Consider the following 55,012-nt stretch of genomic DNA (forward strand, 5'->3'; position numbering starts at 1 on the left):
TGGCCGCACCTGTCCTCGTCGACCTCAGGAATATCTACCGCCGCGACGAAATCACCAAGCACGGCTTCGAATATTCGAGCATCGGACGGCCGAACCAGACCAACGATCAACACTGATCGTCGTCAGCAATCAAAAAAAGGGGGCATAGCTTGGCGCTATGCCCCCTTTTTTATGCGTTACCCAATCAGCATTGGAAACAACGCCGGCAGGTCTACTGCTTATCTCACACTCACATAAGGTTTGGATTCGCGTATGTGGTGGCGATAGTACGAGCCCGGCGAATCGGCCGAGATCAGATTGCGGTAAATCTGTTCAGGTACGTTGCTGTAAGGCTCAACTTTGCCATTGTGAAACTCGATTTCCATGCGCGACGATTTCAGATCGTACGCAACAGCCGTAATGAGGCGCGATTTTATTTGAATGCGTTCCATTCCAAAATTCCCTTAGTTGCAAGAAATCAAAAACCAGAGCATGGGCACTGCTTCTACATCCCAGCCAGACGAACTTAGTATCTTTTAACGCTTATATTAAGTATTTAATAATAATAGCAATTCACAAATAATCAACGATGTTTACAGTTGCACTTCGCGGATAACGATTAACAACCGTGGAGTGCGAAATGTCTCCGAGTATTGAAATAGTGCTCACGCTGATGGAAGCAGTTCCTGCATCAGCCTCCCCAACTCGCTTACGAAGAACCCGACAGACCGTATTTCTCGCTATGCTGGGGCAATTTTGCGGCAAACGAAGTGCTCCCCAAGAGTTGATCGGTAGCTCCCCTGCACTGCAGGGTTTTGCTTGCCCCGCATGCGCGCAGTGGTGATATTCACCCTTCCTCCTTGTGCATCATCGCCGACGCCGCAAATGCGGAGCCAAGCCGCGACGGAAAGCCTGAATCAACAGCATGACACAGACTGAAAACGCCCCCTCGGACCCAGGGTTCGCGACCGAGCGCGATCCGCGACTGCGCTTCATCATCCCGGCCGTCGTTGCCGTCGCCTTCCTGATGGAACAGCTGGATTCGACGATCATCGTCACAGCTATTCCCGCCATGTCCCACAGTCTTGCCGTGACGCCACTCGCCATGAACCTTGCGGTCACGGCCTATATCCTGACGCTTGCGATGTTCATTCCGGTCAGTGGCTGGTTTGCCGATCGATTCGGTGCACGCCGCATCTTTGCGCTGTCGCTGCTGATCTTCACTATCGGCTCGGTGCTCTGCGGGCTGGCAGTCAACTTCCCGATGCTGATCGCGACGCGTGCCCTGCAGGGCTTCGGCGGGGCGATGATGACGCCGGTCGGCCGGCTCATCCTCATTCGCAGCTTTCCGCGCAGCCAACTCGTGACCGCCATGACCTACATGACCTTGCCGGCCATCATCGGGCCGTTGGTTGGCCCCGTCCTCGGCGGCGTCCTGACGACCTATCTATCCTGGCGCTGGATATTCTACGTCAACGTGCCTTTCGGTATCATCGGCATCGTCATGGCGCTGCGCTACGTCGAGGATACCCGCGCCGACAAATCCAAACGGTTTGACATTCCGGGCTTCTTGATGGTCGGCTCCGGACTGGTGCTGCTGCAATACGGCATCGAGAATATCGGTCGGCCGGCTATTCCCGTCCCGGCCATCATTGCCGCCCTTGTCGCCGCCTTGCTGCTGCTCGTCTTTTTCGTCCGATATGCGCGCGCCGTGGCGGCGCCGGCTGTCGACCTGACGCTGTTTCGCCTGCGCTCCTTTCGCGTCGGTACGCTTGCCGGAGGCATCTGTCGTGTCGGATTGAACGGCGTGCCCTTTCTGCTGCCGCTGATGCTGCAGATCGGCTTTGGCGTCAGCCCCATCGTCTCAGGCTCGCTGACGTTCGCCAGCGCCTTCAGCGCACTCGTGGTCCGGCCGATCTCGCAACGGCTGCTGCGGGCCTTCGGCTTTGACCGGGTGCTGACATGGAGCGCTGTCGCCGGCTCGCTGACAGTCGCTGGCTTTTCACTGATGACGCCTCAGACACCCTATTGGCTGATTATCGTCTGGGTGTTTGTCTTCGGCCTGACGCGGGCCGCACAGTTCATGACGTCGAACACGCTCTCCTATTCGGACACGCCGGCAGCGCAGCTCAGCAGCGCCACGAGCCTCGGGGGCGTGCTGCAACAGTTGAGCGTCAGCTTCGGCGTATCGATAGCCGCCATGCTGCTCGGTCTCGTTACAGCGGGCAGTGGAGCCCTGACGCTCGGCAGCTTTCATATCGTCTTTCTGGTCATGGCTATCATTCCCCTGCTTGGCCTGCCCGGCTTCCTGCAGCTGAAACCTGAAGACGGCCAGCAGGTCAGCGGCCATGTGCGAAGAATAGCCCCGGACTAAGCGGATCTTCAGGGTATTCAGGCTGCCACGGCAACCTTGCGGGGACTGACCAGGTGATCCTTTAGCAAGATACCCGCCCTGTCGATCTCCTGCAGCACGACATCGTAGCTCCAGAGGTCGGCCAGATGCTGCAGCACCTTCCGGGTGTCGCCCTCCTCCAGCAGACTGCCGTTCATCACCGTGTGCCGCAGGATCAACCGACGGTCGCCGGGCAGGTCGACATCGACGACCTCGATATGTGGATCGATCCAGCCGATGTCGAATTGCCGAGATAGTTCTCGCCGGACGCGCCGATAGCCGCGCTCGTCGTGAATTGCCGCCACCCGCATCCCCTCCTCCTCAGCCGGATCGTCGGTCAGGTGGAACAGCCGCAGCTTGCGCATCAGGTTGGGGCTCAGGAACTGGGCAATGAAGCTTTCATCGCGATAATTGGCCCAGAGATCGCGGAGCACAGCCATCGCGTCGCCGGTCCCGGCGATCTCCGGGAACCACTCGCGATCCTCCTGCTCCGGCTTGGTGACGATACGCTCGATGTCCTGCATCATCGCAAAGCCGATGGCATAGGGATTGAGGCCGGAATAGCGCTGGTCATCGAACTGCGGCTGGAACACTACATTGGTGTGGGATTTCAGAAACTCGAGAAAGTCACCGTCGCCGATACCGCCGCGCTCGTGCAGGCGTGTCATGATCTCATAGTGCACATAGGTCGCCGTGCCCTCGTTCATCACCTTGGTCTGGCCCTGCGGGTAGAAGTACTGGGCAACATGGCGGACAATTCGCAGGATTTCCCGTTGCCACGGCTGCAGTCGGGGCGCTGTCTTTTCGAGGAAATAGAGGATATTTTCCTGCGGCAGCCCGGTGATTGCCTGCCGGCGCTCGAGGCTGAGATCGGGTGCGCTCTTGCCGGCCTTGGTCGGCACGGTGCGCCAGAGATCGTTGAAGATGCTTTCGTCATGCGCCCGCCGCTCCTGCAGCCGGACTTCCTCCATCCGCAGGTCGAGCTTCTTCTTGCCGGCATAGCGGTGCACACCGTGCGACATCAGCGCATGGGCGGAATCGAGCGTCCGCTCCACGGCCGCATGCCCGTAGCGTTCCTCGCAATTGGCAATATAGCCCTTGGCGAAATTCAGGTAATCGAGGATGCCGTCGGCGTCTGTCCACAGCTTGAACAGGTAGTTGTTCTTGAAGAAATGGTTGTGGCCGAGGGCGGCATGCGCAATCACCAACGCCTGCATCGTCGCGGTGTTCTCCTCCATCAGGTATGAGATGCAAGGGGACGAGTTGATGACGATCTCGTAGGCCAGCCCACGCAGGCCCTTGCGATAGAATGCCTCGTGATGGGCGAAATGCTTGCCGAACGACCAGTGCTTGTAGAACAGCGGCATGCCGATCGAGGAATAGACATCGAGCATCTGCTCGGCGGTGATGATCTCGATCTGGTTAGGATAGACATCGAGCCCAAGCTCGTTGACGGCAATGTCCTGGCATGCATCGTGGATGCGCTGCAACGCGGCGAAATCCCAGTCGGCACCGTCGTAGAGACGCTTCATTGCCTTTGCCATTGTCAGCCAGCCCTCGTCTCCGCAGCGCGGCGTTGAAAGAGATCATGGAATACCGGATAGATCTGGCTGCGGTCGCTGACTTTGCGCATCGACAGCACCGGCCAGCCGGCTGAAATCCGCTCGTAAAGCTGCCAGACGGCCGAGCCGGACGAGATCGCCCCGCTACGCCCTTCGCCAACTTCGAGATAGGCGAAATATTGCGTCGCCGGCAGAATCCAGTCCTGCAGAAGGGCGGCTGTCGTCGTGCTGTCGGAGTAGGCGTTGTCGCCATCGGACGCCTGCGCGGCATAGATGTTCCAGTCGGACGGTGGAAAACGCTCGATCATGATCCGTTTCATCGCATCGAGCGCGCTCGATACCTGTGTACCGCCCGTCGCAGGGCTGCGGAAGAAGGTCTCCTCGTCGACCTCCTCGGCCGTATCGGTATGGCGGATGAAGACGATTTCCACGCGCTTGTACTGCCGCGTCAGGAAGATATAGAGCAGCATGTAGAAGCGCTTGGCGAGATCCTTCATGTGTTCGGACATCGAGCCGGAGACGTCCATCAGGCAGAACATCACCGCCTGGGCGACGGGCCTCGGCTCGTTTTCGAAACGCCGGTAGCGAATGTCGATTGGATCGATATAGGGAATGCGCCTAACCCGCGATTCCAGCGCCGAGACTTCAGCTTCCAGTGCCAGCCGCCGATCCTCATCGACACAATCGGCGATCTCGGCGTGCAGCATGGCCACCGCCTCCGCCTTCGGCCGGTTGAGCGCAACGCGGCGCATCATAGCCCGCTTCATGGTCCGGTTGATGGCGAGATTGGAGGGAGAGCCGTTGACGGAATAGCCTGCCCGCACCGGGTTTGGCTGTTCGGATGTGGCGAGCTTTTTCTTGGCCAGATCCGGAAGCTCGAGGTCGTCGAGGAAGATGTCGAGGAACTCGTCGCGGGTCAGCACGAAGCGAAAGGCATCCTCGCCGTTGCCGTCGCCACCGTCGCGCGGCTTGCCTTTTCCGCCCGGCGGGCGGGAGAGAATGTCGCCCTCGATGAAGGTCTTGTTGCCCGGCAGGACGTGTTCGTGGATGCCGGCCGGGCCTTTCCGGAAGTGCGGCTCCTCAGTACCCCCGAGGGGAATGCTGATCTCGCCGCCTTTGAGAACGTCTTGAATACCGCGGCTTTGCGAGGTCTCGTAGACCGCTTTCTGCACCAGCGCCTTTGCTCGTCGCAGGAAGCGCTGGCGATTTTCGAGACTCTTGCCGCCTGGATTCAGGCGCCGGTCAACAATGTGCATTCCTACTCCTCTGTTGGGACTAGTCTAGCCTGCCTGTTTGACGCGCATGTACCACTCTACCAACCGGCGAACCTGACGCTCCGTATAGCCGCGCGAAGTCATGCGTTCGACGAATTGCCCATGCTTCTTCTCAGTGTCGCCGTCCTTCTTGGAGCCGAAGGAAATCACCGGCAACAGGTCTTCCACTTGGCTGAACATCCGCTTTTCGATGACTTCACGGATTTTCTCGTAACTCGTCCAGGATGGATTCTTGCCGACATTGCTCGCCCGCGACCGAAGGCAGAACTTTACCACCTCGTTGCGGAAGTCTTTCGGGTTGGCAATTCCCGCCGGCTTTTCGATCTTGGTCAGTTCCTGGTTGAGCAGATCCCTATCCAGCATCTGGCCGGTATCCGGATCCTTGAAATCGACATCCTCGATCCAGGCATCGGCATAGTCCACATAGCGGTCGAAAAGGTTCTGGCCGTAGTCGCCGTAGGATTCGAGATAGGCCTTTTGGATCTCGTGTCCGATGAATTCCGCGTAGCGCGGCGCCAGTTCCCCCTTGATATACTCCATATACTGCTTCTCGACGTCGGCCGGCAGTTGCTCCCGCCGGATCGATTGTTCGATGACATACATCAGATGCACCGGATCGGCCGCGATCTCTGTCGTATCGTGGTTGAAGGTTGCCGCCAGAACCTTGAAGGCAAAGCGCGTCGAGACGCCGTCCATGCCCTCATCAACGCCGGCTGTATCGCGATATTCCTGCACGCTGCGGGCCCGGGGATCCGTTTCCTTGACACTCTCGCCGTCGTAGACGCGAAGCTTGGAAAACGGCGTCGAGTTTTCATGCCGCGTCAACCGCGACAGAACCGTGAAGCGCGCCAAGGTTTCCAGCGTCGACGGCGCGCAAGGCGCCTGGCTGAGTTCGGATTCCTCGATCAGCTTCTCGTAGATCTTCTGCTCTTCCGTGACCCGCAGGCAATAGGGAACCTTGACGACGCAGATACGATCGATGAAAGCCTCGTTGTTCTTGTTAGCCTTAAAAGTCTGCCACTCCGCCTCGTTGGAGTGGGCCAGAATGACGCCTGAGAACGGGATGGCGCCGATATTCTCGGTGCCAATGTAATTGCCCTCCTGCGTCGCCGTCAGCAGCGGATGCAGCATCTTGATCGGCGCCTTGAACATTTCAACGAATTCAAGCACGCCCTGATTGGCGCGGTTAAGGCCGCCGGAATAGCTGTAGGCGTCGGCATCGCTCTGGGCGAGGCTCTCGAGCTTGCGAATATCGACCTTGCCGACCAGCGAGGAGATATCCTGGTTGTTCTCGTCGCCGGGCTCGGTCTTGGCGATGGCGATCTGGCGGAGCCGCGACGGCTGCATCTTCACCACCTTGAAGCGCGAGATATCGCCGCCGAACTCTTCCAGCCGCTTCAGGCACCAGGGGCTCATGAGCCCTGTCAGCCTTCGCTTCGGAATACCGTAGCGTTCCTGCAGCATGTCGCCCATCGCAGCCGGATCGAACAGGCTGAGCGGGCTTTCGAAAACCGGGCTGAGTTCGTTGCCGGCCTTCAGCACGTAAATGGGATGGACCTCCATCAGCGCCTTCAGCCGTTCGGCCAGCGACGACTTGCCGCCACCGACAGGGCCGAGCAGATAAAGGATCTGCTTGCGCTCTTCCAACCCCTGCGCCGCATGGCGGAAGAAGGCGACGATTCGCTCGATCGTCTCTTCCATCCCGTAGAAGCCCTCGAAGGCGGGATAGGTCCGGATGGTCCTGTTGAGAAAGATACGTCCAAGGCGGGAGTCCCTCGACGTGTCTACAAACTGTGGTTCACCCATCGCGGCAAGTAGTCGCTCTGCCGCATTGGCATACATCAGTGGTTCGCCCTTGCAGGCTTCCAGGTATTCAGAGAAAGACATCTCAACTTCGCGCCGCGCTTCAAAGGAACGGGCAAAGGTGTTGAATAGTACATCCGTGTTGTACATGGCGCCTCATCGAGGTTGCTATTGCAAATACGCCTGGTCAGCTGGATAACAATCCGCTGTATTCATATTTCGGTGACGTTTCTATGAAAGTGAAATGCGACCGTGAATCAAATGCTACGCTTGATTCGGCAATGCAGCAATATCCGAGGCAATCCCAAGTCACCGATTTAATGATAAAGATGCTCAGGGTTGCGCAACAGTCAATGAGAATATACCTGAAGTGGCGAACGCGAGTGTATGGTACTCAAGCGATATGCGCCATAAAATCGATACCAAGCCATTGATTACATAACAATCAACGCGAGTGGCACCGATAGCGGACGGCAAAATTGCCACATGCCGTCCGATTTTTTCCACAGAGCCCGTTTGTTATCAGGCGTTCATCTGGGAGATGAAGCGCGTTTCCAGATAGGAATCCACCGCCTCTGAGCCGCCTTCCGTGCCATAGCCGGAATCCTTCATGCCGCCGAACGGCACTTCCGGAATGGAGAGGCCGTTGTGGTTGATGGTCAGCATGCCTGCTTCCATCCGCTGTCCCAGCGCATGTGCCGTGCCGACCGACGTGGTGAAGGCGTAGGAGGCGAGCCCGAACGGCAGGCGGTTTGCCTCGGTGATCGCATCGTCGACGGTCGCGAAACGGTTGATGATCGCGACGGGACCGAAGGGCTCCTCGTTCATGATGCGTGCATGGGTCGGCACGTCGGTAATGACGGTCGGCTCGAAGAAATTGCCTTCGTTGCCGATCCTGCGGCCACCGGTGCGCAGGGTCGCGCCCTGCGATACTGCATCGTTGATCAGCGCTTCCAGCGCAGGGATCCGCCGCTCGTTGGCGAGCGGCCCCATCTGCACGTCGGCATCCAGCCCGTTGCCGACCTTGATCGCCTTGGCGGCAGCAACAAATCCATCGGTGAACTGGTCCATCACGCCGTTCTGCACGAGAAAGCGAGTCGGCGCGACGCAGACCTGGCCGGCATTGCGGAACTTCGCCAGCGACGACACTTCGATAGCCTTGGCGATATCGGCGTCATCGAAGACGATTGCCGGCGCGTGCCCGCCGAGTTCCATCGTCGCCCGCTTCATGTGCAGACCGGCAAGCGACGCCAGCTGCTTGCCGATGGGGGTGGAGCCGGTAAACGAGATCTTGCGGATGATAGGGTGCGGGATGAGATATTCTGAGATTTCGGCCGGCACGCCATAGACCAGATTGACGACCCCGGCCGGCATGCCCGCGTCCGCAAAGGCGCGGATCAACTCGGCCGGAGACGCCGGCGTCTCCTCGGGCGCTTTGATGATGATCGAGCAACCGGTCGCAACCGCTGCCGACAGCTTACGGACGATCTGGTTGATCGGGAAATTCCAGGGCGTGAAGGCCGCAACCGGGCCGACCGGCTGCTTGATCGTCATCTGCAGCACGCCGGTGTGGCGCGCAGGTATGATCTGGCCGTAGGTGCGGCGCGCCTCCTCGGCAAACCAGTCGATGGTATCGGCAGCCCCGAGCGTTTCCGCCAGCGACTGCGCCAAGGGCTTGCCCTGTTCACGCGTCATCACCCAGGCGATCATGTCCTTGCGCTCGCGCAGGAGATCGGCCGCACAACGCATGATCTTCGAGCGCTCGAAGGCGGACGTATCGCGCCAGACCTTGAAGCCCTTGTCGGCCGCCGCCAGCGCAAGATCCAGATCGCCGCGCTCCGCATGGGCGATCTGCCCGATGGTCTGGCCGGTGGCGGGATCGCTGACAGCGATCGTCTTCTTCGAAAGCGCATCGCGCCATTCGCCATCAATGAAGAGTTTGACGTCGAGATAGGTGTGCATGGGGAACCTCTTTGGATGATCAGGGCCGGCTTTCAGCAGATGCCGCAGGAAGCGGCGTTGCGACAAGCCTCCAACCGACCGTCGTCGATCGATAATGCTTTTATGGGAGCGCTCTACATGGTGTCAACGACGGCACAATTCCAGCCACTGGTGGCAGCAGCCGAGGATCACGAAAACGCGAACAACTCTGGATTTCATTAGAAGAAACGCCATATCCGTGTCACAAAAGGAGCGAGAACATGAAAAGACTAGCAATTATCGCGGTGTCCCTGATGACGGCATTCACCGCCATCACGCCTGCCGAAGCATTCCCCGCATCCGCTGCGCCGGTGACCACGATCCAGAATTCGAATGTCGTAAACGTGCAATACAGCGAATACAGGCATCACGGACGCCGAAACGGCGACCGGCGCAATTATTATCGCGGCCGCGGCCACGATCGCCGCTATGACCGCGGCTACCGTCGCCACAACAACACGGGCGCAATCATCGGCGGCCTTGCAGCCGGCGCAATCATCGGCGGCATCGTTGCCGGCTCCCGCTCGAACGGCAACTCCCACGCCCAGTCCTGCGCCAACCGCTACAGAACGTACCGCGCTTCGGACAACACGTATCAGCCTAACAATGGCCCACGGGTACAGTGCCGGTAAGATATCGGTTTGATTGAGTTTATGTGATGTTAGGCCGCCCGTGACGAGAGTTGCGGGCGGCTTTTTGGTGCGGAAACTCGGTGAATTGCGCATGGGAAAGACAACCGCACCTACCAGACTTTTGACGAATTGATGAAGGTGCATGTGCGGGTGGCGGACGTGATCGATCCCGGACCAGAGCCGCAGATTGGGAACGCCTGATCGAGGAATGCCTCAACGAGTGCTCGGCCGACAGCCGATCGGAAATTCGGGCCATTACCACCCGTGCCTTCAACACCGCCAAGGACGACAAGATCAACCCCTCTGAAATCTTCATGTTGCTTCAGTACGAGATCGTAGACGAGCGGTGGAAGCAGCCATGGAAGCCATCCGCTATGCTATGCGTATGGCGGGTTCCAAGGTATACGTCCGCTTCTACACACGCACGCGGCCGGAAGACAGCTGGCAGGCCGTCACCATCGATCTGGCTGAGGCATAGACGCATGAGTATAAATTAATAGCTTCAGACGATCTTCCATCCTTCCATCGCCCGTTCAAGTTTTTCGCACAGATGAACAACCAGCAGAGAATTATTACCGACAAGCCATTCAAACTGGTCTTCCGTTGGGGAGAAGTCGGGGGCAAATCTCTCTTCCTGCGTCGGCGAAAACAACAAAAATTGGTCGCAAACAGTCTCAACTTCCATACTAATCGCGATCATTTCGGGCTCGAGCAAGTGCGCTGCTTGTATCCAGTCTTCATGAGCGAAACCACGCTTCAACCTCGAAACAAAAGTAATCGCGTTATTATAAACGGTAGTCAGTACACGCGGCCCTTTTGACCGAATGGTCGCAATATTGTCACTCGTTAGCCTGCTGCAGATCTGCCTCACGACCTTTGTATACGCCAGCATATGGTGCTCAGCGCGCAATAGGGCGCGTTTTTCCCTGAAGACGGTTGCCTCAATAATTTGATTGTGTCGCACTTGCGCAGCTTGGTCAGCCTTTTCCATCGCGCCAACCGTCCACCATGCTGCGAAGACGGCCAATCCCCCGCCAATAAGCGTCTGGAAGTCGAAAAGTATGTTACGCCAAGGATCGCCGCCGTGTTGTCCGTCGACTAGCCGTGGCTCACCAAAAATGACGGCCGGCACTATGGAAGCAATGACACAGACTAACATAAAGGTCCTGATGCGGCTCGAAAATACCATCTGCTACAATCCACTGGTTTAGCTCTTTATACTTCGAATTAAATGAAACTAGACGATTTCCACATAACACGACAGAACCCGGCGCAACTGTCCGCATCGGGCCGCATGTGATCGCCATTTCGGTTGCGACCATGGTGACGAAGCACGGATAATCCGGAAGATCGGGATCGGCGTGACCACGTTCGAACCATATTGATCAAAGGGGTCCGCCAGCATTTGCCCTGATATGATCTGGCATGCGATGCGGCTGCATTGATAGCCAAGCGTTACATTCCAAAAGGCGGGCTGGTCTAGGACATCGGGTGCTCGACCAGCAATGTCGGCCGCTTTCACGGAAAGACCGTAGAGAGCGGTGAACTCGGCTGATCGACATCGACATTTCGAGGACAGGGCGAAGGCCTATCAAGCGCCGGGTGAACTGGTCATCGCATATGCCGCAGACTACTATTTCCAGCCCTTTGACGTGTCCTACGCTGATGTTGATGCCGGTGGCTGCACGAGCCGTGTTGATGTCCCGCGCAAGCGTGGCATTTTCAGGCGGCAAGACAACAAATCAATGCACTTCAGGAAGTTTATGGTGCCCGGAGGCGGATTTGAACCACCGACACGCGGATTTTCAATCCGCTGCTCTACCAACTGAGCTATCCGGGCATACCTGCTTCATCCCGAAGGATTTGCCTTGCTTGAAGGCTTGGGGAGCTTGGTTTCCCCCGGAAGCGTGGGCGTTATAACATCTTGTTCGGCCATGTCCAGCATCAATCGCTACTTTTTCGACAGGAAATGCAAGATCGGCAATTGTTGAACGCCATCAATGTCTTGACGTTCGTTTTCGACAGGTTTGTGACTATTCCTCGTCTTCGTAGTCGGCCTTTGTCTCGTCGTCGGCAACCGGAATGGCATAGGAACCGCTCAGCCAGCGCGACAGGTCCATCTCGCGGCAGCGGTCCGAACAGAAGGGATAATGTTCGCGCATCGAGGGCCGGCCGCACTCGGCGCAGGCGCGCGGCTTGCGCAGGGGCTCGACCTTGGCGCCGAGTTTAATCTCGTTTTCCGACATGGATCATCCTTCCTGCCAATGGGCGTGAACGTCGAATCCTTCGCCTGAAAGCAGCAGCATGGTCTCGTAGAGCGGCAGCCCGACGACATTTGTGTAGGAACCGACAAGTTTCTGGACGAAACCGCCGGCCAGCCCCTGAATGGCATAGGCGCCTGCCTTGCCGCGCCATTGGCCGGAGGCCAGATAGAATTCCATGTCGTTGCCGGAAAGCCGCTTGAAACGGACCTTCGTCTCGACGACCTTCTGGCGCATCTTGCGATCCGGCGTAATCAGGCAGATCCCGGTGTAGACGGTGTGGCTCCGACCCGAGAGCAGGTGCAGCGCCGCCGATGCTTCCTCGACGAATTCGGCCTTCGGCAAAATGCGCCGCCCGACGGCCACCACGGTGTCGGCCGATAGAAGATAGCTGCCCTGCCATGCGACGTCGCCCTTCAGCGCGGCATAGGCAGCCTCGCCCTTTTCAGCCGACAGACGACGGGCCAGCGAGCGCGGATGCTCGGCCTTTTTCGGCGTCTCGTCGATATCCATCGGCATGAGGCGCGCGGGTTCGATGCCCGCCTGGTGCAGGAGATCGACGCGGCGCGGCGAACCGGAAGCCAGTATCAACGAATGTTTCAGCGCCATAAAACCTCGACGTCAGCGGGAAGACGGGGGAGCCGGCGTCAGAACCCGCCGGACTACTTGAAGCGGTAGGTGATGCGGCCCTTGGTCAGGTCGTAGGGAGTCATTTCCACCAGAACCTTGTCGCCAGCGAGAACGCGGATACGGTTCTTGCGCATGCGGCCCGCCGTGTGGGCGATGATTTCGTGTTCGTTTTCGAGCTTGACGCGGAACGTTGCGTTCGGCAGCAATTCGGTCACGACACCGGGAAATTCGAGGACTTCTTCTTTAGGCATGTAAGACGGTTCTTCCTGTCGTTTGACGCCGGGGCTGATGCCGCCGGAAAATTTGCGCGGAAACTACACAATCGACGCGGTCTTGTGAACCTCGTTGATCAGGCTTTCTGCATTTGTTTCATGCCGATTGCGCGGCAATTCCATTTCGCCGGGCCAGCCGGCTGTCGATCAGCCCGTACAGATGGTCGCGCACGCCACGATAGGCTTCAACGATCTGTTCGCGCGTGCCGGATATAACCGTTGGATCGAAGGTTGGCCAGTAGATGACCTCGACCGCCTGCGACCGCGTCAGTTCCAGCGCCGTGTGGTGGGCTTCCGGCGAGAGCGTGATGATCAGATCGAAGAAGTCATCCTCCAGTTGCTCCAGCGTTTGCGGCTGGTGGCGACCGAGATCGAGGCCGATTTCGTCGAGCACCACATCCACGAAGGCGTTCCGCTCGCCGGCCCGCACGCCCGCCGACATGATATAGGTGCCCGATGGCAGAACGCTACGGGCGATGGCTTCAGCCATGGGCGAGCGGATCGAGTTCATCCCGCACATGAACAGCAAGGCCTTGGGCGTATGGTTTGGCGTCGGAAAACGATCCTGCGTCTCCAATGGCGCCTAACCCCGCCAGTAGAGAACGCAGACGAGCGTGAACAGCCGCCGCGATGTGTTGAAGTCGATGTCGATCTTGCCTTTCAAGCGGTCGCACAGCGTCTGCGACCCTTCGTTGTGGATACTGCGGCGACCCATGTCGATTGCCTCGATACGGCTCGGCGTCGCCGACCGGATCGCCTCGTAGTAGCTCTCGCAGACCAGGAAGTAGTCCTTCACGATGCGCCGGAATGGCGTCAGCGACAGAATATGCGTGGCGACCTGAAGCTCGCCTTCGGCACTGATATCCAGCACCAGCTTGGAATCCAGCAACGACAATTTCAGGCTGTAGGGCCCACCGGCATGACCGATGGGCTGGAAGAAATTTTCCTCGACCAGGTCGAAGATGGCAACGGCGCGCTCGTGTTCGACATCAGGGCTGGCGCGGCCGATCGTATTGTCGAGGACCACATCGGTCAGCCGGAAGTCGCCCGCCGCCATCGCCTAGCCTTCGAGGTTGAGCCGGATCGCCACCGAGCGGGCATGAGCATCGAGACCTTCGGAATTGGCAAGCGCGATGGCCGCCGGCCCGAGCGCCCGCAGTTGTTCGGCCCCGAGCTTCAGCACCGAGGTGCGCTTCATGAAGTCGAGCACCGAAAGGCCGGATGAAAAGCGTGCCGAGCGGGCAGTCGGCAGCACGTGGTTGGAGCCACCGACATAATCGCCGATAACCTCAGGCGTGTGCTTGCCGATGAAGATGGCGCCGGCGTTGCGGATACCGAGCATCAGCGCATCGGGATCGTCGACCGCAAGCTCCAGATGTTCGGCAGCGATGCGGTTGGCGAGCGGGATCGCGTCTTCGAGGCTCTCGACGATGATGATGGCGCCGAAATCCCGCCAGCTCGCAGCTGCGGTCTCGGCACGGCCAAGCGTCTTCAACTGCCGCTCGACGGCCTGTTCGACGGACTTGGCAAGCAGCGGATTATCGGTCATCAGGATCGACTGGGCACCCCGGTCGTGCTCGGCCTGGGCAAGGAGATCGGCCGCGATCCAGTCGGGATTGTTATCCTTGTCGGCAATGACCAGCACTTCGGAAGGACCGGCGATCATATCGATGCCGACGGTCCCGAACACATGGCGCTTGGCGGCCGCCACATAGGCGTTGCCCGGCCCGGTGATTTTCGCCACCGGCGCAATCGTCTCGGTGCCATAGGCGAGTGCAGCCACCGCCTGCGCCCCGCCGACGCGGTAGATTTCCTCGACACCGGCCATGCGGGCAGCAGCGAGCACGGCGGGATTGACGACGCCCTCCTTTGCCGGCACCACCATGACGACACGCTCGACACCGGCGACCTTGGCCGGGATGGCATTCATCAGCACCGAACTCGGGTAGCTTGCCGTACCGCCGGGCACATAGATGCCGACCGCCTCGATCGCCGTCCAGCGCGAGCCGAGCACGACACCGAGTTCGTCCTCGTAGCTGTCATCGCGCGGCAGCTGGCGGCGATGGTGCGACTCGATGCGCACGGCGGCAACCTTCAGCGCGCCCAGCACTTCCGATGGCACCTCTGCGATCGCCGCATCGATTTCCTCCGAAGTCACCCGCATCGGCGTCGCATCGAAATCGATACCGTCGAAGCGGACGGAATATTCCATCAACGCAACGTCGCCACGCGCCCGCACGTCGGCGATGATGTCGCGGACGACGGCGTTCACATCCTCGGACACTTCCCGTTTCGTGGTCAGGAATGCCGCGAACTGCGCCTCGAACCCATCCGCCGCCTGCTCAAGCCAGATCGCCAATGCCGATATCCTTTGCCTTCAGAAACCGCCGCAGCGGCAAGAACCAGTCTCTGCCACTCAGGCAGCGTCGTCGGGATGCGTCGGTTTCTTGGCCGTTTCCCATGCGCCACCGATATCGGCAAGCTGCACTTCGATGCATTCCACGTCGAGCGCCAGCGTGGCGTTGCCAGCAAGCGTCAATTCGATCGTGCCATCCGGCCCCTCGCCCTTCTGCTCGAAGCGAATGGCCAGAAGCGAAAGCACCGTCTCGCGCCTGCGGCGGTCGATGCCCAGCGTCCGTACGGCCAGCACTCGCTTGAATACGAGTGCGGCGCGGTGGCGCTGATAGCCCTTGGCCTTGCCGTCTGCCTTTTCCCAGTCGAAGCGGTTTGCCGTCAGGGAAAACTGCAGGCCGCGCGGCTCATAGGCCATGTCGCCGACCTTGAAGACGGCGTCCTGCATATGGGCAGAAACAACCGCCAGGTCTTCGCCATCGAGCGCCACAAGCTTCAGATCTGCCATGCTTAGTTCCCCACATCCTCAGCCGCCACATCCAGCGGCCCGTTCCACCCCGAGATAGGGCGCCTGGGGCCTGGACGCAACGGCAGATGCGGCTCCCGGCAACGCTTTCAGGGCCTATTCGCTGAGCCGTTCGACGATGGCGCCGCAGCGCGTCAGCTTCTCTTCCAGCCGCTCGAAGCCACGGTCGAGATGGTAGACGCGCGAAACGACGGTTTCGCCTTCGGCAGCAAGCCCGGCAATCACCAGCGACACGGAGGCGCGCAGGTCGGTCGCCATGACAGGCGCACCGCGCAGCCGCTCGACACCCTCGATCTTCGCCGTCTGGCCGGACAGCGAGATCCGCGCGCCGAGACGAGCCAGTTCCTGAACGTGCATGAAGCGGTTTTCGAAAATCGTCTCCGTGATGTGCGCTGTGCCGGAAGCTCGCGTCATCAGCGCCATGAATTGCGCCTGCAGGTCGGTCGGGAAGCCCGGGAACGGGTCGGTGACGATGTCGACCGGCCGGATGCCGCCGCCATTGCGGCGAACGCGCATGCCGTTGTTGGTCGGCGTGATCTCGGCGCCAGCACGACGCAAGGTTTCAAGCGCCGTCTCGAGCAGCGACATGTCGGTATTTTCAAGCGTGACGTCGCCGCCCGCCATCGCAACCGCCATGGCATAGGTGCCGGTCTCGATACGGTCCGGCAGCACGCGGTGGCGGGCGCCAGAGAGGGATGTGACGCCATCGATGGTGATGGTCGAGGTGCCGGCGCCAGAAATCTTGGCGCCCATGGCGATAAGGCAGTTGGCGAGATCGACGACCTCAGGTTCGCGGGCGGCATTGCCGATGACAGTGGTGCCGCGCGCAAGCGTCGCCGCCATCATCATCACATGCGTAGCGCCGACGGAGACTTTCGGGAACGTGTACTTTGCGCCGATCAGCCCGCCCTTGGGCGCCGTAGCGTTGATGTAGCCGGCATCGATATCCATGTTGGCGCCCAGCGCCTGCAGGGATTCGATGAACAGATCGACCGGCCGCGTGCCGATGGTGCAGCCGCCCGGCAGCGATACGCGCGCCTGGCCTTCGCGGGCGAGCAGCGGCCCGAGCACCCAGAAGCTGGCGCGCATCTTCGAGACCAGCTCGTAATGGGCAGTGGTATCGACGATCGTCCGGCAGGTGAAATGGATCGTGCGGGAATAGGCGTCGTCCTGACGCTCGCGCCGGCCGTTGACCGAGACGTCGACGCCGTGGTTGCCGAGAATGCGCAGCAGCAGCTCGACATCGGCCAGGTGAGGCACGTTTTCGAGCGTCAGCGTGTCGCTCGTCAGAAGCGACGCGATCATCAGCGGCAATGCGGCATTCTTGGCGCCGGAAATCGGAATGACGCCATTGAGCTCATTGCCGCCGACAATCCTGATACGATCCATGTGCGATTACGGGCGAACCCGCCTTTCTGAAATCTTGATGCCCTGCAGAGGAAGGCGGTGTTTAAAGGAAATCGGTCGCCGCTTCAATTCGTTTGCGGCGTGTAAGACCTAATCATTTCAATTCGTCCATTTTTGCGGCAGGCAGGCCATCCGTCTCGTCAGCCTCGCCGGCGCGGCGTGCCCGCACCTGCTGCTTGCGGCGAGAAAGATTCTCCTTCAGCTTGGCAGCCGCCCTTGCCCGCCGCCGATCCGCTTCGCTGGGCCCGGGCTGCTGCGGTTTAAGCAAGGAGACATCAGCGGACGCGGCACTCGTGCCATCACTACTTTGTTCGTCTTCGTTCATGTCTGCCTTGATAGCGCAGATGACGATATTTCAAAAGCCACGCCGACGTTTTCCCGCGCTTGTTTCAAGAAGATTGGATTTTGCGGCTTGCGCTTGCCGATCAGCTATGGCAATAGCCGCCTCGCCCGATACGGCGCATCCACTGCGCCACGATGCTGCTATAGCTCAGGGGTAGAGCACTCCCTTGGTAAGGGAGAGGCCTGGGGTTCAAATCCCCATAGCAGCACCATTTTCCCAAACCATGCTGCGGCCTCATCCATCACTGATAAGCACATTTCGTCGCTTGGCCGCGTCAACGCGTCTAACTATCTGCCTGCGTCGGCACCGCAGCGGGTTGGTACCAGCTGGTTTGCGCACTGGAGCGAGGTCCGAGCACGTAGGCGAGACGGCGGAAGAAATCCACGGTGCGGAAAAGATGGGCCGGAAGGCGCCTCCAGGCAGCCAGTTTGGCCGCACGGTAGTCCCGGCGGCGGCCGATCATCGTTTCGCGTTGTGATTTGTTGAAGCCGACCAGATTGGACTTGCTGGAAAAAACCGAAATATTCATATCCCATCCCCGCTCGATGGCGACGTCCCACGGCAAGGACATGACCGCGAGCGACCGGGCTATTTTCTCTGCACCGCGCCGCGTCACCAGATAGCAAGCCGTAGATCCCTGTGGTCCGAACAGGCAGCGGCCGATGGTGTCACCACATTCGCTGCGGGCGTGGAAGCGGAAGCCTTTCCAGCGGTGATTGACAAGCTTGATCATGTCAGCGTCAGGAACAGCGCGACTGGCGGCCAATGCCCTCGCCATGAATTCTCCATCAAGCGCGATGTCATCCTCGATGATCACGGCAGCTTCGTTGCCACTTGCGATAAACTGGCGTAGCGCCAGCAGATGGCTCCGGTAGCAACCGTACTCGCCGGGAAGAATACGCCTGCCATGACGGTTACCGAAGCGCTTCTGGTCGACATCGACCCATTGCGCCTCTGGCACCATCAACCCGTCGACGCCCTCCACAAGCTCAATGGCGATGCCGAGTTCACGGCCACGAGAGCAAACTTGCTGCAGTCTTTCCGTCGCCCGAGCGATATTGATGAGATAAACCGGAAGAGGCTGCAGGGTGGACATAAATGGCCTCGGTACGCGTAAATGAAGGTGGACAGAACCGGATGCGCTCAGATCACGCAACCATCCGACGAATCGATCAGGCGGGCTTCGTGCAGGGCACAGTTAAGAACTCGGCCGCTCCATAACAAGCTGGCGGCGAGACCGCCACCCTCACACTTTGTTGTTCGAAGCCACTGCAGCTTTGTTATCCGGGCAAGGCCGCTGTCAGCACAGATTGCAAAACTCAAACACCCGTTTGAACAAACCGCTTTCCCTTTCTATAGTCGCCTCGAACGAACATTCCAATGTCGTCCCTTCCGCAACCCTGGCGGCAGAAGCGACGACCCTATCGACAACGGAGGAGAAGACGATGACGAAGATGCGTGCGCTGGTTCTCGAGCGCCAGCACGAACTGGCCTTGCGCGACATAGACATGCCGCAGGAAGTCGGTGCCGGACAGGTGAAGATCAAGATCCACACGGTCGGCGTCTGCGGCTCCGATGTCCACTATTACACCCACGGTCGGATTGGCGGCTTCATCGTCAATGCACCGATGGTGCTGGGCCACGAGGCCGCCGGCACGGTGGTCGAGATCGGCGCCGGCGTAGCCCACCTGAAGATCGGCGATCGCGTCTGCATGGAACCCGGTATCCCCGATGCCAATTCCCGCGCCAGCCGGCTTGGCATGTATAATGTCGATCCCGCCGTCGTCTTCTGGGCGACCCCGCCGATCCATGGCGTTCTAACGCCCTATGTGGTTCACCCGGCCAATTATACCTTCAAGCTTCCCGACAATGTCTCGTTTGCCGAAGGTGCCATGGTCGAACCATTCGCCGTCGGCATGCAGGCGGCAAGCAAGGCGCGAATCGCGCCTGGCGATACCGCCGTCGTGCTCGGCGCCGGACCGATCGGGACAATGGTGGCGCTTGCAGCGCTTGCCGGCGGCTGCTCACGCGTCATCGTCGCCGATCTCGCCCAGCCGAAGCTCGATATTGCCGCGCAGTATCAGGGGATTATTCCTGTCAACATCCGCGAGACGAAGCTGCTCGACGCGTTGAACCTGTTGACGGACGGCTGGGGAGCGGATGTCGTGTTCGAATGCTCCGGCTCGCCGAAGGCTTGGGAGACGATCATGGAACTGCCACGTCCGGGCGGCGCCATCGTTGCCGTCGGCCTGCCGGTTGCGCCTGTTGCCATCGACGTCTCGATCGCCACCACCAAGGAGGTGCGGATCGAGACAGTGTTCCGCTATGCGCATCAGTACGACCGTGCCATCGCCCTGATCGGCTCCGGACGCGTGGACCTGAAACCGCTGATTTCAGAGACTTTCGGCTTCGAACAATCCATAGAGGCGTTCGAGCGCGCCGCAGAAGGCCGGCCCAGCGACGTCAAGCTGCAGATCGTCATGGAGCAGTAGCCGAACATAAAAATGCCCGCACGACATCCGTGCGGGCATCTGCAGAGAGGCGTTGAAAACCTGCTATTCAGCGGCCGCTTTGACGCCGCTGGCGTGCCGACCCATGGTCAGTTGCGCGAGCAGGAATGCAGTCACTGCAGCGCAGGCGATGGCTACCGTCATCGGCACGGCTGTTCCATTGGCGAACAGACTCGCCAGCACCATCGCAATCGCGCCTGTGGTGAATTGCAGCGTGCCCATAAGCGCCGAGGCCGTGCCGGCGATGGCACCATGCTCCTCAAGTGCGAGTACCGCTGTCGTCGGGATGACAAGGCCGAGAAACCCGAAGCCCACGAACAGAAAGGCAACAAGGACCGGTAGTTGCTCGAAGCCGAGGCTCATTGCCGCGACCAAACCCACCATCGACGCAGCAAAGCCAGTGACGGCAACGCGCATGACGCGCACAAGCCCGTAGCGCTGTCCAAGCCGCCCCGTCAGCTGCGACACCGCAAAAAACGACACGGCGTTGACGGAGAAGGCAAAGCTGTACTGCGTGGGTGTCAGTCCATAGTGATTGATCAGCACGAAGGGCGAATTGGCGAGATAGACAAGGAAGCTGGAAATGCCGAAACTGCCGATGAGGGAAAGCGTCATGAACGTTCGGTCCCCCAGCAGATAGACATAGGCCGCCATCGCGCTGCGGAAACTGCTGCCGGCGCGGTCTTCTCTGGAGCGGGTTTCGGCAAGCTGCGTCGAGAGCAGGACCAGGCCAATGAAGGCAGCGATTGTCACAGCCCAGAAGACACCGCGCCAGCCGAAGAAGGCAATGACCGCGCTGCCGGTCAGCGGCGCCAGGATGGGCGATATGCTGAACACCAGCATCAGCAGCGACATCAGCCGCGCCGCCTGCACGCCCACATGCATGTCGCGGACGACCGCCCGAGGCACCACCATGCCGGCAGCACCGCCGATGCCCTGAAGAAAGCGGAAGGCAATTAGCATTTCGATATTGGTAGCCAGAGCGCATCCGATACTGGCGACGGCAAACAGGCCAATGCCGATATAAAGCGGCGCCTTGCGGCCGTACATATCGGCCAGCGGCCCATAGAGCAGTTGAAAGGCAGCGAAGGGAATGAAGAAGGCAAGCAGGCTCATCTGAACCAGATTGTCCGGCGCACCGAGGTCATGGCCAATGGATGGCAGCGCCGGCAGGTACATGTCGATGGCAAAAGGCCCGATTGCTGACAAAAGGCCAAGAATCAGCGCGATGCGAAAGAAGGGTGTCATGGGGCGAATACTCTCGAAAATTGGATAGGGGCCGATTTCGCTGGAAGCGCGGTAACGGATGCCGAATGCGGTATAGCCCAGTCACATTTGGACACTGGTGTCAAATTAGACAGACTTGTCTAAAACGTCAATGCGACTTACTCTCCGATCATGACAAATGCGCGAACTGCACCACCGCAATCCATTCCAGCCGTCCGGCGGGGGCTGTCGACCAAGCGGGTCTCCGTTCTCACGGCCGCAACGGAAGTTTTCTGCCGCGAAGGTTTTTCCGGAGCTTGCATAGATGAAATCGCCGAGCAGGCCGGTGTGTCGCGCCAGACGATCTACAACCACTACCGCGACAAGGAAGCACTCTTTGTCGCCATCGTCGAAGACATCACGGCGCGCACCGGAGAGGCGCTTTCATCGACGATCGCCACTTTTCCAGACATGCCAGCCGACATAGCGGCGGAAATGACTGCATTGGTGTCCCTGCTGGTGCGCAACTGCCTCTGCAATCGCGATGGCCGCTTTATGCGCAAGCTGCTGCAGTCCGAAGGCGAGCGATATCCGCAGCTGTTTGCGGCGTGGCGGCAAAAAGGTTCCGGCTTGCCAGCAGAGGTCGTCTCTGGACTTTTTGCGCGCATCGCCAAAGCGGGTCTACTGGATATCGATGACGCCGACCTCGCGGCCCGGCAATTTCTGGCGCTTATCCATGCAGACTTGCAGACGACCACCTTGTTCGGCGGCATTCCCGGAGATGAAGATGTGGCGCGAGCAGCCCGCAACGCCGTGCGTACATTTCTCCGCGCCTACTCCGTACCGGCATAAGCCCACAGTCCGGCTTGAGGTAGGGTAGAAAACAAGGCGCCGATATCGTCGTCACATCGACGAGGATATATCAGGCGCCTGAAAGCATCAGGCGTCCGGCAAGTCGATCTTCAGGGCAGATGCAATTCGCTTGATTTTGAGCGGATCAGTGTCGGTGCCGGCCTCTATGGCGACGATTTCGTCAACTGTCAGTCCAACTGTCTCGGCCAGATCGTCGACGCTGTAGCCGAATGAGCCGCGCGTGATGCGGATGCGGGTTCCGACATCCGCGAGCGGGGCGGACGGTGTGTCATGGATGGGGTTGGACATGGAATTCTCCTTCGCCGCCGGTGATCGTATTCGACCGCTGGCGGCATCGTTTACCAATGCCGACCCTCTTTATTGCCGCAACATCGAATCGGCAAGCAGAATTGCTGCAGAGCACAAAAGGATTGCCTGCCGGTTAACCGGGTCGCCACCGCCCCCGATGTCAGCCCGGGTTCGGCAAATCATGAGAAAACAAAGCCTCGACACGGTGTGAAACCCGACGCTGCCTACTCCGCAGCCATTGCCGGTGGCATCGGGTGTTGCTGTGCGTCGCCTGCACCGGCACCGGTCTCGGCCTTGCCGGCCTTCGATTTCGGCGCCTTGCCGAAGAACAGCGCGTAAGCCGCGGGCAGGACGATGATCGTCAGGACGGTGGCCACCAGGATACCGCCCATCATCGCATAGGCGAGCGGCCCCCAGAACACGCCACGCGAGATCGGGATCAGCGCCAGCACGGCGGTCAGCGCGGTCAGCATGATCGGCCGGAAACGGCGCACGGCAGATCCGATGATCGCCTCCTGACGCTCCATGCCCGCAGCGATATCCTGGTCGATCTGGTCGACGAGGATGATCGAGTTGCGGATGATGATCCCGAGCAGTGCGATAACGCCGAGAATAGCGACGAAACCGAACGGAGCACCGCTGATCAGGAGTGCAGCAGCGGCTCCGATGATGCCGAGCGGTCCTGTCGCCAGCACAAGCATCGCCTTGCCGAAGTGCTGCAACTGGATCATCAGGAGCACGACGATGACGAGCAGCATGATCGGTGCCTTGGCGGCAATGGAGGCCTGGCTTTCCGCAGCATCCTCGGTACCGCCCTGCACCTCGATCTGATAGCCGGGCGGCAGGCTGTCGCGGAGCGGCTTCAGGTCGGCGTAGAGTTTTGTCGTCACGTCGTTTGCCTGCACATCGTCGGGCAGCGTAGCCCGCACCGTGATCGTCGGCAGGCGGTCGCGGCGCCATTCCAGCCCAAGCGTCATGGTCGGCACGACCTTTGCCACCTGCGACAGCGGCACGAAACCGCCGGCATCGCTCGGCACGGAGATGGAATTGACCGCAGACAGCAGATGCCGATTGGCTTCCGGCTCGCGTGCCACGATCGATACGGTCTCTTCCCCTTCGCGGAAGTCGCCGAGCGATGCTCCGGTGACGGCAGCGGCCAGCACCTGGCGAATACGCTGCGACGTGACGCCGAGGGCCCTTGCCCGATCCTGGTCGATCACCAGGCGCATTTCCGGCACCGGTTCAAGCCAGTCATCGTGGATCGCACCCATGCGGGGATCGGCGGCGAAACGCTGCTTCACCTGGTCGGCGATACGACGAACCTCGAGACGGTCGGGGCCAAGCACCCGCATCTGCACGGGCCAGCCGGTCGGCGGACCGAGGAACAGCCGGTCGACCTTGGCGCGGATGTCAGGGAAGTCTGCGGCGAGAATGCCGCGCAGCTTGACGATCAGCCGCTCACGAGCGGGTTCATCGTTGGCAAGCACGAGCAGTTGCGCGAAGTTCGGATTGATAAGCTGCTGGTCGAGCGGCAGGAAAAAGCGCGGCGCGCCTTCTCCGATATAGGTGGCCACAAAACGCTTGTCCTTGTTGTCGGCAATCCGGGCCTCCAGCGCTGCCGCCTGCTTTTCGACCTCGATGATGCTGGTGCCCTCGGGTAGCCACAGGTCGACAAGGATCTCAGGCCGCGACGACTGCGGAAAGAAATTCTGCGGAATGAACTGGAAGGCCCAGAGACTGGTGCCGAAGGTTAGCAGCGTCAGCGACAAGACGATGATGCGGTGCCGCACGGCCCAGCCGACAGTGCCGCGCAGGCGACGGTAGAAGCGGGTATCGAAGACGTCGTGGTGGCTGCCCGCATGATGACGCTGCTTCAGGATCATGTAGCCGAGCCACGGCGTGAAATAGACGGCGACGAACCAGGACGTCACCAGCGCAATGCCGACCACATAGAACAGGGTGCGGACATACTCGCCGGCGGTGGACGCGGCAAAGCCGACCGGGATGAAGCCTGCCGTGGTGATGAGTGTTCCCGTCAGCATCGGGAATGCGGTTGATGTATAGGCAAAGCTGGCGGCATCGAGCTTGACCATCCCCTCCTCCAGCTTGCGCTCCATCAGTTCGACAACGATCATGGCATCGTCGACGAGAAGGCCAAGCGCGATGATCAGGGCACCCAGCGAAATGCGCTGCAGATCGATGCCGAATTCGTACATGATGGCAAAGGTCGCGGCCAGCACCAGCGGAATGGCGATGGCAATCACCAGACCCGAGCGCCAGCCGATCGACACGAAGGAGACGATCAGCACGATGACAAGCGCTTCGCCCAGCGCATGCATGAATTCACTGACCGCGTCGGTGACGACATCGGGCTGGTTGGCGATCTGGTCGACGGCAACACCGAGGGGCAGCGACGATTCGAACCGCTGGTAGACGGCATCGACGGAATGACCGACGTCGGTGACCTTGTAGCCCTTGGCCATGACCACGCCGACCTGCACGCTCTCGTGGCCATTGTACTTGAACTTAGCCGTGTAGGGGTCCTGCAGCCCCGCATAGACGGTGGCAATGTCGCCGAGACGCGTCACCTGGTTTCCGGCCTTCAACCTCAACTCACGGATATCGTCGATCTTCTTGACATCGCCCTCGACGGAAATGCGCACCGACCTCAAGCCGGTGTCGACGGAGCCGGCCGAATCGACGCTGTTCTGGCCCGTGACGGCAGCACGAAGGGTATCGAGCGTTAGGCCGCGCTCGGCCAGCGCCTTCGACGAGACGTCGATGTAGATTCTCTCCGGCTGGTCGCCGATGATCACGGCTTTTTCGACGCCCGGCACGGTCAGCAGCATGTCCCGCGCCTGGATGGCGAACTTCTTCAGCTCCGGATAGCTGTAGCCGGTGCCGCTGATCGAATGCAGCGTAATGAAGGTGTCGCCGAATTCATCGTTGAAATAGGGTCCGAGGAGGCCTGACGGCAACTCGCTCTGGATATCGCCGACCTTCTTGCGCACCTGATAGAAGGCGTCGTTGACCTCGGCCGCGTTGGTGTCACCCTTGACCTGAACCGTGATGATGGCGCTGCCGGCGCGGGTGTAGGATTTTACCCAGTCGAGATGCGGCGTCTCCTGCAGCTTGCGCTCGATCTTGTTGACCACCTGGTCTTCCATCTCGTCGATCGACGCACCGGGCCAGACGGCCTGCACCACCATGACGCGGAAGGTAAAATCGGGATCTTCCTTCTGGCCCATGTGGGTCAGGCCGAGGGCTCCGGCGATGATGATCAGTCCGAACAGGAAGCGGGCGATACTCGGATGGCCGATTGCCCAGCGCGAGAGATTGAATGGCTGCTTGGGTTCAGTGGGTGTGGTCATTATCTTCATCCGCTTTGGAGTGCGATCAGCGCATGACGGCCGCAGACGCGGCGGCGTCCACAGGCTCTGCGGCGGCGGCTTGCTGTCCACTGCCATCGGGTAGCTTGACCTGCATGTTTTCAGCCATGAACTGCGTGCCTGCGGCGACGACCAGATCGCCGGCCTTCAAGCCACCGGATACCCGAACGCCGGCACCCGAGAATTCGGCAAGCCTGACGTCCTGCGAATGCACCGTGGCTGTCGTCCTGTCGACCAGCCAGACGACCTTCCGACCGTCCTTCTCGGCAAGCGCACTGAGCGGTACGGAGACAAAGGGCACCGCATTTTCCGCTGTCGCCTCGACGGTAGAAGTCATCCCGAGAAGCACGCGCGGGTCCTTCGGCAGGCTGATCCGGACTGAGAAAGTGCGCGATTGGGTATCGGCGCTGCCGGAGACCTCGCGCACTTTGCCATCGAATACGAGGCCGTCGTTCGCCCAGAAACGCGCCTTGACCGTCTTGCCGACGCTGAACTGGCCAACATCGGTTTCCGGCACGGCGATCGCAACTTCCTTCTCTCCGTCGACAGCAACGGTGATCACCGGCGTACCAGTACTGACTACCTGGCCGACATCGGCATTGACGGCGGTGACGATGCCATTGAAATCCGATGCGAGACTGGCGTAGGCGACCTGGTTCTTGGCCTCCTCGAGCGACGAGATGGCCGAATCGAGCGTTGCGACGGCCTGGTCGTAAGCCAGCTGCGCCTGCTCGAGTTGCGACTTCGAGGAGACGTTCTTATCGAACAGCTGCTGGGCGCGATCGCGAGAAAGCGTTGCGGTCTGGACCTGCTTCTCGGCGGAAAGACGATCCGCCTCCGCGCGCTTGACCGATAATGCGTAGTCAGTGGCATCGATTTTCGCGAGCACATCGCCCGGCTTCACGCGCTGACCTATGTCCACCCGGCGCTCGATGATCTTGCCGCTGACGCGAAAGCCGAGGTTCATCTCGGTCCGGGCCCGCACGGAGCCGGAATAATCCAGTGTCCGCGTTGTTTCCGCCTTGGCAATCTCGACGACCTTGACGGGACGAATGACAGGCTTGGTCTCGGCCTGTTTCTCGTTGCAGCCGGAAATGACGGCCGCAGCCATGAGGAGGACAAAGGCGGATGAAAGGCGCAGTTTGATGGGCGAAATCATGATCGCACTCCTCGGGTCGACGGCGGATGGACGGGCAGCAGGCAAATTATCTCAAGGCACGAATGGCGTATTCCACGAGATCGTCGGGCATCGCCCGGTTCTCCTTGGCAAGGCACTGCGCCACCATCTGCGGGTGACAGAGGGTAACCGTCGCCGCGCCAAGACATTTCGACGCGATGTGGGGGTCCTGTTCGGCAAACTCGCCGGCAGCGATCCCCTCGGAAATTATGCCGGCCATGACGTCGTGGATGCGGTCGATGTGCTTTTCGATGACATGCCAGTCACGCTCGATGGCGACGACGACCATCTCATGGACCTTCTCCTCGTCGAGCATGGTATCGAGGGTGAGTTTGTACTGGCCATGCACCAGGGCACGCAGCCTGTCGGCGGCACTCGCCTGCTTGCGCGCTGCGCCAAGGGCGAGCTCATAACCGCTATCGAGCATCCGCCCGCAGAGCGCCTGGTGGATTTCGACCTTGGAGCCGAAGAAGCGATAGATGTTTGCCGTCGACATGCCGAGATCCTTGGCGATGTCGGCCACCGTTGTCTTGGCATAGCCGTAGTGGCGGAAAAGCCGCTCGGCGCAATCGAGGATGCGCCCAACATTCTCCTGGCGGGTGACCTCTGAGGAATCGGCGATGGTATTCATAAGGCACTTTCGAATTACGACTGACGAAAATAGAATTTCGTCAGTCGTAATTCAACAGCCGCATGCTGTCAACTTCCTGCCCGCCATTTGGCATGGGTCCGCTATTTTAAACTTATGTTTATGATGGGAGCGGCTGTGATGGTTCGGCTGCACGATGCTCATGGCACACGACGCATAAAAAATGCCGGACCATTGGCTGGTCCGGCATGTCAGGCAGCAAGTTTTCTTAAGAGAACTGCACGTCGAGCGTCATTGGCACGGCGGCAAGCGCCTTGGATACAGGGCAACCGGCCTTCGCCTGTTCAGCCAGTTCCTTGAACTTGGCCTCGTCTGTGCCGGGCACGCTGGCAACCAGCGTCAGGGCGATACCGGTAATGCCGAAGCCGCCTTCGACGCTCTCGAGGGTGACCTTGGCAGTTGTCTGCATGCTGGTCGCCTTCAGGCCGGCGCCATCGAGAATGCCGGAGAGAGCCATTGTGAAGCAGCCGGCATGGGCAGCGCCGATCAGTTCTTCCGGATTGGTGCCGGCAACGCCTTCGAAACGGCTGGCGTATCCGTAAGGGTGCTCCTTCAGCGCGCCACTCTGGGTGCTGATCTCGCCTTTTCCGTCCTTGATTCCGCCAGCCCAATGGGCCGAGCCCGTGCGTGTGATCTTCATGTTATGCTCCTTCTGACTGGTTGTCGGGAGACGGCGGTTGCCGCTCCAAGGCAATCGATCGGAAAACCTCAAAGGTTTCCAAACGACAATATAAGGCCTTACCCGCAAAAGGCGACAGCAGAATAAGACACATCCAAAAAGGCGAATTTTCTTTTCGGCAGACCATGAAAAGCCCCGCGATCCGTCGGGATCGCAGGGCTCTTCGAAGACCGTGCCAGACTATGGCTGGTTCCGCCCAGCCTTACTTGTTGAGCGTCGCCTGCAGCTTGTTGACGTCGTCGGTCGACATCTCACCATCGGTGGCGACCTTGCCGTCGGCAATCTTCCAGAGACGGAACGGGCCGGTGATATCGCCGTATTTGTCGAAGGCGACGGGACCGATGACGCCTTCGTAGCGGATCGGTTTGCCATCCTTGATCAAGGCGAGTGCCTTGGTGAACTCTTCCTTGCCGGCATAGATCGGCGTTCCCGACGGATCGACGGTCTTGTAGATCGCGTCCTTGATCTTGGCAGGATCTTCCGAGCCGGCAATGGCGATGGCAAGACCGGCAATGGCACCGGCATCATAGGAGCGGTCGGCTGCCGGATTGGACGGCTCGATACCCGAGAAATCCTTGTAGTTCTTCATGAAATAATCGGTCGAGGCCGTCGGGCTGGTGCCGGAAGACGTGCCGTAGGCTTCCTTCAGGTAATCGGCGCCGACAGACTCGATGAAGTCAGGGCTGTTCATGCCGTCGTTGAGCAGGAATTTCTGCACCCCGCCCTGCGAGACCCAGGTACGGGCAATCGTCGCTCCGTCGACCGGGGTGCTGATCAGGTAGAGGCCATCCGGGGTGCCGGACATGGCAGCGGTGACTTCCGAAGCGTAGCTCGACTGCTTTTCGTTGTAAGGCGTGTCGGAGATGATCGTACCGCCGAGCGCCTTGTAGGCGCGCGAGAATTCGGCCGACATGTTGACGCCGAAGTCGCTGTTGACGTGGATGATGGCGAGCTTCTTGAAACCCTTGTCGACTGCGTATTTGGCAGCGGCAACGCCCTGCAGCGCATCGGACGTGATCGTGCGGAAGAAGATGCCGTTGGTCTTGCCATCGCGCCCGAGCGCCGTAAGCGTCGGGGACGAGGAGGCAGGCGAGATCTGCACGACCTTGGCAGGCGCTGTAACCGATGTCAGGATCGGAATCGACACCGACGAGATGATACCGCCGATGATGACAGGCACCTTCTTGACCTGAACGAGCTGGGTTGCCGCATCGACAGCGACATTGCCTTGGCTCTGGCTGTCGCGGGTATCGGTGACGAGGTCGCAGCCGCGCACGCCGCCGGCAGCATTGAGGTCGCGGAAAGCCATCTCGACCGACTTGGCGCCGGCCTGGCCGTATTCGCCGGCAGGACCGGTCAGTTCCATGACGAGGCCGACGGTAATCTTGCAATCGGCAGCATTGGCAATGCCCGCGGCCGCGATCAGGCCGAGCGCTGTGGTTACGGAAAGAAGCGTCTTTTTCATGATTGTTCCCCTTGTTAGGTACGACTTCTATTTTTACGCAGTAATCCTGTCAGGTCTCCGGTGTCTGCAACCAGGTTTCTTGCAGATGCCGCCATTGGACGCCCGATGGCGCCGATGAGCTCGCGGTAAAAAGGGCACTCGCCTGCCGACGCGACCAGACGCCCCTGCGGCACTGCACCTCGACATAGGTAACGACGACAGTATCGTCAGTCTGGAAGCCCGCACGGATATCCTCGATATCGATCGAGAAATCGCCATTGAAGGTGGCGCGATTGGCCCGGATCAGGTCGATGGTCGCTGCTCTATCGAAAACGCGGCCGGTCGGCGGTATCATCTGGAAGCCGTCTCCGAACGCCTGATCGCAGCGCCCGAAATCCGTCAGGTCCGCTGTCGCCGCGTCGTACCAGCCGACGAAGAATTCGTGGAAGGCGATGACCTCGGCGCGGGCACGCTCGAAAAGTGACTGGTCCTGGCTCATACTTTCCCCGCGTTGAGATTGTAGTGCATGATCGAGCCATGCCTGCCGTTTCGGTCGCGCTCCAGCGTGTAGACGTCACCGAGGGGGCCTTCGCTTTCAGCGATGATCGCTTCGATCTGCCACATGTCGTCTGCCGAAAGCACGACATCCATGATGCCGGCATTGGCCAGCGCATGCGCCTGGTTGCGGGCGCCGACGATGACGGCTGCGACCTGCGGCTGACGCAGCACCCAGGCGCTGGCGACAGTGGCGATATCGACGCCACGTCGGTTGCCAATGACCTTCAATGTCGAAAGCAGCGATTGAAACAGATCCCAGCCGCCGAAATCGTCGATGATCAGCTTGTATTTGACCAGCGACCGGTTCTCCAGCGGCATCTCAGGCTCCGGCTGACCCAGCCACTTGTCGCTGAGGAAACCGCCGGCAACAGAACCGTAGCACAGGAATTTCACATCATTCGCAGTAGCCAGCGCAGTCAGGCTGTTGGCCGGCCGCTGGTCGAGGACGGAATATTGCAGCTGCTGGCTGACCAGCGGAATGCCCGCCTTCAGGATCTCGGCAACATGCGGGGTGTCGAAATTCGTAGTGCCAACATTGCGGACCTTGCCCTCTCCGTGCAATTCGTTGAGCCAGCCCAGCGCATCGAGATAGCCGTCAAGCGAGTAATCCCACCAGTGGAACTGCACGAGATCCAGCCGCTCCGTGCGCAACCGCCGCAGCGACTGCTCGACGATGCCAAGGATATAATCGCGGTTCATGTTGCCGAGCTTCTCGAGATCGGGCACCAGCTTGGTGTGCACCTTCATCTCGGCCGCCGCTTCGTTCCCCCGCTCGTTTCGCAGGCGGTCCCGGGCAGCGCCGATCAGTTCCTCGACGCCGGTATAGATGTCGGCACAGTCGTAGGTCCTGATGCCGGCATCGTATGCGGCGATGAGGTCGGTCACGGCCTGATCGCGATCGATCGTCCCGTGGCCACCGGCCAGCTGCCAGCCACCGCGAATGACGCGGGAAATGGCATAGCCGGGGCGAAGTTCGAAGGTTTTCGTCATGTCATGCAGCTTTCAAATTGGTAGAACGGTGGAGCGCGAAGGGCTCCCCCTCATTTGCCCTTTGCGGGAGCAGGCCGATATCGGCATCCTGTGCGCCCGCCATCGATCAGCCCTCGGCGCCCGGCAGCGGCACCGCCGTTGTCTCGGCGTGGCTGAAGCGGCGCTTGCCCAGCCGCACGATCCTTAGCCGGCTAGCGCAATTCGGGTCGGGACAGGCGATCTCGGCATCCGAGGTCATCCAGTCGTTCCGGTGCGTCGGCCGCTGCTTTGCAGCCAGGAGCGGCAGCACGGCCGAAATCGAATAGATGGAAAATCCCTGGCCTGCAGGCATCGACAGCATCTCGCCTTTCAGCTCGAAATAATCGCCCTCCATGGCGCCGCAATAGATTGGCTTGCCCTCTGGGATGACCGCCTCGACGCGCAGGTCGTAAAGCTCGAAACTATCGTCGGTTTCGCTCACCTCAAACCTCCGTCAGCGCGAAGGTGACATCGCAGCCGCCGTTGCGGCGGATGATGCCGCAGGCGGCGGCGAAATGCTCGCGCTCCTCCGGCCGCACCTGCGCCATGACGCTGCCGGCAAGCCAGCCGATCGGGAACAGCAACCGCGCACCCTGCCCGTAGAACAGGCCGATGTCGAAAATGGCGTTGGGGCTGCCGCCCCACATGCGCGCCGGCACGTAACTCAGCACAATATCGCCGGGCTGCGGCGTCACCGTAGCATTCTCGGCCGGCAGCGCGGTTGCATAGGCGGCGCCCTCGAGATGAGCCGCCGGGATCGGGCAGGAGATTTCCGGGCCGGTCCACATCGCATGGATGCCGGGCACGATGCGCGGCTCCGACAGATATTGCATGAAAAAGGCGACGTTCTCGGGCGCCTTGCCAACCAGCAGCGGCGCGATCACGGACAGTCCGGAACGGGGCTCGGTGATATGGATTGCATTCTGGCTCATCGTCGGCCTCAAATCCTGGCTGCGTCTGTCTGCAGCTTGTTGCGTAAAAATGTGAAGGGCCGGCTGATATCGGCGACCAGCGCGACCCGCGCCGCGTCGGCATCCTGGGCCGCCAATGCCGCGACGATACTGCGATGGTAGTGGGCGGTATCGACCTCGCCGGCTTCGGAGAAGGCATAGATCGCCACCCGGATGCAAGGGCCGGATTGCAGCCACAGGCTTTCGATCATGGGGATGAGCACGGCCGAGCCGCAGGCCCGGTAGATCTCGAAATGGAATGTCTGGTTGAGCGTGACCTCGCGGTCCACGTCCTTCTTCTGCTTCAGGGCGCGCATCTCGTCCCATTCGTGCAGCATGCCCTCGATGACGGTGATATCTTTCGGACCCATGCGTTTCGCGGCCAGAGCGATGGCCTCGCCCTCTATCAGGATACGGGCGCGCAAGAGGTCGTCGATGCGCTCGAGCGTGATCGGCGGGACACGCACCGATCGGTTGGGCAGTGCCTCCAGCGCCTTTTCGGTGATCAGCCGCCCGAGTGCCTCGCGCACCGGCATGGTGCTGGTAACAAGCGCATCGGCAAGGCCACGGATCGTCAGAACCTGGCTCGGCTCGAAAAGTCCGCCGATCAGCGCCCTGCGAAGCTCGGAATAGACACGGTCCTGAACGGTTTCGCGGCCAACCGGGGCCAACTGGGCGGCAATCAGATCATTGCTTTTTTCGGCTGAGGCCTTTTGCATTGCGATCCCGTTTTTGACTTGCAGAACGAATTAAAGCTGAATAGCGTGATCAATGCAAGTGTGATCACAAATCAAAAATCAGGGTGCGACAACGATCGTTCCCGGCCAGAGGGATCCATGAGTTTACCATCTGAACGGCAGGGGGAGGATACCCGGGAGCCTGTTCTGAGTGCGAAGAATATCGTCCGCCGGTTCGGCGGCATCGCCGCCGTCAACGACGTATCCTTCGAAGTGCGGCACGGCGAAATCCTTGGCCTGATCGGCCCGAACGGCGCCGGCAAGACGACGATGTTCGATCTCCTATCCGGCAGCGTCCTGCCGACGAGCGGCGAAATCCGATTGAACGGCACAGTCGTTTCCGGCGAATCCGCACACCGGCGCATCGGTCGCGGTCTAGGCCGCACCTTCCAGATCCCCCGCCCGCTCCCCAACATGACACTGATCGAAAACGTCATGCTCGCCGCACAGCAGCAGACCGGCGAAAAACTGTTTGCCAACTTCCTGGTGCCGTGGCGCGTTGCGGCCGAGGAGAAGCGCTCACGCGATAAAGCGATGGAACTGCTCGATCTCGTCTTGCTGACGCGGCTGGCCCACGAGCCCGCCCGCGTACTCTCCGGCGGCCAGCGCAAGCTTCTGGAACTTGCCCGGGTGATGATGGCGGATCCAGCCATCATTCTCCTCGACGAGCCGGCGGCCGGCGTTAACGCTACCCTGCTCGAAGTCATCATCGACCGCATCCGCGATATCAACGCCCGCGGCATCACCTTCCTGCTGATCGAGCACAATATCGACATGGTCACCCGTCTCTGCAATCGCGTGCTGGTCATGGCCGGCGGCCAGCTGCTTTGCCAGGGCACAGCGGAAGAAGTGGCGCGCGACCCCCGCGTTATCGAAGCCTATCTCGGAGGTGCGGCATGAGCGAACCCGTTCTCCTCGTGCGCGATCTCGTCGCCGGCTACGAGCCCGGCGTACCGATCGTCCGCGGCGCCTCTATTACCGTCAACAAGGGCGAGATCGTCGTCGTGCTCGGCCCCAACGGCGCCGGCAAGTCGAGCTTCATCAAGGCTGTCGCCGGCCTGGTCCCGATCTCTGCGGGCACCGTGTTGCTCGACGGCAGGGATATCACCGCAGCACCTGCCCATATGATGGTCCGCCTCGGCCTTGCCTTCGTGCCGCAAACGGAAAATATCTTTCCGCAGATGTCGGTAGACGACAATCTGAAGGTCGCCTGCGGTATCCTGAAGCCGAAAGACGTCCCGTCCCGCATAGAGGCGATGTACACCGCCTTTCCGGACCTTGCCCGTCACCGTAAGATCGCCGCCGGAAATCTTTCCGGCGGACAGAGACAGATGCTCGCCGTTGCCCGTGCGCTGGTCGTCGACCCCAAGGTGCTCGTCCTCGACGAGCCGTCGGCTGGCCTGTCGCCGAAATTCGTCTCGATGGTGTTCCAGATGCTGACCGAAATCCGCCAGTCCGGCGTCACCATTCTGCTGGTCGAGCAGAATGCCAAGGCGGCGCTGGCGATCGGCGACCGCGCCTATGTGCTGGTCGAAGGCAAGGACCACCATGAAGGCATCGCCTCCGAGCTTTGGAACGATCCCGTTGTCGCAGAGCTCTATCTAGGGCAGCGACCGACGCAGCCTGCCAGACCGACCGAGACCGGAGGTGCCGCATGAACCTGCAATTCATCGTCGACGGATTGCTCACCGGCTCGATGGTCGGCCTTGGCGCCATCGGCGTGACGCTGACTTATTCGATCCTGCGCTTCTCCAACTTCGCCCATGGCGACTTCATGGCCTGGGGCACCTACGCGACCCTCACCGCCGTCAGCGCCATCGGCGCAATGTTCGGCAAGATCGCACCTATCGGTCCATTTTCCTTCGGCTGGCCGCTGATCGTTGCCGTCGTCATCGGCATGGCTTTTACCGGGCTGATGGCACTGCTGCTCGACAAGATCCTGTTTGCGCGGCTGCGGGCAAAAGGCCAGACGATTATCGTCGTGATGGCCAGTTTCGGCGCCTCCATGGCGCTGCGCAGCCTGCTGGAATTCATCTTCACCTCGCGTCCCGCCTATTTCAGCCGCTCGATCCAGATCGCCATGCCGGTTGGCTATGGCATACGCATCACGCCCGACCAAATCGTGCTGCTGCTGCTGACAGCAATTCTGGTGCTGGCGGTACACCTGCTGATGACGCGCACCCAGATCGGCCGGTCGATGCAGGCCGTCAGCCAGAACCCGGCGCTCGCCCGCGTCGTCGGCATCGACGTCAGCAAGGTGGTGCGGGTGACGTGGCTCATCGGCGGGGCGCTTGCCTGCATGGCCGGCGTCATGATCGGCATCCTCGTGCAGATCCGGCCGCTGATGGGCTTCGACATGATGCTGCCGATGTTTGCCGCCGCCATTCTCGGCGGTATCGGCAGCGTGCCGGGCGCCGTGCTCGGCGGCCTGATCATCGGCCTGACGGAAGCCGGCGCCGTCCAGTTGATCGGCGCAGAATGGCGCGCGGCGGTCTCCTTCGTCATCCTGATGGCGGTGCTGCTGGCCCGGCCGATCGGCCTCTTCGGAGTGAGAGAGAGATGATGGACCTTCTTGGCTATGGCGCCTTCTTCCTGACGACGGCGCTGATCTTCTCGCTGATCACCCTCGGCCTCAATCTGCAATGGGGGCTGACCGGCCTTTTCAACGTCGGCCTCGCCGGTTTTGTCGCCATCGGCGCCTATACCTCGGCGCTGCTGACGACACCCGATACCGTCGGCCGCTTCGGCGGCTTCGACATGCCGATTGTCGTCGGCTGGCTCGGTGCGATGATCGTTACTGCCCTTGCAGCGGCCATCACCGGCGTCGCCACGCTGCGGCTGAAATCCGACTACCTCGCCATCACCACCTTCGGCGTCGCCGTGGTCGTGCAACTTGTAGCCCTGAACGCGCAGAAACTGACCGGCGGCCCGTTCGGCATCGGCTTCATCCCGCGCCCCTTCGCAGCACTTGCAGAAACGCCCGTGCTCTTCAACTTCTCCAACCTCGCTGTCGTCGCCGTCGTCACGCTCGTTACCTATCTGGCTCTGGAGCATCTTGCCCGCAGCCCATGGGGGCGCGTGCTGAAGGCCCTGCGCGAAGACGAGCGGGCCGCCATCTCGCTCGGCAAGAGCGCCCGCTTCTACCGAGTCCAAGCCTTTGCCGTCGGCGGCGCCATCATGGGGCTGGCCGGTGCTGTACAGGCGCATTTCATCGGCTTCATCGCGCCAGACAACTATGTGCCAACGCTGACTTTCCAGGTCTGGACGATGCTCATCGTCGGCGGTTCCGGCAGCAACAAAGGTGCCATCCTCGGCAGCGTCCTCGTCTGGGCGATCTGGGCGGGCTCCGGCGCGCTGACCAGCGCCGCCTTCCCGACCGACCAGCAGGCCCGCGCGGCCTCGCTGCAGATCGTCGCCATCGGCGTCATGCTCTGCGTCATTCTGCTGGTGCGCCCCAATGGTATTCTCGGCAACATGCCACGCCGACTGCGCTGGTTCGGCAAGAAGCAGCCCCCGGCCATGTCCGACCAGAATGGTGCCGCCTCGTGAGCAAAGCAGACACCGCATCGCCGGACGCGCCGTCCCTCTGGCACGTCGTCGGCCGCAACCGGCGGCACCGGCCGCAACTGGAAGGTCCGCTCGATGCTGACCTCGCGATCGTCGGCGGCGGCTTCTCCGGCCTTTCGACTGCGTTGCATGCGGCAGAAAAAGGTCTCTCCGTGATCCTGCTGGAGGCTGGTATCATCGCCTGGGGTGCCACCGGTCGCAACGCCGGCTTCGTGGTTCCAAACTTTGCCAAGGTGGACCCGGATAACGTCATCCAGCAACTGGGCCCCGAGCGCGGAAAGCGGCTTGTAGATTTGGCAGCCGGCAGCGGCGACCTGGTCTTCGAGCTGATCCGCCGCCACGCAATAGAGTGCGCCGCGCAGCAGAGCGGCTGGATCCAGCCGGCCCATTCCGCCACCGCCCTCGAAAAAGTACAGTCCCGCGCCGCGCAATGGCAGGCGCGCGGACGCCCGGCTGATGTCATGGACCGACAGACGATCCGCGACGTGACCGGCGCAGACGGCTATTTCGGCGGCTGGACGGACAAATCCGGGGGCGTTCTCAATCCCGTCGAATATGCGCGCGGCCTTGCCGACGCTGCGGAAGCGGCTGGCGCCCGTATATTCGAGCGCTCGCCCGTCTCAGCCATTGGCCGCGCAGCCGACGGTTGGCTGCTGCAGACGCCGACGGGCAGCCTTCGCGCAGGCAAGGTCGTGGTCGCGACGAATGCCTACGGCGGACGGCTCAATCCGGAACTCGCCCGCACCTATTTTCCATTGAAGGTATTCCAGGTCGCCACACATCCGCTGCCGGCCGCAATCCGCCAGCGGCTACTGCCGGCAAACCAGTGCGTTTCCGATACCAGGCGCAACCTCTTCACCTTCCGCTTCGATGCCGGCAACCGGCTGATTTCGGGCGGCATGCACATCTTCGGCCCCGGCGCCGACAGCCGCGTGCCAGCGACAATCCATCGACGCATGGCCGAAATGCTCGGGCTCCCCGATCTACCGCCGCTGGAATTCAGCTGGTCTGGCGTTGCCGCTGTCGAACCGGATTTTCTGCCGCATCTGGTCGATCTCGGACCCGGCCTGATCGCCGGCTTTGCCTGCAATGGACGCGGCATCGCCATGACCACGGCGATGGGCAAGGAGCTTGCCGCCTGGGCAACAGGTGCAGATGCCCGCGATCTTGCGATCCCCTTCGGACCGCCGGCACCGATACCGTTCCATGCTCTCCTGAAGCACGCGCCGAATGCGCTGCTGCCGTGGAGCATGCTGCAGGACCGGCTGGACGAGCGAGGCTAGCTCCCAAACGCAATGCGCCCGCCGATCCCATGACAGATCGACGGGCGCCCGCTCACTCCTGGCCCCACCAGGAGGAGCTGTTACTCGCGGTCGCCCGTAAAGTTGAGCAACAGCTGGAAGATATTGACGAAGTTCAGGTAGAGCGACAGGGCGCCCATCACAGCCATTTTCTGCTGCGATTCCTGATCATGGTTCTCGGCATACTGTTCCTTGATGTTCTGCGTATCCCAGGCGGTCAGGCCGACGAAGACGGCGATACCGATCACGGACACCGCAAACTGCAGGACAGTCGAGCCGAGGAAGATGTTGACGACGCTGGCGATCACCACGCCGATCAGGCCCATCATCAGGAACGAGCCAAAATTGGCGAGATCCCGCTTCGTCGTGTAGCCATAGAGGCTTGTCGCGCCGAACATGGTGGCTGCGATGAAGAAGGTACGCGCGATGCTGGCGCCGGTGAACACCAGGAACACCGAGGCGAGCGACAGTCCCATGACCGCGCAGAAGGCCCAGAACATGGCCTGCGCGCCGCTGGCGGACATCGACTGGATCTTGAACGAGAAGAACAGCACGAAGCCGATCGGTGCCAGCATGACAACCCACTTCAAGGGCGACGAGAAGATCGGCACATAGAGCGCCGGCGTCGTGCCGACGACGAAGGCAACGAGCCCCGTCACGACCAGACCGATAGCCATGTAGTTGTAGATGCGCAGCATGTGCTTGCGCAGTCCTTCGTCGAACAGCGCCTGGGTGCCGGCGTTAACGCCGAAACCGGAGCGGGGATTGATCGGGTTCATGATCTGTCTCCTTGATTGCGTTAATAGAGTGTCCGGGAAAGCCGCTCGGCCTCCCCGTCGAGATTGTTGGCGGCGGCATCGGCGACCAGCGCATAGGCAACGTCGCCGATCTGCCAGTAGGATGCCTGCACGCCGTCGAGGGCGATGTGGTCGACGTTGGCGACGGCAAAACTGCCGCGTCGGACTGCAAACAGCGATAGCCGCTTGCCATTCGCATCGACGGTGACTTCGATGCTCGGTCCGAAGGCCGACGGATAGATTTCGGCATCGGCCACCTTCCAGTCGGCCGGCAACGTCGGCATGACGATTGCGGTGGCCGCCCGGATATCATCCGGGTTGTAGCTGGCCGACTTCGGCTGCGAGGCGACCTGCGCCCTCAATGCCGAGGTCCGGAAAGCCGCAACCGCATCGTCGACGAAAGCCGGCGGCGGCACGGATGCCGAGACCTCGGTGGCCGAGAAAGCGCCGAACGAATTGTGTGCCACCCAGCCCGATGCCACCAGAACGGCAACGGCGGCAATGCGCTGCAATGACTGGAATACGCGACCGTAGGCGAGCCCTCGCTCCAGGCGACGGGCGGCCTCGCGGGTCTGCACGCCGCCGGTTACGGCCTCGGTCGCCAGCGCCAGCCGCAACTCGCCGCGCAGGCTCAGATCAGCCATGACTTTTGCAGCCGTTGCCGGATGCTCCGAAAGGTAGGATTCCACCGCGATGCGCCGCGATACATCCAGTTCACCGTCGACATAGGCATCGAGATCGGCGTCGATGATCGGATCAACTGACGTCATGATCGTTCCCTCCGATAACACGCAGATGCGATGCAGCCGGCGCCTTGTCCTCGAAATCCCTCAACTGGGCACGCGCCCGTGAAATCCGCGACATCAGCGTGCCGACAGGTATGCCGAGCGTCGCTGCGGCCTCGTTGTAGGACATGTCCTCGATGGCAACGAGATGCAGCGCCGCGCGCTGTTCTTCCGGAAGCCTGAAGAAGGCGTCGCGCACCTGCGACAGGCGGACGGCGTGCTCCTGGCCAGCCGCCAGCGACTGCTCCATCTCGACGGCCGCGCCATCATGGCGCCGCGTCATCGACCGGTCCCGACGCAGACGGTCGATATGGGCGTTGTGGACGATGGAGAGAAGCCAGGAGCGCAGGTTTGCGCCGCGACGGAAGGTTGACTTGCGCTCATAGGCCCGCAGCAAGGCATCATGCACAAGGTCTTCCGCGTCGTCGGCGTTGCGCACCAGCGAACGGGCGTAGCGTCTCAGGGATGAGAGCTGTGCCAAGACATCGAATGTGCGTCCGTTGCGTTCCATGACCCAGTATACGGACACCGATGCGAACTTATTCCCGGCACGGTCAAAAAAATTCCGATGCGGCTTACATCAGCACGAAATTGGTAGGCGTCGGCAGCGGTGGCAGGTCTGTCTCGCCCATGGCTTCTCGCAGATTGTGCTCGATAGCATCGGCGAGCGCACCGATAGGCAAAGCATTTGCCTCCTTGCTGAACGGATTTTCGAGCTCGTCACCGAGCGCATCCAGGCCGAAGAAGGTGTAGGCGATGACCGCCGCCGCAAACGGCGTTCCCCAGCCGAGCACGTCGACCGAACCGAACGGCATGAGGAAGCAGAATAGATAGGCCGTCCGATGAACCAGCAGCGTGTAGGCAAACGGCAACGGCGTGTTTCGGATGCGCTCGCAGGTCGCCGGCACGATTGCCATGTCGGTGATTGTCCTGTCGAGTATCTGGTACTGGATATCGCTGATCCTGTCGCTCGCCCGCATTCTTGCCAGATCGGCCGACATCAGCCGCATCAGCATTTCAGGCCTGTTCGATGCAGCGTGATAGAGGGGCTGGACATCGTCCGGCAAAAGCCGTTCGACCTTGCTCTGGTCGCCGTCCGGCCGAAGATGCTGGACAAGCGCATGCGGCATGGCCATGGCCAGCGTCAGCAGGCTACGCCTGACCCGCCGCCCCTCCTCGCCGTGCAAGGCTTCCAGCAGCAAGGTCTGGCGCGAAAACGTCCGTGCCGCGTAGACCAGTTGTCCCCAGCTGTGCCGCGCCTCGCACCAGCGCTGGTAGCAGGCATTGTTGCGGAACGACAGAAACACCGAAAGCGCCGTGCCGAGCACGGCGAAGGGCACGCCGCTGACCGACAGGATCATGCCCGGTCGCTCGTGATGGCCCCAGGTGATGAGGCAGGACATCACGAAAATCACGACGATCTGCGGCAGGATGCGGGGAACGATCGATCCACGCATGATGAAGAATAGCGGGAGTAGCCCCGGGCGCTCGCGGACGATCATGGTGGATGCTCTGTTGGGGCTACCTGCGGCATTCCACCTAATCGGATAAAGATAGGCTGCCTAACCGATATTGACACAAACGGTGCGCCGAGGGGATGCGCCCATTTGTCGCCTCACACGAGAGGCAATGCCGACCGACTGCAATATCGGATATACACGAACCTCGCATAAATATCCGCCAAACCTACTCCCCAGACTCAAGGCTGCGGGTCGCTCCGCCAGTTGTTACGTGACGGAGCAATGGTCTTCGATCAGTTGCTGGCGGTCACCAGTACCGGTTCGGCGCGATAGTCCTCGGGGAACATGCGCTTCAGGTCATCTATTTTCGGCATGTCGTTGATGGCGATGTAGGGATAGGTCGGGTGGGTCGTCAGGAAATTCTGATGATAAGTCTCGGCCGGATAGAAGCTCTTTCCCGGCTCGATCTTCGTGACGACAGCCTCACCGAAAACGTGTGCCTTGTTCAGTTGATCGATATAGGCCTTGGCGACGCGCGCCTGTTCAGGCGTGGTCGGAAAGATTGCCGAGCGGTACTGGGTACCGCTGTCCGGCCCCTGGCGGTTCAATTCCGTTGGATCGTGAGCAACTGAGAAGTAGATCTGCAGCAGATGGCCGAGGCTGATCTTATGCGGGTCGAAGACCACCTTCACGGTCTCGGCATGGCCCGTGCTGCCGGTGCTGACAGTCTCGTATTCAGCGGTGTTCTTCGCGCCGCCGGCATAACCGGACACCGCACTGACGACGCCGTCGACATGCTGGAAGACGCCCTGCACGCCCCAGAAACAGCCCCCGGCCAGCGCGATTGTCTCGGTGCCGGAACCCGGCGCTTCGTCGACAGTCGCTTTTGGAATCTCGCGGGCTTCGCCGGCCTGGGAAGGTGTGAGATGCAGCACAGTGCCGCCGACCAGAAGCACCGCGACAGCGGTGCCGGCCCGTCGGCCATAGTGGGACAAGGCTTCGCGCATGGAATATTTCAAAGACATTGTCATGGAAGATCTCCCGTCAACCGGAGGTGAATGCACAGGTCTAAAGTCTGAACCCAAATGCTGGGCAGGATTGGCGTTTCAGCAGGTGCGTCACGCTGATGACGCCTGGAACGTCATGGCGATGCCGTTCATGCAGTAGCGAAGGCCGGTCGGCTTGGGGCCGTCGTTGAAGACATGGCCGATATGACTGCCGCAACGGGCACAATGCACGGCGTTGCGCGCCATGCCGTAGGACGTATCCTTGACGGACCCGACGGCTTTCGGCAGCGGTTGCCAGAAACTCGGCCAGCCCGTGCCGCTCTCGAACTTGGTTTCCGATGAAAACAGCGGTAGTTCGCAGCCGGCGCAGGCAAAGCGTCCTTTGCGGTGTTCTTCCAGCAGCGGGCTGGTGAAAGGGCGTTCCGTGCCCTCGTTGCGCAGAACGTCGTATTGGTCTGCGGTCAAAAGCTTGTGCCATTCCGCATCGGAATGGGTCAGAGGAAACGTTGCGGCAGCCGCAGTCCCCAGCGATCCGTTCCAGCTCCGCGCGGAAAACACCGCCGCACCGGTTGCCACAGTCATCAGCAATGCGCGTCTCGTCTGCATTCCGGCCGTCCCGGTTTTAATCATCATACAGCAGATACGGACGCGGCCGTGGTTTTGTTACACAAAGGCGCGTGAGACACAGAAATGTGACCGCTATCCAGGCGCGGCCCCGGCAATACGGGGATCAGTAGTGCGGCGGTTTCGCGTTAGCCGGCGCCTCGGCGGTTTCTTCCTCAAGCGTCATGAAACGCTCCACCAGCCGTTCGAGCTTGTAGCGGGTTTCCTCGACCACCTTCCACTGCGCCGTCAGTTGGTCGGAGAGTTCGTCGATGGTCTTTGCCTGATAGGCGACAACTTCCTCAAGCTGGGTAATGCGGCTTTCCTGGTCAGACATGTCGGCTTCCTTTCGATCGTGCAATGGCGGCGACACACCAGCTTTCGGCCCGGTTGGCAAGAGCCGCGCAAATCTTGCAGCAGGCCCTTCCTCTCGGTGGAACTGATGGCCTCGAGGCAAGTTACGAAACGCGGCCTTGTGCAAGCAGGAGATGATAATGTCCGACACTCCGAAAATCGAACCGAACGATGCTCCGGCTGGCGGATGGGGATCGGTCCGATCGCTGGCCCATCAGGCGCGGGAAAACGGCCAGCCGCTCAGCGTGGTTGCCGGTCTCGCCAAGCAGAACAAGACCGATGGCTTTGCCTGCGTCAGCTGCGCCTGGGCAAAGCCCGCCAAGCCGCACCCGGCCGAGTTCTGCGAAAATGGCGCCAAGGCGACATTCTGGGAACTGGCCGCTGCGCGTGCAAACCCGGATTTCTTCGCACGGCACACGGTCACCGAATTGCGCGGCTGGAGCGACTACGATCTCGAAAACGCCGGCCGGCTGATGCAGCCGATGCGATACGATGCCGCGAGCGACCACTATGTTCCCGTTTCTTGGGACGAGGCCTTTTCAGCCATCGGCCGCGAACTGAAGGCAATCCGTACAGTCGATCCCAACAAGGTCGTGTTCTATGCCTCCGGCCGGGCCTCGCTGGAAACATCCTACATGTATCAGCTGATGGCTCGGGTTTACGGCACCAACAACCTGCCTGACAGCTCCAACATGTGCCACGAATCCACCTCTGTCGCACTTCCGGAGAGCATCGGGATTCCAGTCGGAACGGTGCGGCTGGACGACTTCGAGACGGCGGAAGCCTTCCTTTTCTTTGGCCACAACACAGGCTCCAATGCGCCGCGCATGCTGCACCAGCTGCAGGAAGCAGTGCAGCGAGGCGCCGAGATCGTCACCTTCAATCCGCTGAAGGAACGTGGCCTCGAGCGCTTCGTCAATCCGCAAAACCCGATCCAGATGGCCACCAACCACGCCACCGAGATCAGCAGCCAGTATCACCAGGTCAAGGCAGGTGGCGACATTGCCGCTATAGCCGGCATCTGCAAGGCACTGCTGGCAACCGACGACGCCGACCTCGCATCCGGCGGGAACGGCGTCCTCGACCGTGAATTTCTGGCAGAACACACCCACGGCGCCGAGGAATTCATCGACTACGTCAGGTCTCAGGATTGGGACGTCCTCGTTCGGGAATCCGGCCTGCCAATTGCAGCAATGGTCCAGGCAGCGGATACCTACAGTCGCGCCAAATCCGTGATCGGCATCTACGGCATGGGACTGACCCAGCACAAGCTTGGCGTCCAAGCGGTCCAGATGCTGGTCAACCTGCTCCTGCTGCGCGGCAATATCGGCCGGCCCGGCGCCGGCATCTGCCCCGTGCGCGGCCACTCTAATGTCCAGGGCCAGCGTACGGTCGGCATTTCGGAAAAGACCAAGCTGGTCCCGCTGGACAGGCTGAAGGAACTCTACCACTTCGAACCACCTCGCGAGGATGGACTAACCACCGTCGATGCCTGCCAGTCCATCATCGAGGGCGATGTCGATGGCTTCATCGGCCTCGGTGGCAATTTCCTTCGCGCCGTGCCGGAACGGGAACTGATGGAGGAGCGCTGGCCGGCCATGCGCCTGACAGTGCAGATCGCCACCCGGCTTAACCGCGGTCAGCTGTTCAACGGCAGCGTCTCCTACCTCCTGCCGTGCCTCGGCAGAACCGAGATCGACGAGCAGGCAAGCGGTCCGCAGGCCGTCAGCGTCGAGGACAGCACGTCCTGCATCCACGGGTCCAGGGGTTTTCACGCTCCGGCGGGCCCCGGTCTCTATTCCGAGACAAAAATCGTTGCAGGGATCGCCAAGGCCAGCCTGCCCGACAATCCGGACATCCCATGGGACACCTGGGTCGACGACTACGCCATGATACGCGACGCCATCGAGGCCACCTACCCAAAGATATTCAAGGATTTCAACAAGCGGCTGTTCAACCCCGGCGGCTTTGAAAAGCCGCTCGCCGCCCGCGAGCGCGATTGGCAGACGGACACGGGCAAGGCAAATTTCAAGGTACCAACCGCGCTGTCGGCAAGCTTCGCAGAGGACCACGTCGACATCTTCCGGCTGATGACATTGCGCAGCAACGACCAGTTCAACACGACTGTCTATGGCTACAGCGACCGCTTTCGCGGCGTCGAAGGCACCCGCATGGTGATTTTCCTCAACGCAGCGGACATGCAGAGGCTCGGCATTGCCAAGGACGAGACTGTGTCGTTGGTGACAGCTGCAGATGACGATATCGTCCGCCGGCTGGATGGCCTGAGGGCTGTGCCGTACAGCATCCCGGAAGGATGCTGCGGCGCCTATTACCCAGAGTGCAACTCGTTGATACCGCTCTGGCAACATGCCGAGAAGAGCAAGGTGCCCGCCGCAAAATCTGTCCCTGTGTACATCCTGAAGGACGGAAGCAAGCTTGAGCCAATGCCACTCTACAGCCGGATCGTAACGAGCCAGCCGGTCGGCATCGAGACGTAACGGCGAGCGATCCGAGCTTGCCGAAAGGCAATCCGAGAAGCCACAGCAGGACGTTTCACGACAACTCGGCGAAACCTTAAATGGTCGTGAGGCTGTTATTCAACTGACATGAGCGAGCACTAGAGAGAGCGGCAAGAAGCGCCGGCCTCCTCTGGAGCGCCGCTCACCGAAGGCGCTTCCATCTTTATTTCGGAGACGCCGCATGAAAATCATCCAGATTACCGACACCCATGTCAGCCCCGGAAAGCCGCATTTTAACGGCAACTGGGAGCCGCTGGCACGCTGGATCAACGACAGCGGCGCCGATCTTGTCATCCACACCGGCGACCTCAGCGTCGACGGCGCCGACAAGGACGAGGATCTCGTCTTCTCTATGGATCTGATGCGGCAGGTCTCCGCACCGATGCTGATCCTCCCCGGCAATCATGACGTCGGCCATCTCCCGGGTTCGCCCCAGCCCGTCAATGCCGAGCGGCTTGCCCGCTGGCGTCGTCTCGTTGGCCCCGACCGCTGGGTTGAAGATCGAGGCAACTGGCGCCTGATCGGCCTCAACAGCCAGTTGATGGGCTTTGAGGATGGCGAAGACGAAGCTCAGTTCGAATGGCTGGAAACAACGCTTGCCAGCAGGGGCGACCGCCGCGTCGCCATCTTCGCCCACAAACCGCTGTTCGTCGATACGCCGGACGAAGGCGACACCGGCTACTGGAGCGTCCGACCGAACCAGCGACAGCGCCTCTACAATCTGATCGCCGCCCATGATGTTGCGCTGTTTGGCAGCGGTCATCTACACTGGGCCTGGAAGGGCGGCTTCAGCACCACCGCCACCGTCTGGGCGCCACCGGCTGCCTTCATCCTTGACAAGATGGAACGGGAAATGCCGGGCGAACGCTTTGTCGGCGCCGCTATCCACACTTTTGCCGATGACGTCACCACCGAGCTTGTCGCCGTTCCCGGCATGACCGCCTATTTTCTCGACGATGTCGTCGAGGAGGTCTATCCCCAGGCAGCCCACAAGGTCGTCCGGGATGCGGCCCAATGAGCGCCCTCTCCCTTTCCGGCATTACCAAATCCTTCGGTGATACCGCCATCCTCAAGGGCGTCAGCCTCGAGGTCGAGCCGGGCGAGTTCATTGCGCTGGTCGGCCCTTCCGGCTGCGGCAAGAGCACGCTTCTGCGCATCCTCGCAGGCCTCGATCATGCCGATAGCGGCGAGATCGTCATAGGCGGCAAGGAAATGTCCGGCACGGCGGCGGCCGACCGTAACATCGCCATGGTCTTCCAGTCCTACGCCCTCTATCCCCACCTGACCGCTGGCCAGAACATCGCGGTACCGCTTGCCATGCGCCGGCTGTCTCGCAGCCAGCGCCTGCCTTTCATCGGCAATTTCATGCCCGGCCAGCGCAGCACGCGAAAGACGATCCAAGGCGACGTCGCCGAAATGGCGCGTTCGTTGAAGATCGACCACTTGCTCGACCGCAAGCCTGGCCAGATGTCCGGAGGTCAAAGGCAGCGCGTCGCACTCGCCCGCGCCATGGTCCGCCAGCCCAGCGTCTTCCTGATGGATGAGCCGCTGTCCAACCTCGACGCCAACCTGCGCGTCCATGCCCGCGGCGAGATCGTCGATCTCCACCGCCGCGCCGGCGTGCCGACGGTTTACGTCACCCATGACCAGGCCGAGGCCCTGTCTATGGCCGACCGCGTCGCCGTCATGATCGGCGGCAACTTGCTGCAGCTTGCAACGCCGCAGGTCATCTATGACGACCCGGCTCATGTCGACGTTGCCCGCTTCGTCGGCCAGCCGCGCATTAATCTGGTACCGGCGCTGGCCGAGAACGGCATCGTCTCGTTCGGCGGCATCCGCATGACGCTCGCCGACGACAGCGTCGATGGCACCGACGTCACCATCGGCATTCGCCCCGAGTTCGTGCGCCTGTCGGACGTCGGCAAGGATGCGCTTTCCGCCCGTGTCGAGCGCGTCGAATTCCTCGGCTCAGAGGTCATCGTCTACTGCAAGCTCGACGCCATCGGCGAAATCATGATCGCCAAGCTGACGCCGGCCGAAGCATCCGGCATTGCCGTCGGCAAGCCGGTGGGGATGATCCTCTCGCCCGACCGGGCAATGGTCTTTGCCGCCGATGGAAAACGCCTCGCCGCCGCTCACGTCAGCGTCGACGCAGTGCGGGAGCACGCCCATGGCTAGCATCGCCTTCGACGCCGTTCCCGCAAGGAGGACGGCCGACATCCACGCCCGCAACGAAGCGCGCACCGCCTGGCTGCTCGCCTCGCCGGCCATCGTCCTGATGGTCGTCTTCGTGCTCTTGCCGGTGATTGCCGTCATCGGTCTCGGCTTTACCAATTTCGAACTCGGCATCGACAAGTTCCGGTTTGTCGGCCTGGACAACTACGCCCACCTCTTCAGCGACCGCACCTTCAAGAAATCGTTGTGGAATACGACGGTCTACACGGCCATCGTCGCGCCGGTCTCCATCATCCTCGGCCTTGGCGTAGCGCTTCTGATCGAGAGCGAGACGACGGCGCGCAGTTTCTTCCGCACCGCCTATTTCCTGCCGGTCGCCTCGCTGATCGTCGCCATGGCGACCGTCTGGCAATATCTGTTCCATCCGACTATCGGCCCGATCAACGCCATGCTGGCCATGGTCGGCATCCCGGGACCGAACTGGCTGGGCTCTGCCGGCACGGTTCTGTACAGCCTGTCGATCATCGGCGTCTGGCAATCCGTCGGCTTCAACATGGTGCTGTTTCTGGCTGGTCTCACCGCCATCCCGCGCGAGCTCTATGCCGCCGCCGAAGTCGACGGCGCACGCTCGGCGATTGATCGGTTCCGGCTTGTCACCTGGCCGATGCTGGCGCCGACGACGCTGTTCGTCACCACCATCAGCATCATCAACGCCGTCAAGGTGTTTGAGACGGTACAGACGCTGACCGAAGGCGGCCCAAACCGGGCGTCGGAAGTCCTGCTCTTCACCATCTATCACGAAGGTTTCGTCTACCTGCATGTCGGCTATGCGTCGGCAATGACCGTCGTCTTCCTCATCATCCTGATGGTGCTCACCTTCCTGCAGTACAACGTCCTAGACAAGCGGGTGCACTACTCATGAGCACAGCCACCTTCAACACCGGCCGCGCCATCCGCCTGACCGTGCTATCGCTCGGCGCGCTGATCTTCCTGTCGCCCTACATCTTCATGCTGTCGGCGGCCGGCAAGACGCAGAGCGAGATCTTCACCTCGGCGCTGTCGCTGATACCGCAGACCTTCTATTACGTCGCCAACTTCACCAAGGCCTTCAGCCGGGTGCCGATGGGCACGCTGTTGTGGAACGGCGTTCTTGTCTGCGGCCTGATCTTCTTTTTTCAGGTCATCGTGGCAATTCCCTGCGCCTATGCCATGGCCAAATTGAAGTTCCGTGCGGCGAAATTGATGATGGCGATGGTCATGCTCGGGCTGCTGGTGCCGATCCATGCGACGGCCCTGCCGCTTTACGTCGCCTTCGACAGCGCCTCGCTGCTCAACAGCTACACCGCGCTGGTGGCGCCGTTCTCGATTTCGGTCTTTGCGATCTTCATGTTCCTGCAGTTCTTCCGCGCCATGCCGGACGACCTGATCCATGCAGCCCGCCTCGATGGCATGTCGGAGATCGGCATCGTCGCCCGGGTCATCGTGCCCAATGCCTGGCCGGCCGTGACAGCCTTCGCGATCTTCTCGGTGGTCGCCCACTGGAACGATCTTTACTGGCCGCTTATCGTCATCAGCAAGCAGGGCTTTGCCACGCCGCCGCTCGGCCTGATGTATTTCCGCGCCGCAGAAGCCGGCGATGACTACGGCGCTCTGATGGCGGCCACCATGGTCATAACCCTTCCCCTCGTTGCCGCCTTCCTGCTCGCGCAAAAGCGCTTCGTCGAGGGAATTACCATGACCGGTCTCAAAGGCTGACCGGTCGTCAAACAGGAGAACGCTCGATGAAACATTTCACCAAGCTCGTTGCCGCCGCTGCCATCGCGATGGCCGTGTCGGTGCCGGCCTACGCCGAAACCACGCTGACGGTGCATTACCCGATGCCCGGCTTCTTCAAGGACGTGATGGACACGATCTCGAAGAAGTTCATGGAAGAAAACCCTGATATCAAGATCCAGTTCGCCAGCCCGTCGGCTACCTATGAGGACGGCATCCAGACCATCCTGCGCCAGGCCGGCACTGACGCCATGCCCGACGTCACCTTCATCGGCCTCAACCGCCTGCGCATGATCTCGGAGCGCAACGTTGCCCTCGACGTCGGACCGCTGGTCAAGAAGGACGGCAACATGGCCGAGGAAGGGTTTTCGGACACGATCCTGAAGCTCGCTCAGGTCAACGGCAAGCAGCTCGGCCTCGCCTTCGCCACGTCAACGCCGATCATGTACTACAACGCCGACCTGGTGAAGGCTGCCGGCGGCAATCCGGACGTCCCACCGACCACCTGGGACGAAGTCATCGCTCTCGGCGGCAAGATCAAGGCGCTCGGCAACGGCGTCGACGGTATCGATTTTCGCTGGCAGGGCGACGACTGGATGTTCTCGGCCCTCTTGTTCGGCAACGGCGGCACGATGCTGAACGCCGACGAGACGAAGGTCGCATTCAACGGTCCTGAAGGCCTGAAGGCTGCCGAAACCCTGCAGCGCATGGTCAAGGAAGGCGGCCTGCCCGTCTTCACCAAGTCCGCTGGCGAACAGGCCTTTGCCGCTGGCAAGGTCGGCTTCGAATTCCAGACGACCGGCGCACTGCGCAACACCATCAAGAATGTCGGCACTAAGTTCGACCTGCGCACCGCCAAGCTGCCTTTGCTTGATCCGGCCAAGGGCCACCTGCCGACCGGCGGCAACGCCGTCGTCATTCTCGCCAAGGACCCGGTCAAGCAGGAAGCCGCCTGGAAGTTCGCCAAGTTCGCCGCCGGCCCCTACGGCGCCTCGGTTGTCGTTCCCGGCACCGGCTACGTTCCGAACAACGAGCTGGCCGCCAAGTCCGACAAATATCTTGGACAGTTCTACAAGCAGAACCCGCTGTTCCAGGCCGGCCTCAACCAGATGTCCCTGATGATCCCCTGGTACGCCTTCCCCGGCTCCAACGGCGTCAAGGTCACCCAGACCATCGTCGACAACCTGTCGCGTGTCGTCGACGGTTCGGCCGAGCCAAAGGCCGCCCTCGATGACGCTGCCGCCGACGTCGAAGGCATGCTGCCCCGCAGCTAAGCCACACAGGCTATGGCATGATCAGCGCCGTCTTCCGAAAGGGAGGCGGCGTCTTTGTTTGAGCAGCCTTCGGGCTATGCGGCAGCCCCCCTCTGTCGGCCGGGCCGACATCTCCCCCACAAGGGGGGATATCAAGTCGCCGCGCCAGCCGACCAAAACAATGGCCTCGCGGAATCCGCCATGTCGAAGCCTGTGAGGCAGGCAATGGCGCTCCAGCCAATCTCCCCCCTTGTGGGGGAGATGCCCGACAGGGCAGAGGGGGGTGGCGCCCCCGGAAACGGGCTGACCCGCAACCAGCCAAGCCCCAGAACAAAAAAAGCCGCCGTCCTTCCAGACAGCGGCTTCAAATTTACACTAAGCCAGAGGCTTACTTCCCAGCGCGCACGCCGTCGAGCAGGTGTGGCAGCGTCTTCACGCCGTCGTTGCTGAGTTCCGGCGGCAGCAGGCCATCCGGGAGGTCCTGGTAGGAGACCGGGCGCAGGTAGCGGCGGATGGCCATGGTGCCGACCGAGGTGGTGCGGCTGTCCGAGGTGGCCGGGAACGGGCCGCCATGCACCATGGCATGGCTGACTTCGACGCCCGTTGGCCATCCATTGGCGAGAATGCGACCAACCTTGCGCTCGAGCACCGGCAGCAGCTTGCGCGCATCGTCATGGTCGGCGGGGTCGAGATGCAGCGTTGCCGTCAGCTGGCCTTCCAGCTTCTCGGCAATTGTCACCATCTGCGCCACGTCCTTGCAATGGACAAGCAGGCTGGCAGCACCGAAAACTTCGTTGCCGAGGCTTTCGTCTGCCATGAAGTGCTCGGCGTCGGTCTCGAAGAAGATCGCCGGGCTGCGGTTGGCGCCGTCGGCGGCCTTGCCATGGGCGACCGTCTTGACGGCCTCGTTGCCGGCAAAGGCAGCGACGCCCTTGTCATAAGCAGCGTGGATGCCGGGGGTCAGCATCGGGGCAGGTACGCTTTCGGTAAGCGTACCGGTGGCAGCAGCGATGAAGGTGTCGAGGTCAGGGCCGTCGACCGCAAACATCAGGCCCGGGTTGGTGCAGAACTGGCCGGCACCCATGGTCAGTGAGCCGACGAAAGCCTTGCCGAGCGCTTCGGCGCGGGCGGCAAGGGCTGCCGGCAGCAGATAGACCGGGTTGACGCTGCTCATTTCAGCATAGACCGGGATTGGCTCCGGACGAGCTGCAGCAATGGCTGCAAGCGCCAGGCCACCGGCACGCGAACCGGTAAAGCCGACTGCCTTGATGTGCGGGTTCTTCACGAGCGCAGCACCGGTTTCATTGGCACCAGTGACCAGCGAGAATACGCCTTCCGGCAGACCGCAGGAGGAGACGGCAGCGCGGATGGCGCGTCCGACGAGTTCACCGGTGCCGGGATGGGCAAGATGGCCCTTGACGACGACCGGGCAACCGGCGGCAAGTGCCGATGCCGTGTCACCACCGGCGACCGAGAAGGCGAGCGGAAAGTTGCTGGCACCGAACACGGCGACCGGGCCGAGCGGGATCTGGCGCAGTCGCAGGTCAGGGCGCGGCAGAGGCTGGCGCTCAGGCAGGGCCGGATCGACGCGCAGGTCGAGCCATTCGCCCGCACGCACGACGGACGCAAAGAGGCGCAGCTGGCCGACGGTGCGGCCACGCTCGCCGGTGAGGCGCGCGAGCGGCAGGCCGGTTTCGGCATGCGCACGCTCGAGCAGCTGGTCGCCGATCTCAAGGATGTTGGCAGCAATGGTTTCAAGGAAGACGGCGCGGGCTTCAAGGCTCACGGAACGGTATGTGTCGAGAGCCGCCGCTGCCAGATCACAGGCACGATCGACATCGGCAACGCTGGCGACAGCGAAAGCCGGTTCCATGTTTTCGCCGGTAGCAGGATTGATGGCGCGCACGGTTCTATTGTCGCCGGTGGAGTCGGCGCCGATCAGAAGGTCGCCCTTGATGTCGAATGCCTGGGTCATGAAATTTCCTCGAGTGTTTGGAGGACGCCGCGAAATGCGCCCGGAAGCCGGATATCAATATCGGATGACAGCTATAAGATGATGGCCCGCGCTGCAAGTTCAAGTCGCGCATCGGGGTAAGTCATCGTCGACGATCGCGTGGCGTCAGGGATGGAACTGTGCCGGCGTTCGTGCGACTGTAACGCCCGCTCAGCCTCGGCCGCGCACCTCGTTTCTTTCCGCGTAGACGATTGGTCCCTCATGACGTTTGAAGATATTGCCAATCCTGTCGTCCAGTTCTGCTTCGTCATGATCGTCGGTTTTGTTGTCAGCCGTATCCTGCTGCGCCGCCGCCAAGTCTGGCGCCTGGTCGCGCAGATCGCACTTTTCATCCTGCTGACAGTGGTGTTGATCCACAACGACATCGTACCCTATGAAAAGGCAGCACTTGAAACCTCGACCTCGGTAACGCTGCGCATCTTCACGACCTTCGCCAAGATCGTATGGTGGATCAATGGGGCCTGGACGCTGGTCGCCTTTGTCCGCGTCTTCCTGATATTCGAGCGCAAGCCACGCGAGGGCCGGCTGCTGCAGGACCTCGTCGTCGGCGTCATCTATATGAGCGCCGGCCTCTCCATCGTCGCCGACGTCTTCGGTGTCCCCGTCGGCACGCTGCTCGCCACGTCGGGCGTATTCGCCATCATCCTCGGCCTCGCACTGCAGAGCACGTTGAACGACCTGTTTTCAGGGATCGCTCTCAACCTCGGCCGGCCCTATTCGGTCGGTGACTGGGTGGTGCTCGACGACGGGATGCAGGGAAAGGTGATCGAGACCAACTGGCGGGCCACCTACCTGTTGAACGGAACCAACGGTCTGATCGTCATTCCGAACAGCGCCCTGGCCAAGGCGCGTCTGACAAACCTGTCGAGCCCCGATGAACAGCACGGCGTTACCATCACGGTTCGCCTGGTACCGACGACGGCCCCCAAGTTCATGGCAGAGGTCATGCGAAACGTCCTGCTCAGCAGCAATTCTATCCTCGCAAACCCGGCACCGTCGGTTTCCATAGATGCGCTGGACAGCCAGGCCGTACAGCTCGGCCTCTCCTTCAGCGTCAAGAACATCGCCGTGACGACCACGGCCAAGAACGAAATCTTCGACCTGATCTACCGCCACGTCAAATCCTCCGGCTACCGGATGGCACCGCCGGTGGGCAGCGGCATCTACGGCGATGCGGAGGCCTTGGCGGATACGGACAAGGTCCACAAGATTAGCACTCCGCTCAGCCTGCTCAGCAACATCCCGCTATTTGCGCCGTTGACCCCGGAGGAAAAGGAGGCCCTTGCAGGCCAGATGACCCGGCGGACCTATCGCAAGGACACTGTCATCGCCGCCCAGGACAGCCAGCTATCCGCACTGATGATCGTGCGGACCGGCGTCGTCAGCATCACGCGCAGCGAGGACGGCCGCGAGATCGAGCTGACCCGGCTCGCGCCTGGCGACTGCTTCGGCGAAGGTGGCGTGTTGATGGGAGCAAACGAAGTCGGCAGCATCCGAGCGCTGACATTCGTCGTCATCTACGAACTCGGCCAGGAACACCTGTCGCCCTTATTGAAGGACAGGCCGATGATTGCCGAGGAGCTCGGCCAGATCATGTCGCAGCGTATCGATGCTGAAAAACACCTTTTCGCCGGCGGAAGCGCTATCGGCAATGCACAGGGCGGGTCTCTCGCAACCCGCATCCGCAACCTGTTCCAGCTTCCGCATGATTAGGCACTGAAGCGGCTTTGCCATTCGGTATTTCAATTGCCCTGAGGCCTGTGGAAGAATAACGGAAAGGTCTGCCGTTCAGTCCTTCCAACGCAAAACGCCCGGCACTCATTGCCGGGCGCGCACCTGCGATACGGCCATTGAGGAGCGGCCAGATGCCCGCCGCCCTGGATGCCCCTGATCAGTTCTGGCCGCGGGTCGCCTCGAACAGGAACCATGCGCGACGCTCTGCAAAATCAGTCCAGGTGTCAATGACGCCGCTGGTGCCGTTGTCCTTGGCATCGTCGGCAAGTTCCTTGGCCTGTCGAAGAGTTTCCACCAGCGAGAGATTGTCGGCATGCAGTTCCTTCAGCATCGCAACCGGTCCAACGAACTCGGCATCGTTGTCCGATAGTGACTGGTGCCGCGCGATGTCGCCGACAGAGCGCAGCGTGGTCGCGCCGATCTTGCGGACGCGCTCTGCTATGTCGTCGGTCGTGCCGATGATCTGGGCAGCCTGCTCGTCGAGCATCAGGTGATAATCGCGGAAATGTGGGCCTGACATATGCCAGTGGAAATTCTTGGTCTTCATATACAGCGCGAAGGTGTCCGCGAGGATACCGTTCAGCGCATCGGCGACCTTCGTCTTGTCGTTACGGCCGAGATCGGTAGGGGTTGCGAGAGCTGCTGAGGATGGACTGTTCTTGGTCATGATCTTCCTCTGATATCTTTGGCGCGGGCCAACGCCCGCATCGGTAAATCTGTCATGTTTTTATGCCCGGATGTGGCTCGGCGTTTACGCAAAGGCAAGCGCCGGCTTGCCGCTTTCATTCC

The 55,012-nt window shown here is 61.1% G+C and carries 56 protein-coding genes, 2 tRNA genes and 1 pseudogene (1 of these 59 running past the window's edge); 21 read left to right on the forward strand and 38 right to left on the reverse strand.

The window, feature by feature from the left end; translation table 11 throughout:
- Positions 1–116, forward strand: the 3' portion of a protein-coding gene (locus tag PR017_RS12690) for a UDP-glucose dehydrogenase family protein (protein ID WP_111218918.1). Its footprint begins 1,210 nt before the window's first position; only the last 116 of its 1,326 coding nucleotides appear in the window; its start codon lies beyond the left edge, outside the window; the stop codon is at positions 114–116.
- Between the two features lie 102 nt (positions 117–218).
- Here the strand turns inward: PR017_RS12690 and PR017_RS12695 are convergent, their stop codons facing one another.
- On the reverse strand, positions 219–431 hold the full coding sequence (locus PR017_RS12695) for a KTSC domain-containing protein (RefSeq protein ID WP_111218920.1): 213 nt from the start codon (positions 429–431) through the stop codon (positions 219–221).
- Between the two features lie 473 nt (positions 432–904).
- Here PR017_RS12695 and PR017_RS12700 point away from each other — a divergent pair, with 473 nt between their 5' ends.
- The gene (locus PR017_RS12700) at positions 905–2,353 is read left to right on the forward strand and encodes a DHA2 family efflux MFS transporter permease subunit (RefSeq protein WP_111218922.1); all 1,449 of its coding nucleotides are present in this window, start codon (positions 905–907) and stop codon (positions 2,351–2,353) included.
- A gap of 17 nt (positions 2,354–2,370) precedes the next feature.
- Here the strand turns inward: PR017_RS12700 and PR017_RS12705 are convergent, their stop codons facing one another.
- The 4 genes from PR017_RS12705 to PR017_RS12720 all read right to left on the reverse strand — a co-directional run bounded on the left by PR017_RS12705 (position 2,371) and on the right by PR017_RS12720 (position 8,972).
- Entirely contained in the window at positions 2,371–3,915 is a 1,545-nt protein-coding gene (locus PR017_RS12705; RefSeq protein ID WP_111218924.1) for a SpoVR family protein, read from the reverse strand.
- A 2-nt stretch (positions 3,916–3,917) separates the two neighbouring features.
- Positions 3,918–5,189: a YeaH/YhbH family protein gene (locus PR017_RS12710; RefSeq protein WP_111218926.1), complete on the reverse strand. Its 1,272-nt coding sequence runs from the start codon at positions 5,187–5,189 to the stop codon at positions 3,918–3,920.
- Positions 5,190–5,213: 24 nt separating this feature from the next.
- Positions 5,214–7,160 carry a PrkA family serine protein kinase gene (locus tag PR017_RS12715; protein ID WP_111218927.1) on the reverse strand — a complete coding sequence of 649 codons (1,947 nt, stop codon included), beginning with the start codon at positions 7,158–7,160 and terminating at the stop codon, positions 5,214–5,216.
- 372 nt (positions 7,161–7,532) lie between these two features.
- Complete coding sequence (locus PR017_RS12720; RefSeq protein ID WP_111218929.1) at positions 7,533–8,972, reverse strand: NAD-dependent succinate-semialdehyde dehydrogenase; 1,440 nt, start codon at positions 8,970–8,972, stop codon at positions 7,533–7,535.
- A 15-nt stretch (positions 8,973–8,987) separates the two neighbouring features.
- On the opposite strand from PR017_RS12720, the gene PR017_RS12725 reads away from it, so the two are divergent.
- The 3 genes and pseudogenes from PR017_RS12725 to PR017_RS28305 all read left to right on the forward strand — a co-directional run bounded on the left by PR017_RS12725 (position 8,988) and on the right by PR017_RS28305 (position 10,100).
- Positions 8,988–9,173, forward strand: coding sequence for a hypothetical protein (locus PR017_RS12725; RefSeq protein WP_111218931.1), 186 nt, complete (start codon positions 8,988–8,990; stop codon positions 9,171–9,173).
- 38 nt (positions 9,174–9,211) lie between these two features.
- Positions 9,212–9,622 carry a BA14K family protein gene (locus tag PR017_RS12730; RefSeq protein WP_111218933.1) on the forward strand — a complete coding sequence of 137 codons (411 nt, stop codon included), beginning with the start codon at positions 9,212–9,214 and terminating at the stop codon, positions 9,620–9,622.
- Positions 9,623–9,876: 254 nt separating this feature from the next.
- Positions 9,877–10,100 (forward strand): annotated as a pseudogene (locus PR017_RS28305) (DUF3164 family protein).
- Between the two features lie 24 nt (positions 10,101–10,124).
- On the opposite strand, the gene PR017_RS12740 reads toward PR017_RS28305, so the two are convergent.
- From PR017_RS12740 to PR017_RS12790, 11 genes are all read right to left on the reverse strand, one after another.
- Entirely contained in the window at positions 10,125–10,811 is a 687-nt protein-coding gene (locus PR017_RS12740) for a hypothetical protein (protein WP_111218935.1), read from the reverse strand.
- 575 nt (positions 10,812–11,386) lie between these two features.
- Positions 11,387–11,462 (reverse strand) — tRNA-Phe (locus tag PR017_RS12745).
- A gap of 193 nt (positions 11,463–11,655) precedes the next feature.
- A complete protein-coding gene (gene yacG, locus PR017_RS12750) occupies positions 11,656–11,868 on the reverse strand; it encodes a DNA gyrase inhibitor YacG (protein ID WP_111218937.1) in 213 nt (70 codons plus the stop codon).
- Between the two features lie 3 nt (positions 11,869–11,871).
- Positions 11,872–12,492 carry a Maf-like protein gene (locus PR017_RS12755; protein ID WP_111218939.1) on the reverse strand — a complete coding sequence of 207 codons (621 nt, stop codon included), beginning with the start codon at positions 12,490–12,492 and terminating at the stop codon, positions 11,872–11,874.
- 53 nt (positions 12,493–12,545) lie between these two features.
- A complete protein-coding gene (infA, locus tag PR017_RS12760) occupies positions 12,546–12,764 on the reverse strand; it encodes a translation initiation factor IF-1 (protein ID WP_004117876.1) in 219 nt (72 codons plus the stop codon).
- 118 nt (positions 12,765–12,882) lie between these two features.
- On the reverse strand, positions 12,883–13,305 hold the full coding sequence (locus tag PR017_RS12765; RefSeq protein ID WP_111219039.1) for an arsenate-mycothiol transferase ArsC: 423 nt from the start codon (positions 13,303–13,305) through the stop codon (positions 12,883–12,885).
- A 63-nt stretch (positions 13,306–13,368) separates the two neighbouring features.
- On the reverse strand, positions 13,369–13,842 hold the full coding sequence (locus PR017_RS12770) for a UPF0262 family protein (protein ID WP_111218941.1): 474 nt from the start codon (positions 13,840–13,842) through the stop codon (positions 13,369–13,371).
- A 3-nt stretch (positions 13,843–13,845) separates the two neighbouring features.
- Entirely contained in the window at positions 13,846–15,144 is a 1,299-nt protein-coding gene (hisD, locus tag PR017_RS12775; protein WP_111218943.1) for a histidinol dehydrogenase, read from the reverse strand.
- 57 nt (positions 15,145–15,201) lie between these two features.
- Positions 15,202–15,645, reverse strand: a complete 444-nt coding sequence (locus PR017_RS12780) for a DUF2948 family protein (RefSeq protein ID WP_111218945.1) — start codon at positions 15,643–15,645, stop codon at positions 15,202–15,204.
- A 114-nt stretch (positions 15,646–15,759) separates the two neighbouring features.
- Complete coding sequence (gene murA, locus PR017_RS12785) at positions 15,760–17,052, reverse strand: UDP-N-acetylglucosamine 1-carboxyvinyltransferase (protein WP_111218947.1); 1,293 nt, start codon at positions 17,050–17,052, stop codon at positions 15,760–15,762.
- 112 nt (positions 17,053–17,164) lie between these two features.
- Positions 17,165–17,395: a hypothetical protein gene (locus tag PR017_RS12790; RefSeq protein WP_111218949.1), complete on the reverse strand. Its 231-nt coding sequence runs from the start codon at positions 17,393–17,395 to the stop codon at positions 17,165–17,167.
- Positions 17,396–17,549: 154 nt separating this feature from the next.
- Between PR017_RS12790 and PR017_RS12795 the strand changes: the two genes are divergently transcribed.
- Positions 17,550–17,624, forward strand: a tRNA-Thr gene (locus PR017_RS12795).
- A gap of 72 nt (positions 17,625–17,696) precedes the next feature.
- On the opposite strand, the gene PR017_RS12800 is transcribed toward PR017_RS12795, so the two are convergent.
- On the reverse strand, positions 17,697–18,509 hold the full coding sequence (locus tag PR017_RS12800; RefSeq protein WP_111218951.1) for a glycosyltransferase family 25 protein: 813 nt from the start codon (positions 18,507–18,509) through the stop codon (positions 17,697–17,699).
- A gap of 349 nt (positions 18,510–18,858) precedes the next feature.
- Here PR017_RS12800 and PR017_RS12805 point away from each other — a divergent pair, with 349 nt between their 5' ends.
- Complete coding sequence (locus PR017_RS12805; RefSeq protein ID WP_111219041.1) at positions 18,859–19,905, forward strand: NAD(P)-dependent alcohol dehydrogenase; 1,047 nt, start codon at positions 18,859–18,861, stop codon at positions 19,903–19,905.
- Between the two features lie 63 nt (positions 19,906–19,968).
- Here the strand turns inward: PR017_RS12805 and PR017_RS12810 are convergent, their stop codons facing one another.
- Positions 19,969–21,171 carry a multidrug effflux MFS transporter gene (locus tag PR017_RS12810; protein ID WP_111218953.1) on the reverse strand — a complete coding sequence of 401 codons (1,203 nt, stop codon included), beginning with the start codon at positions 21,169–21,171 and terminating at the stop codon, positions 19,969–19,971.
- A gap of 150 nt (positions 21,172–21,321) precedes the next feature.
- Here PR017_RS12810 and PR017_RS12815 point away from each other — a divergent pair, with 150 nt between their 5' ends.
- Positions 21,322–21,981, forward strand: a complete 660-nt coding sequence (locus PR017_RS12815) for a TetR/AcrR family transcriptional regulator (RefSeq protein WP_111218955.1) — start codon at positions 21,322–21,324, stop codon at positions 21,979–21,981.
- A gap of 87 nt (positions 21,982–22,068) precedes the next feature.
- Here the strand turns inward: PR017_RS12815 and PR017_RS12820 are convergent, their stop codons facing one another.
- A complete protein-coding gene (locus PR017_RS12820; RefSeq protein ID WP_111218957.1) occupies positions 22,069–22,290 on the reverse strand; it encodes a helix-turn-helix domain-containing protein in 222 nt (73 codons plus the stop codon).
- Here PR017_RS12820 and PR017_RS12825 point away from each other — a divergent pair.
- Complete coding sequence (locus PR017_RS12825) at positions 22,289–22,501, forward strand: hypothetical protein (protein ID WP_133255567.1); 213 nt, start codon at positions 22,289–22,291, stop codon at positions 22,499–22,501. The two genes, PR017_RS12820 and PR017_RS12825, sit on opposite strands and share 2 nt — an antisense overlap.
- Positions 22,502–22,514: 13 nt before the next feature.
- On the opposite strand, the gene PR017_RS12830 is transcribed toward PR017_RS12825, so the two are convergent.
- From PR017_RS12830 to PR017_RS12875, 10 genes are all read right to left on the reverse strand, one after another.
- Positions 22,515–25,661 carry an efflux RND transporter permease subunit gene (locus PR017_RS12830; protein WP_111219043.1) on the reverse strand — a complete coding sequence of 1,049 codons (3,147 nt, stop codon included), beginning with the start codon at positions 25,659–25,661 and terminating at the stop codon, positions 22,515–22,517.
- 25 nt (positions 25,662–25,686) lie between these two features.
- Positions 25,687–26,838, reverse strand: coding sequence for an efflux RND transporter periplasmic adaptor subunit (locus PR017_RS12835; protein WP_111219045.1), 1,152 nt, complete (start codon positions 26,836–26,838; stop codon positions 25,687–25,689).
- Between the two features lie 46 nt (positions 26,839–26,884).
- Positions 26,885–27,487 carry a TetR/AcrR family transcriptional regulator gene (locus PR017_RS12840; RefSeq protein WP_111218959.1) on the reverse strand — a complete coding sequence of 201 codons (603 nt, stop codon included), beginning with the start codon at positions 27,485–27,487 and terminating at the stop codon, positions 26,885–26,887.
- Positions 27,488–27,713: 226 nt separating this feature from the next.
- The gene (locus PR017_RS12845) at positions 27,714–28,145 is read right to left on the reverse strand and encodes an OsmC family protein (protein ID WP_111218961.1); all 432 of its coding nucleotides are present in this window, start codon (positions 28,143–28,145) and stop codon (positions 27,714–27,716) included.
- A gap of 241 nt (positions 28,146–28,386) precedes the next feature.
- On the reverse strand, positions 28,387–29,649 hold the full coding sequence (locus PR017_RS12850; protein ID WP_111218963.1) for an ABC transporter substrate-binding protein: 1,263 nt from the start codon (positions 29,647–29,649) through the stop codon (positions 28,387–28,389).
- A gap of 49 nt (positions 29,650–29,698) precedes the next feature.
- The gene (locus tag PR017_RS12855; RefSeq protein WP_111218965.1) at positions 29,699–30,127 is read right to left on the reverse strand and encodes a hypothetical protein; all 429 of its coding nucleotides are present in this window, start codon (positions 30,125–30,127) and stop codon (positions 29,699–29,701) included.
- The gene (locus PR017_RS12860; RefSeq protein WP_111218967.1) at positions 30,124–31,176 is read right to left on the reverse strand and encodes an aldo/keto reductase; all 1,053 of its coding nucleotides are present in this window, start codon (positions 31,174–31,176) and stop codon (positions 30,124–30,126) included. The genes PR017_RS12855 and PR017_RS12860 overlap by 4 nt, the downstream gene beginning before the upstream one ends.
- A gap of 106 nt (positions 31,177–31,282) precedes the next feature.
- Complete coding sequence (locus PR017_RS12865; RefSeq protein ID WP_111218969.1) at positions 31,283–31,636, reverse strand: TIGR04076 family protein; 354 nt, start codon at positions 31,634–31,636, stop codon at positions 31,283–31,285.
- Position 31,637: 1 nt separating this feature from the next.
- Positions 31,638–32,126: a DUF3830 family protein gene (locus tag PR017_RS12870; protein ID WP_111218971.1), complete on the reverse strand. Its 489-nt coding sequence runs from the start codon at positions 32,124–32,126 to the stop codon at positions 31,638–31,640.
- 8 nt (positions 32,127–32,134) lie between these two features.
- A complete protein-coding gene (locus PR017_RS12875) occupies positions 32,135–32,863 on the reverse strand; it encodes a GntR family transcriptional regulator (RefSeq protein WP_111218973.1) in 729 nt (242 codons plus the stop codon).
- Between the two features lie 117 nt (positions 32,864–32,980).
- On the opposite strand from PR017_RS12875, the gene PR017_RS12880 reads away from it, so the two are divergent.
- The 5 genes from PR017_RS12880 to PR017_RS12900 are packed head-to-tail and all read left to right on the forward strand — an operon-like array spanning position 32,981 to position 37,731.
- Positions 32,981–33,781 (forward strand): ABC transporter ATP-binding protein, encoded by an 801-nt coding sequence (locus PR017_RS12880; RefSeq protein ID WP_111218975.1) that lies wholly within the window; start codon positions 32,981–32,983, stop codon positions 33,779–33,781.
- Positions 33,778–34,539, forward strand: a complete 762-nt coding sequence (locus PR017_RS12885) for an ABC transporter ATP-binding protein (protein WP_111218977.1) — start codon at positions 33,778–33,780, stop codon at positions 34,537–34,539. The genes PR017_RS12880 and PR017_RS12885 overlap by 4 nt, the downstream gene beginning before the upstream one ends.
- Positions 34,536–35,444 (forward strand): branched-chain amino acid ABC transporter permease, encoded by a 909-nt coding sequence (locus PR017_RS12890; protein ID WP_111218979.1) that lies wholly within the window; start codon positions 34,536–34,538, stop codon positions 35,442–35,444. Before PR017_RS12885 ends, PR017_RS12890 begins: the two co-directional genes overlap by 4 nt.
- Positions 35,441–36,430, forward strand: coding sequence for a branched-chain amino acid ABC transporter permease (locus PR017_RS12895; protein ID WP_161959316.1), 990 nt, complete (start codon positions 35,441–35,443; stop codon positions 36,428–36,430). The genes PR017_RS12890 and PR017_RS12895 overlap by 4 nt, the downstream gene beginning before the upstream one ends.
- Positions 36,427–37,731: an NAD(P)/FAD-dependent oxidoreductase gene (locus PR017_RS12900; protein WP_111218981.1), complete on the forward strand. Its 1,305-nt coding sequence runs from the start codon at positions 36,427–36,429 to the stop codon at positions 37,729–37,731. The genes PR017_RS12895 and PR017_RS12900 overlap by 4 nt, the downstream gene beginning before the upstream one ends.
- An 80-nt stretch (positions 37,732–37,811) precedes the next feature.
- On the opposite strand, the gene PR017_RS12905 is transcribed toward PR017_RS12900, so the two are convergent.
- The 7 genes from PR017_RS12905 to PR017_RS12935 all read right to left on the reverse strand — a co-directional run bounded on the left by PR017_RS12905 (position 37,812) and on the right by PR017_RS12935 (position 42,738).
- On the reverse strand, positions 37,812–38,528 hold the full coding sequence (locus tag PR017_RS12905) for a Bax inhibitor-1/YccA family protein (RefSeq protein ID WP_111218983.1): 717 nt from the start codon (positions 38,526–38,528) through the stop codon (positions 37,812–37,814).
- Between the two features lie 20 nt (positions 38,529–38,548).
- Positions 38,549–39,316 carry an anti-sigma factor family protein gene (locus PR017_RS12910; RefSeq protein ID WP_111218985.1) on the reverse strand — a complete coding sequence of 256 codons (768 nt, stop codon included), beginning with the start codon at positions 39,314–39,316 and terminating at the stop codon, positions 38,549–38,551.
- Positions 39,303–39,842 (reverse strand): sigma-70 family RNA polymerase sigma factor, encoded by a 540-nt coding sequence (locus tag PR017_RS12915; RefSeq protein WP_111218987.1) that lies wholly within the window; start codon positions 39,840–39,842, stop codon positions 39,303–39,305. The genes PR017_RS12910 and PR017_RS12915 overlap by 14 nt, the downstream gene beginning before the upstream one ends.
- A gap of 64 nt (positions 39,843–39,906) precedes the next feature.
- A complete protein-coding gene (locus PR017_RS12920; RefSeq protein ID WP_111218989.1) occupies positions 39,907–40,833 on the reverse strand; it encodes a bestrophin family protein in 927 nt (308 codons plus the stop codon).
- A gap of 251 nt (positions 40,834–41,084) precedes the next feature.
- A complete protein-coding gene (gene msrA, locus PR017_RS12925) occupies positions 41,085–41,822 on the reverse strand; it encodes a peptide-methionine (S)-S-oxide reductase MsrA (RefSeq protein ID WP_111218991.1) in 738 nt (245 codons plus the stop codon).
- Positions 41,823–41,909: 87 nt separating this feature from the next.
- Complete coding sequence (gene msrB / locus PR017_RS12930) at positions 41,910–42,404, reverse strand: peptide-methionine (R)-S-oxide reductase MsrB (RefSeq protein WP_111218993.1); 495 nt, start codon at positions 42,402–42,404, stop codon at positions 41,910–41,912.
- 124 nt (positions 42,405–42,528) lie between these two features.
- Positions 42,529–42,738 carry a SlyX family protein gene (locus PR017_RS12935; RefSeq protein ID WP_111219049.1) on the reverse strand — a complete coding sequence of 70 codons (210 nt, stop codon included), beginning with the start codon at positions 42,736–42,738 and terminating at the stop codon, positions 42,529–42,531.
- 157 nt (positions 42,739–42,895) lie between these two features.
- Between PR017_RS12935 and PR017_RS12940 the strand changes: the two genes are divergently transcribed.
- The 6 genes from PR017_RS12940 to PR017_RS12965 all read left to right on the forward strand — a co-directional run bounded on the left by PR017_RS12940 (position 42,896) and on the right by PR017_RS12965 (position 50,496).
- Entirely contained in the window at positions 42,896–45,253 is a 2,358-nt protein-coding gene (locus PR017_RS12940; protein WP_111218995.1) for an FdhF/YdeP family oxidoreductase, read from the forward strand.
- A 202-nt stretch (positions 45,254–45,455) separates the two neighbouring features.
- Positions 45,456–46,292, forward strand: coding sequence for a metallophosphoesterase family protein (locus PR017_RS12945; RefSeq protein ID WP_111218997.1), 837 nt, complete (start codon positions 45,456–45,458; stop codon positions 46,290–46,292).
- Positions 46,289–47,452, forward strand: coding sequence for an ABC transporter ATP-binding protein (locus PR017_RS12950; RefSeq protein WP_111218999.1), 1,164 nt, complete (start codon positions 46,289–46,291; stop codon positions 47,450–47,452). The genes PR017_RS12945 and PR017_RS12950 overlap by 4 nt, the downstream gene beginning before the upstream one ends.
- Positions 47,445–48,371: a carbohydrate ABC transporter permease gene (locus PR017_RS12955; RefSeq protein WP_111219001.1), complete on the forward strand. Its 927-nt coding sequence runs from the start codon at positions 47,445–47,447 to the stop codon at positions 48,369–48,371. Before PR017_RS12950 ends, PR017_RS12955 begins: the two co-directional genes overlap by 8 nt.
- A complete protein-coding gene (locus tag PR017_RS12960; protein ID WP_111219003.1) occupies positions 48,368–49,204 on the forward strand; it encodes a carbohydrate ABC transporter permease in 837 nt (278 codons plus the stop codon). The genes PR017_RS12955 and PR017_RS12960 overlap by 4 nt, the downstream gene beginning before the upstream one ends.
- Positions 49,205–49,230: 26 nt before the next feature.
- Positions 49,231–50,496, forward strand: coding sequence for an ABC transporter substrate-binding protein (locus PR017_RS12965; RefSeq protein WP_111219005.1), 1,266 nt, complete (start codon positions 49,231–49,233; stop codon positions 50,494–50,496).
- A gap of 367 nt (positions 50,497–50,863) precedes the next feature.
- On the opposite strand, the gene PR017_RS12970 is transcribed toward PR017_RS12965, so the two are convergent.
- A complete protein-coding gene (locus tag PR017_RS12970) occupies positions 50,864–52,450 on the reverse strand; it encodes an aldehyde dehydrogenase (NADP(+)) (protein WP_111219009.1) in 1,587 nt (528 codons plus the stop codon).
- A 240-nt stretch (positions 52,451–52,690) separates the two neighbouring features.
- On the opposite strand from PR017_RS12970, the gene PR017_RS12975 reads away from it, so the two are divergent.
- The gene (locus tag PR017_RS12975) at positions 52,691–54,202 is read left to right on the forward strand and encodes a cyclic nucleotide-binding domain-containing protein (RefSeq protein ID WP_111219011.1); all 1,512 of its coding nucleotides are present in this window, start codon (positions 52,691–52,693) and stop codon (positions 54,200–54,202) included.
- Between the two features lie 178 nt (positions 54,203–54,380).
- Here the strand turns inward: PR017_RS12975 and PR017_RS12980 are convergent, their stop codons facing one another.
- Positions 54,381–54,890 (reverse strand): Dps family protein, encoded by a 510-nt coding sequence (locus PR017_RS12980; RefSeq protein WP_111219013.1) that lies wholly within the window; start codon positions 54,888–54,890, stop codon positions 54,381–54,383.
- Between the last annotated feature and the right edge of the window lie 122 nt (positions 54,891–55,012).

This window comes from Rhizobium tumorigenes (genome assembly GCF_003240565.2).
Taxonomy (GTDB): domain Bacteria; phylum Pseudomonadota; class Alphaproteobacteria; order Rhizobiales; family Rhizobiaceae; genus Rhizobium; species Rhizobium tumorigenes.

What these genes read in the sequence shown, in the direction of transcription:
- PR017_RS12720 (WP_111218929.1), bottom strand. Translation starts at nt 8,972, where the DNA reads ATGCACACCTATCTCGACGTCAAACTCTTCATTGATGGCGAATGGCGC.
- msrA (WP_111218991.1), bottom strand. Translation starts at nt 41,822, where the DNA reads ATGACAATGTCTTTGAAATATTCCATGCGCGAAGCCTTGTCCCACTAT.
- PR017_RS12970 (WP_111219009.1), bottom strand. Translation starts at nt 52,450, where the DNA reads ATGACCCAGGCATTCGACATCAAGGGCGACCTTCTGATCGGCGCCGAC.
- PR017_RS12800 (WP_111218951.1), bottom strand. Translation starts at nt 18,509, where the DNA reads ATGTCCACCCTGCAGCCTCTTCCGGTTTATCTCATCAATATCGCTCGG.
- PR017_RS12845 (WP_111218961.1), bottom strand. Translation starts at nt 28,145, where the DNA reads ATGAAGATCACACGCACGGGCTCGGCCCATTGGGCTGGCGGAATCAAG.
- PR017_RS12805 (WP_111219041.1), top strand. Translation starts at nt 18,859, where the DNA reads ATGACGAAGATGCGTGCGCTGGTTCTCGAGCGCCAGCACGAACTGGCC.
- PR017_RS12700 (WP_111218922.1), top strand. Translation starts at nt 905, where the DNA reads ATGACACAGACTGAAAACGCCCCCTCGGACCCAGGGTTCGCGACCGAG.
- PR017_RS12920 (WP_111218989.1), bottom strand. Translation starts at nt 40,833, where the DNA reads ATGATCGTCCGCGAGCGCCCGGGGCTACTCCCGCTATTCTTCATCATG.
- PR017_RS12790 (WP_111218949.1), bottom strand. Translation starts at nt 17,395, where the DNA reads ATGAACGAAGACGAACAAAGTAGTGATGGCACGAGTGCCGCGTCCGCT.
- PR017_RS12965 (WP_111219005.1), top strand. Translation starts at nt 49,231, where the DNA reads ATGAAACATTTCACCAAGCTCGTTGCCGCCGCTGCCATCGCGATGGCC.
- PR017_RS12695 (WP_111218920.1), bottom strand. Translation starts at nt 431, where the DNA reads ATGGAACGCATTCAAATAAAATCGCGCCTCATTACGGCTGTTGCGTAC.
- PR017_RS12820 (WP_111218957.1), bottom strand. Translation starts at nt 22,290, where the DNA reads ATGTCCAACCCCATCCATGACACACCGTCCGCCCCGCTCGCGGATGTC.
- PR017_RS12830 (WP_111219043.1), bottom strand. Translation starts at nt 25,661, where the DNA reads ATGACCACACCCACTGAACCCAAGCAGCCATTCAATCTCTCGCGCTGG.
- PR017_RS12945 (WP_111218997.1), top strand. Translation starts at nt 45,456, where the DNA reads ATGAAAATCATCCAGATTACCGACACCCATGTCAGCCCCGGAAAGCCG.
- PR017_RS12740 (WP_111218935.1), bottom strand. Translation starts at nt 10,811, where the DNA reads ATGGTATTTTCGAGCCGCATCAGGACCTTTATGTTAGTCTGTGTCATT.
- PR017_RS12875 (WP_111218973.1), bottom strand. Translation starts at nt 32,863, where the DNA reads ATGCAAAAGGCCTCAGCCGAAAAAAGCAATGATCTGATTGCCGCCCAG.
- PR017_RS12895 (WP_161959316.1), top strand. Translation starts at nt 35,441, where the DNA reads ATGATGGACCTTCTTGGCTATGGCGCCTTCTTCCTGACGACGGCGCTG.
- PR017_RS12960 (WP_111219003.1), top strand. Translation starts at nt 48,368, where the DNA reads ATGAGCACAGCCACCTTCAACACCGGCCGCGCCATCCGCCTGACCGTG.
- PR017_RS12950 (WP_111218999.1), top strand. Translation starts at nt 46,289, where the DNA reads ATGAGCGCCCTCTCCCTTTCCGGCATTACCAAATCCTTCGGTGATACC.
- murA (WP_111218947.1), bottom strand. Translation starts at nt 17,052, where the DNA reads ATGGATCGTATCAGGATTGTCGGCGGCAATGAGCTCAATGGCGTCATT.
- PR017_RS12935 (WP_111219049.1), bottom strand. Translation starts at nt 42,738, where the DNA reads ATGTCTGACCAGGAAAGCCGCATTACCCAGCTTGAGGAAGTTGTCGCC.
- PR017_RS12835 (WP_111219045.1), bottom strand. Translation starts at nt 26,838, where the DNA reads ATGATTTCGCCCATCAAACTGCGCCTTTCATCCGCCTTTGTCCTCCTC.
- PR017_RS12855 (WP_111218965.1), bottom strand. Translation starts at nt 30,127, where the DNA reads ATGAGCCAGGACCAGTCACTTTTCGAGCGTGCCCGCGCCGAGGTCATC.
- PR017_RS12780 (WP_111218945.1), bottom strand. Translation starts at nt 15,645, where the DNA reads ATGGCAGATCTGAAGCTTGTGGCGCTCGATGGCGAAGACCTGGCGGTT.
- PR017_RS12890 (WP_111218979.1), top strand. Translation starts at nt 34,536, where the DNA reads ATGAACCTGCAATTCATCGTCGACGGATTGCTCACCGGCTCGATGGTC.
- PR017_RS12770 (WP_111218941.1), bottom strand. Translation starts at nt 13,842, where the DNA reads ATGGCGGCGGGCGACTTCCGGCTGACCGATGTGGTCCTCGACAATACG.
- PR017_RS12710 (WP_111218926.1), bottom strand. Translation starts at nt 5,189, where the DNA reads ATGCACATTGTTGACCGGCGCCTGAATCCAGGCGGCAAGAGTCTCGAA.
- yacG (WP_111218937.1), bottom strand. Translation starts at nt 11,868, where the DNA reads ATGTCGGAAAACGAGATTAAACTCGGCGCCAAGGTCGAGCCCCTGCGC.
- PR017_RS12825 (WP_133255567.1), top strand. Translation starts at nt 22,289, where the DNA reads ATGGAATTCTCCTTCGCCGCCGGTGATCGTATTCGACCGCTGGCGGCA.
- PR017_RS12850 (WP_111218963.1), bottom strand. Translation starts at nt 29,649, where the DNA reads ATGAAAAAGACGCTTCTTTCCGTAACCACAGCGCTCGGCCTGATCGCG.
- infA (WP_004117876.1), bottom strand. Translation starts at nt 12,764, where the DNA reads ATGCCTAAAGAAGAAGTCCTCGAATTTCCCGGTGTCGTGACCGAATTG.
- PR017_RS12905 (WP_111218983.1), bottom strand. Translation starts at nt 38,528, where the DNA reads ATGAACCCGATCAATCCCCGCTCCGGTTTCGGCGTTAACGCCGGCACC.
- PR017_RS12910 (WP_111218985.1), bottom strand. Translation starts at nt 39,316, where the DNA reads ATGACGTCAGTTGATCCGATCATCGACGCCGATCTCGATGCCTATGTC.
- PR017_RS12705 (WP_111218924.1), bottom strand. Translation starts at nt 3,915, where the DNA reads ATGGCAAAGGCAATGAAGCGTCTCTACGACGGTGCCGACTGGGATTTC.
- PR017_RS12870 (WP_111218971.1), bottom strand. Translation starts at nt 32,126, where the DNA reads ATGAGCCAGAATGCAATCCATATCACCGAGCCCCGTTCCGGACTGTCC.
- PR017_RS12860 (WP_111218967.1), bottom strand. Translation starts at nt 31,176, where the DNA reads ATGACGAAAACCTTCGAACTTCGCCCCGGCTATGCCATTTCCCGCGTC.
- PR017_RS12765 (WP_111219039.1), bottom strand. Translation starts at nt 13,305, where the DNA reads ATGTGCGGGATGAACTCGATCCGCTCGCCCATGGCTGAAGCCATCGCC.
- PR017_RS12975 (WP_111219011.1), top strand. Translation starts at nt 52,691, where the DNA reads ATGACGTTTGAAGATATTGCCAATCCTGTCGTCCAGTTCTGCTTCGTC.
- PR017_RS12980 (WP_111219013.1), bottom strand. Translation starts at nt 54,890, where the DNA reads ATGACCAAGAACAGTCCATCCTCAGCAGCTCTCGCAACCCCTACCGAT.
- PR017_RS12730 (WP_111218933.1), top strand. Translation starts at nt 9,212, where the DNA reads ATGAAAAGACTAGCAATTATCGCGGTGTCCCTGATGACGGCATTCACC.
- PR017_RS12840 (WP_111218959.1), bottom strand. Translation starts at nt 27,487, where the DNA reads ATGAATACCATCGCCGATTCCTCAGAGGTCACCCGCCAGGAGAATGTT.
- PR017_RS12725 (WP_111218931.1), top strand. Translation starts at nt 8,988, where the DNA reads ATGATCAGGGCCGGCTTTCAGCAGATGCCGCAGGAAGCGGCGTTGCGA.
- PR017_RS12815 (WP_111218955.1), top strand. Translation starts at nt 21,322, where the DNA reads ATGACAAATGCGCGAACTGCACCACCGCAATCCATTCCAGCCGTCCGG.
- msrB (WP_111218993.1), bottom strand. Translation starts at nt 42,404, where the DNA reads ATGCAGACGAGACGCGCATTGCTGATGACTGTGGCAACCGGTGCGGCG.
- PR017_RS12810 (WP_111218953.1), bottom strand. Translation starts at nt 21,171, where the DNA reads ATGACACCCTTCTTTCGCATCGCGCTGATTCTTGGCCTTTTGTCAGCA.
- PR017_RS12880 (WP_111218975.1), top strand. Translation starts at nt 32,981, where the DNA reads ATGAGTTTACCATCTGAACGGCAGGGGGAGGATACCCGGGAGCCTGTT.
- PR017_RS12755 (WP_111218939.1), bottom strand. Translation starts at nt 12,492, where the DNA reads ATGGCGCTGAAACATTCGTTGATACTGGCTTCCGGTTCGCCGCGCCGC.
- PR017_RS12885 (WP_111218977.1), top strand. Translation starts at nt 33,778, where the DNA reads ATGAGCGAACCCGTTCTCCTCGTGCGCGATCTCGTCGCCGGCTACGAG.
- PR017_RS12940 (WP_111218995.1), top strand. Translation starts at nt 42,896, where the DNA reads ATGTCCGACACTCCGAAAATCGAACCGAACGATGCTCCGGCTGGCGGA.
- PR017_RS12955 (WP_111219001.1), top strand. Translation starts at nt 47,445, where the DNA reads ATGGCTAGCATCGCCTTCGACGCCGTTCCCGCAAGGAGGACGGCCGAC.
- PR017_RS12715 (WP_111218927.1), bottom strand. Translation starts at nt 7,160, where the DNA reads ATGTACAACACGGATGTACTATTCAACACCTTTGCCCGTTCCTTTGAA.
- PR017_RS12915 (WP_111218987.1), bottom strand. Translation starts at nt 39,842, where the DNA reads ATGGAACGCAACGGACGCACATTCGATGTCTTGGCACAGCTCTCATCC.